The following is a 57,671-nucleotide window of genomic DNA, read 5'->3' on the forward strand; positions in this document are numbered from 1 at the left end:
TGAAATTGAGGTCAATATATTATCTCTGTGGGCTGAAGTTTTAAAAATAAATAAGGAAAATATCAGCTCATGTGATAACTTTTTTGATTTGGGTGGCTCTTCATATACCTTGTTACAACTTAGTATTAAATTGAATGAGTTTTTTAATAAGGAAATTGAAGTTGTCGATTTATTCCAATATACCACAATAGAACAACAAGCGATTTTTATAGAATCTCATGGAAAGGCAGAAGAAAATAATTTGATTGACGATAATCAACTTGAACAATTTGATAATGCAATAGGAATGTTCAATCATTGAGTGTAAATGGTCAAAAAAATAAGATAATGAACAATCAGTATACGAATGGATTTCGTGAACTTTCGATTCGTATTTATTTTTAATTTTCATTGGTGATGACATATTATGAATAAAGAAGAAAATCCAATTAATGATAAATTACCTCAAAAATTAACAGGTCTGGAAATCGCTATTGTTGGTATTTCCTGCCGGTTTCCTGATAGCCCAACGGTCGAAAGTTTTTGGAAAAATTGTCTTGAGGGTAATGACTGTATCACCCGATTTTCTGATGAAACGTTAGCTAAGAATGGTGTTCCTGAACATGAATATAGGCACCAGAATTATGTCAATGCGAAAGGTGTGATTGAAAATCCTTTGCGGTTTGATGCTGAGTTTTTCCAATACAATAAGCGCGAAGCGGAGTTACTTGAGCCACAAATCAGGCACCTTCACGAATGTAGTTTTGATGCCTTAGGTTCAGCAGGTTTAGTGCCCTCAGCTTATAAAGGAAAAGTAGGCTGTTATTTGGCCGCCAGTGCTCAGTTGCAGTGGCAAATGGCAGCTTATGAAGAGAGCAAGCAAGACGGGGTTGGTTTATTTTCTGCATTTAGCCTTATCGAAAAAGATTTTGCGGCCACGCGCTTAGCGTATAAGTTGGGGCTGACTGGCCCGGCCGTTGCACTACAAACCGCGTGTTCTTCTTCACTAACCGCAGTGCATATGGCGGCTCGTGCATTATTACTGGGTGAATGTCAGTTAGCTTTAGTGGCCGCCGCCGCTTTGGTGACACCAAATCAACAGGGATATCTCTATCTGGATGGCATGATAGAATCACCGGATGGTGTCTGCCGCCCTTTCGATGAACAGGCCAATGGCACTGTGGGAGGTGAGGGCATTGGCGCCATTGTGCTGCAACCGTTAAAGCAGGCTCTTGCAGAAAAACGGCCTATTATTGCTTTAATTAAGGGAAGCGCTATCAATAATGATGGCGCAAGAAAGGTGGGCTATACCGCGCCAAGTATTGAAGGGCAAACCGATGTTATTCGTAGTGCAATCACAGTATCCAAAATTGATCCTAAATCAATTTCATATATTGAAGCACACGGAACGGCAACTAAATTAGGCGATCCCATTGAAATTACTGCATTAAAAAATGTATTCCATGATTGTCCGGTGGGCAGTATTGCAATAAGTTCAGCTAAATCTATTATTGGGCATCTTGATAGCGCGGCTGGTATGGCGGGTTTAATTAAGACTGCATTAATGCTGAAAAACAAAATGCTTTGTGCCAATAAGTATTTCAGTACACCCAATGCTAAATTAAAGCTGGAGTCATCACCTTTTTACATTAATAAAAATAGCCAAGAGTGGCATAGTGAATCAGTCAGAAGGGCGGGCGTCAGTTCTTTTGGCATTGGAGGAACAAATGCGCATATCATCCTCGAAGAGATGCTCCATGAACCATTAGAATCTGAATCACCTGAACAATTGGCACTGTTGCCGTTGTCCGCTAAGAACGCATCAAGTTTATCGATGATGGAAAATGAGCTGCTGAAACTTCTGTCAGAGAAAAAGCATAAATTGTCTGATATTGCTTATACCCTGCAACAAGGACGGGAACACTTTGATTTCCGATCTGTATTGGTTTGTTCCGGGAGTAAGACAACCAGCACGTTATCTGATTTTATTCACGGAAAAGCAAAACATTCAGCCAAGAAGATCGTCTTTTTATATCCGGGACAGGGAACACAATATCCGGGTATGGCTTATGCCTTATATCAGCAGGAAGAAATATTCAGAAATAGCTGCCAGGATTGTTTCGCTTTATTATCTGAAGATACTCAAAAAGAGTTGCATGATTTTTTTGTGAATATATCTGAACAGAAGAGCGTATCCAACGAAATAACCCAATTAGCTATTTTTATTGTTGAATATGCCATGACATCTTTACTGCAAAATAAAGGAGTTAAGCCATTTGCCTTACTTGGACATAGTTTAGGTGAGTATGTTGCGGCGACAATATCTGGCGTATTTTCTCTCAATGATGCCCTGCATTTAGTCAGTCAGCGGGCAAAACTCATCGAAATGATGTCGCCAGGGATGATGCTGAGTGTCGCATTAGGAATAGAACAGATACGCAGTTACCTTGATGAAGAGTTTGATATAGCTGCAATCAATGGTAAAGAATCTGTCGTCATTTCTGGTAGTGCGGCGAATATTGAGAGGCTGGCATCTGCACTTCAAAATGATAATATCCAATGCAGAAGATTAAAAACCTCTCATGCGTTCCATTCCAGAACGATAAATGAGATTCAGGCAGAATATGCCAAGGCATTAAATTCAGTCAGTTTTAACCATCCTGTGATACCCATCCTTTCTAATTTAACGGGTGGCTGGCATTCTGAAGAAGGGATCAGACAACCTGAATATTGGTTGTCACATCAACGAAATACCGTTGATTTTTTAGGTAGCATAGAAACATTATCAGAATTCAATGACCTTGTTTTTATTGAGGTGGGACCTGGTAATACTTTATCCAGTTTCATACATAAATATTATCAAAACGAAAGTGAAAATAAACCATTAATCATTAATATGATTAAACACCCTAATTTGACAGATGATGATCATGAATATTTCTATCGTCAGCTAGGGAAAATATGGTGTAATACCGAAGGTATAGGTTGGCAAAATATCAATCAGCCACAAGGGCATTTGATTCATATGCCAGTGTATCAGTTTGCCAGAACGGAATATACCCAACTCAGGGATAAATTAGTTTCTGGCATCAATGTAAGTCGTGAAAATAATACGTTAAATCATAATAAACTTTATTTCCCTGGTTGGCAGCGGGAGATTTATCCCCAAGTAGAAGAAGGGAATACAGATCAAGCGGTTTTTATTCTTTGTACCCAATCAAATAATGCCGGTTATCTTGCTTCAAGCCAGGCATTGTGGCCTGATAGCACAGTGATTTTTATTGATGATTCAGACAGTATTAAATCATTAACACCATTACCTGAAAGTAGATTTATCCTGATCCCTGAAAAAGAAAAACTCGAAAATGATCCCATTGAATACTATTTACAATGGGTTGAAGGGCTTCGCATCATTTTAACGCTGCTAGAATTACAAGCCGCACGATTTATTCTTTTCACACCTGAAATTGAAAATGTATTGGGATGTGAACAAGCGATACCAACGATTTCGTTATTAAAGGGTTTGGTTCAATCCATTTCTCATGAATATCAACAGCATCAAGTCATGCAAATAGATTTATCTGGCGATGATGTAGCGGATGACCGATTTAACTTGTTGATACGGGGGCTGGTGAATTCAGGTAAATATAATCAGGTTGCAATACGGCATGGTCAGTTATGGCTGCCAGAATTCAAACCACTATCAATAACGCCTCTGAATGGTGTTGATAAAGCACATGGATTACAAGAAGGGGATTTAGTATTTATTAGTGGGGGTCTTGGTGGCATTGGATTAAAGCTGGCAGAATCATTAGCAATTCAGTATCGTGCACGTTTTGTCTTAGTCTCTCGCTCACAGTTTCCTGCAAGATCTCAATGGGATCTTATAAAGAAAGATCCGACTCAAGTGGAAACAATGAAAAAAATTGAGAGTATCGAAAAAATAGAACAAGTTGGGAGTGAAGTCTATATTCATTCTGTTGATGTCTCTTGTGAAAAAGAGCTTCATTCATTGCTGCAATCAGTTGAAAAGGAACTGGGGCCATTCAGTATGGTAATACATGCAGCAGGATCTGATGCCGGTGCATTAATTGCGCAACCTAATCTTACATTACATCGTGATATCATGGTGGCCAAAGTCTTGGGGGCTAATAACCTGCTTTCCTATTTTAGTGACAAAAACCTTCGTTCCATGCTGTTTTGTTCTTCTTTGCTATCTTATTACGGAGCTTCCGGGCAATCTGCGTATGTTGCGGCTAATGCTTATTTAGAGGCGATTGCAGACGACCAGAAGTTTCCTTTCAGGATCTGTTCCATCGCCTGGGATAGATGGTTAGAAGTGGGTATGGCGGTTAATACCATAACAAATCCCAATACAGCGGTCGGTTTAACTAATCAGGAAGGGCAAGATGTATTTCTTCAGATAGTTTCACATTATCCTAATAAATTTTCAGTGTCCGTATTACCAATAAAAGACAGAATAGAACAAGATGAGCTTTCACGATTAAATAATAAAGGTTATGTATATAATATAATAAATCCGCGTGCTGAGGATTCAATAAAGGAGATTATTGTAGACGTATGGGGACACCAATTGGGTCTTTCTGAATTGGATGAATATATAAGCTTTTTTGATTTAGGTGCGACTTCGCTTGATATTGTTCAAGTTAACGAAAAGTTAAAGCAGAAGTTAAATATGGATATTCCCATTGCAATGATGTTTACTTATAGTTCTGTAGTTAAACTGCAAACTGCATTACAGAATATAATCAATGAATACAGTGATACGCATCAAGATAAGGAAAATACAAATCAAAATGATAGAAGGAGCTTAGCTAAAAAACGCATGAATAAAAGATTACGCAATAATTGAAATTGTATTGCCAAATGTACTTAGTCATTCGGGAAAGCAAATATTGAGTTCTATTCTGAGGGTTAATAAATGAAAAAATTATCTGTCTTGTTAGTTGGAGGGTATGGCATTGTTGGGATGCAGGTTGCACAGATTTTAAATCAGCATGCCCCTGAGCTGGAGTTAATTATTGCAGGGAGAAATATTGATAACGCCAGGCAGCTAGCCCAAACGTTAGGAAATGCAACGGCGGTGGCTCTTGATATTGATAATATCAATTTATCAGATGAAATAAAGATTGACATAATATTAGCCACTGTTAATGATCCCAAAGATAATTTATTGCATTTTGCAAATAAAAATGGCATTGCTTATGTAGATATCACGCGTTGGACTGAACGATTGCAGGTTGCGTTGAGCAAGGCTGTAATCATGAGAAATAAAAAACCAAGCTCAATGATTTTTGCGTCATCGTGGATGGCGAGTGTGGTTGCAACACTTGCTAATAATATGAGTAAGTCATTAGTAAACATCACGAATATTGATATCAGTATACTCAGTGCTTCGAATGATAAGGCTGGCCCGGATTCATTTGATTATTTGGATAGCCTTGCGACTCCATTTACTGTAAAACAAAATGGGCGATATCAGAAAGTACTTCCTTTTTCGGATGAACGCATTATCTTATTTGATGATGATTGTCGGTATAATGTTTTTCGCATAGATACGCCTGATCAATTTACGTTGCCTTTAATAACAAATGCTCAAACTATTGCCACAAGAATTGGTTATGATAATCATAAGGCAAATAAGATATTATCATTTTTTATAAAAAATGGTATTTGGAAATTGATATCAGGTGATCTGTTTAAAAAGTTACGTAAAAAGATTTTTTATCATCCCGGTACAGGCGATCAGCATCAAATTCGGATTGATATACATGGAACTGATGAAAAAGGGGATCGAAAACATATATATACTCATATTAAAGCCCCGAAGGGGCAAGCACATTTAACCGCTACAGGAGCTGCTGCTTTAGTTATGCAGTTGGCTGAGCACATTCAACGTGATCAAGATGATATTTTGATGATGGGAGAAGAGTTTTTATGTACTGAAAAGCTTAAAGCACTTTTACAGTCAGAAGATATTATTCTGAATGAGAAAAATGAAATATTAAAGTAATTCCTTTTAAGTTATATTAAGTGACTGGAATAAGAAAGTTGATTAAACGAACCTTCCAGTCACCTAGTTAATTAAATGGCTGTATTGCGTGAGAACAGATAACAAAGCGGTAATTTGAAAGAGTTCAGTTTTTTAATAGTGTTGTTGTTATTTTAATGTTAATCAAAGCTTGATTTATCTCATTATTAATAAAAATATCAGGAGGGGATTTCATTATGCCGTTGTCTGAAATAAAGTTAAGCAATCATTTCAATATATCTCGCAATGTAATTTCCAGTTTAAGAACGCTGAGGAAATTGGATAATTATCACTGGGCTATTGCACTTTCAAAAGATTATTTTGTTATAATAATTGCGATATATTTAAGTGTTGGTATAAGTTTCTGGTTCTACCCACTCTCTTTATTGATGATAGGTTCGACACAACGAGCATTTACTAATATATTACATTACTCATCTCATTATGTTTTAGCTAAAAATAAATTCCTGAATTATATCGCCGGGACTTTTTTATCTGGGCATTTGGTATTTCATTTGCTTAGCACTTATAAAGATCCTCATGTCAGGTATCATCACGCTCATTTAGGTGATCCAGAAAAAGATCCCGATTATAAATTCCATATAGACAGTGGGTTATATGATTTTAAACAAAATGACAGAGAGTTTTTTATACAGAATATATTATTAACACTTTCAGGATACAGAACATTTAAATATATAAAGTATGTAATAGAAGACAGGATTAAGTCAAGGAAAAATAAGGAGTTAAAAAAAGACGATAATAAAGTTATAAAGAAAAAATCAGAAAATAAAAATGATAAAGAATCAACTTTCTTTTTTATTTATTGGATTGTGATACTTTCAGTCATTATTTATTCTGGTTACTTCCTGTATTTTATTCTGCTTTGGATAGTTCCATTATTTACGGTTACAGTCGCTATTGGGTGGATTATCGGCATAGCTGAGCATTATCCTCTGCCTGCATCTGAAAAGGAGGCATTATTGCTAACACGAAATACAAAAGGTGTTTGGTGGGAACGCTTCTTGTTTGGAAGGCATTATGATAATTATCATTTGGTACATCACTTGTATCCGGGTATTCCTCATTGGAATATCAAGAAAGCGCATATATATTTATTGAATGATCCCAATTATCAAAAGTGGGATGATCTATGGGGAGGGATATTTATCCGTGAATATCCGCACCAAGAAACCATGCTAAGCTACGCATCAAAATATAGAAAATTCAAAAAAGAGAATAAAGAGGGAAGTTTTGCAAAACGTCTACTTTCTATTTGAATATTTTTTATATAAAACGATTTAATCTAAACGGGGCTTTCAGGGCCCTATTGTGATTTTTGGGTATCAGGTAATCAGTTCCGGGAGGTTTATTCGAAATAGCATAATGATTTAAATTCTTTATTTTGTAACTGATTGTCTTTCACGACTGAGCCAAAAACGTACGTATTTGATACGGTACACGTACGCTTTCATTGCGTACATCTTGCTAATAGGCCCATCTTGGCGTACAATTTTAATACGTACAACTAGGAGAGCGTAACAATGCCTCGGATCCCAGTAGAAACTAACGACCGAATGTCGCTACGTATTGCCTCAGAAGAAAAGTCGCTGTTGATACGTGCAGCCGCTTTACAACATACCAACTTGACTGAGTTCGTGATCCGCAATGTGGTGTCAGCAGCACGGAAGATTATCGACGAGAATGAACGGCTGGAGCTGACCGAAAGAGATAGCTTGCATGTTCTGGATCTTTTGGATAACCCACCGGCACCCAATGAGAAATTGTTGGCCGCAGCATTTGCCTTGCCGAAACAATCATGATGCTACCAATCTGGCACGAAGAGCCCATTGGCAAACATCATGATCGCAGTGCTTTTGACTGTGGTGATGAAGCGTTAAATCAGTTTTTACATCGCCATGCAAGGCAGAGCCATGAGAAAGGTGGGGCAAAAACTTACCTCGCGGTTAGCGAAAGCAATGGAACGGTATTAGGTTACTACAGCCTAAGTCCTGCTTCTATTGTTTACGAACGTGCACCGGAGGTGATTAAACGTGGTTTGGCTCGACATGATGTGCCAGTATTTCGGCTTGGCCGTCTGGCTGTAGATCTTTCAGTACAGAGTCAAGGACTCGGTGGCCAGTTGTTGCTGGCCGCTGGTCGGCGCTGTTTATTGGTAGCCGCGCAGGCTGGCGGAGTTGCATTGCTGATTGATGCCAAGAATGAGCGTGTTGCCGAGTGGTATGCCAGCTATGGTGCTATTCCGCTATTAGATGCCCATTTATCTTTGCTGTTACCATTCAAAACAATACATGCAGCTCTGGTCACTGCGGGGAAGTTTTAAATGAACGAAGCAACCTAACTCTTTGAAAATAAGTTATTTCCTTTTATCAGTCGCAACCAGATCATTGCCGGGCTGGTGTTCTCCTGAGATTCTGCATCCGTTGAAGAAATGGAAGCTGCCGGCAAAAAATTTGAGTTGGAAGCCTTTGTTTCTAACTATCCGGTATGGGTACTTGGCGCACCTGACTGCGACGATGATGACATCGCGAAGCGTTTAACCCTTCAAATCGCCCCACACAACTATCCCAAACCGGAATTTTCTGTAGAAAAACCACCTACCACAAAAGTTGGCGGTTATCGCAGCTACCCGGTCACTATCCCTGTTTTAAAATTAAAAACCCCGCTGTAGTATTTTATATTCATATTCTTGAGCATTAAGCTGCGTTTGTAGCTGCATCATAAATGTATCTTGATGTTTAAATTCATTGCAAACGAATAAATCAAGAGCGGCATATTGATGTTCAGGCCATGTGTGAATAGTAAAATGTGACTCTGCTAATATTAGCGCACCACTGACACCCCATGGTTGGAATTGATGGAAGTGATGAGTAACCACATTCAGCTCACATTGTTGGGCAATATCAAGCATGATTTTTTCAATGGCTGATACAGATTTCAGTACCTCTGCATCACAATCTTTCATATCTATGATCATGTGAGTGCCAAGTTGTCGTGTATTATCCGATGTACTGACTTTTTCCTGACCACGATATTGAAATTTAGTGCCGTGACACTTATTACAAGTTGCCTCTATGAGCTGTTCTATCGTTAATATGTTCTTTCCGTGTCCAATGGTTATCATGTTATTACATGATTTACATTGGTAAAATTTTATACGAGGGTTAATTTCTCCGGTATAGATTTTATCTGAATAATTATTTCCCCCTGAGATCGTCGGGTACGTTTGAGGTGTAACAGAAAGAACATAAAGATCGCTGACATTACTGATAATACTTCCGCCATGATATTTATTGAATTGCGGATAAATATGTCTGATAAGAAGATTCTGATTGTTAAATAACCTTTGAACTTCTTGGTTTTCCATTGGTTTTTTTTGACCAAAGGAGAGTAAAATCTCACTATTATCATTTTTAGTGAAACTAATAGCACGTGATAAAAATAGTTTTAATCCGCTCAATGTATAAGGAGGATCTGTCAAGACGATATCAAAATTTTTAGTGTATACATTAGAGAGTTTTAGATCTAAGTATTCAGTATTAATGACAAAATCATTTTGCTCTGCGACATCCCGAATAAATGTTAGTAGGTCCTGATCGATATCCTTGACAAAAATATTTTTTGAGCAGTCGTAGCCGAGCTTTTTAAATGCCATCATCAGAGCTAACGAAGTCAAATCATCATCACCCAAAAATAAAATATTTTGTTTAAATACTCTTGGGTTATTAAGTAATAGCATTACCCGGCGTATTGATGTCTCTAATGTCGCATGTGCTTGATCTAACAAAACATTGACTTGAGGTCTGCTGTTATATATAGGCTCCAATAAAACGGAAAGCTCTTTCTCAAACTCTTCTCGTTTCTCCTCTGATGACAGCAAGTTATATTTATTTATATCAATTGAGCGGTATCCCAGTTCATCTTGTACGTATTTTACGCCGATAGAGTTTAACTTAAAAACACCTTTGTTTTCAGCGTAATCATATTTTATTAATTCTTTTTTAAATGCAGAGATGATGGGAATAGGTAAACCGCTTTTTAATGAAATGTCTTTATTTGATGTACGGTCATATAAATATAAGCGTATTAATAATGTCTCTAGCACTTCAACTGGGTGTGACAACTCCATATTGTTTTTTATAACATTCAGCGTGTTCATGGTAATCTCTTTTTACGTGATTTACTAATTTTACAACGTAATTAAAACTCAGAATTATTAACCCAGATGTTTAAATTCCACTTGAATCTGCTACTGTTGTTCTTTCTAAAATCTGCAATTTATCCCCCTCCCATAAATTCTGGGAATTTACTAATACTGTTTATAAATCTGAACATTATATAAGGGATTATAATTTTCAACTAGTTTCTATCACTATTGGAAATAGTAAATAAGAGTAATATGTTTATGATTTTTTTCTTAACTGAATCCATCAGCATTGTGATATCACTCGCAAATTTAATGTAAATATACTCAAGTTTGAGTATATATATCAGGCTGGTTGGGTGCGAAACAATCAGATCTTTTTTTAAAACTAACGTTAAAGAGCCTTTCCTTGTTGATTCCATTTTTGGAATCTAATAACCAATCTGAGTCAGAACACTATTTGGGCATTATCAGCAGATAATGAACATGCTTTATTATCATCTTTTAATGGCAATATTGTGATCTCAACGAATGTTATCTTTTCGCCTCTACATGATTATGAGCCGGCAAGGTTAATGATCCGTTTATCCGATGGGGACCGGATAAAATTTTCAGTGGAATTAGAGCCAGACAAATTTTGAAAATACAGCTATGAGGGCAATAACATGATTCGTTTTGAGGATAAGGTTGTCATTATTACCGGCGCAGGAAGCGGTATTGGGGAGGCTACAGCAAAGCGCTTTTCACAAGAGGGAGCTATTGTTGTATTGGCTGGACGGGATACTGATAAGCTTAATTGTGTACTCAGTGAGTTGTCATCGGACAAGGCGTTGGTGATTCAGACGGATGTTGCAGATCGGGAATCGGTCAAAAATATGGTTGATGAAACGGTCAGTCATTTTGGCCGGATAGATATTCTGGTCAACAATGCGGGTTTGTATGTCGTGGGCGATTTATTGAGTACTTCACAAGAAGATGGTAATGCAGTCCTGGCTACAAACCTCAATGGCGTACTCAATTGTAGCTATTTTGCTTTACCTCATTTGCTGGAAAGTAAAGGATGTATTGTCAATAACGCTTCTGTATCCGGGTTAGGGGGAGATTGGGGCGGTGCTCATTATTGTGCAGCGAAAGGCGCTGTGGTGAATTTAACGCGTGCCATGGCGCTGGATTATGGCTCACAGGGTATTCGCGTCAATGCGGTTTGCCCAAGTTTAGTATTGACGCCGATGGTCGCTCGTTTTGACGATGAAACCCTGAAACATTTCGATAGTCGTATTCCGTTGAAAAGGGCAGGTCAGCCTTCCGAAGTTGCCGCCGCCATTGCATTTTTGGCAAGTGAAGATGCCAGTTTCATTAATGGTGTGAACCTGCCGATAGATGGCGGGGTAACCGCATCCAATGGTCAACCCAATTTTAACTAACGATATTAGCCATTAGATCAATGGTCGAAGGTGGCTCCACAATTTGTGGAGCCACTTAATTTTATCCCTGTGAACGGTAGTTGTTTAAATTATTCAATAAAGATGAGTGATTTTGGCTTACAACTCTGGCTAGTTCACATAATGTGGGATGAGTGAACAATGTTGCCAACGGAATTTCCATATTTTTCTCACGCAGACGAGCCAACAATTGTATCGCTATCAATGAATGACCGCCCAATGCAAAGAAATTGTCATGACGGCTTACCTGTTCCCGTTTCAGCAACTTCTGCCAGATCTCAGCCAGTGCAATTTCCACATTACCGAAAGGCGCTTCGTAACCGGAAGTTGTTACAACAGCAGATTGGCCTGATATCGGTGTATCTTGCGGTAAATCGGCCAGTAATTGCTGGCGTTCTGCGGCGGATAAAGTGGAAATGCCCATGATGGAACGTTGAGGATCTATTTCCAATGTTTCCACCAAATCAGTCAGGGCAGTGGTTATATCAGTAATTAGTCGTGTCGGATCGAGACCTGATACAACCTGAGCCGTCAACAGGAAACCTTTACCCAAATCATCCACAGCCAGATAGATGGGATAGCTGGTTCTTTCTCGTCCTGTTACCAGACGTATACCTTCCCATAGGGTGTTGGTGACATTCGGCTGGCTATGGCGATAGTTAAGGAGTGTGTTAAAGAGCGGCAGGGGAGGCTCTACAGCACTACAGCGCTGAGCCAGTGCTAATGGTGCCTGTTCGTGTTCAAGTAACTGCGTCAAATTGCGGTAAGCGGTTTGCACGGTTTCTTGTACGCTGTTCCCTGCAAGTGAGATTCGGACAGGCAAGGTATTAATGAATAGCCCCGGAATCTGCTCAATGTCAATGCTTCCCTGCATGCGTCCCAGTAAGACCGTGCCGAAGACGATATCATCTCGTCCGCTTATTTTTGCCAGAACTTGTGCCAACGCGACATGGAATAGCACTCCGGGACTAACCCCCTGTCGGCGCGCCTGTTTGCGGATAGTTCTGGCGAGTGCTGCATTAAGTGGCTTGATAACCTCAGTTGCCGATCTGCCTCCACTGTGTACATCCTGTATTCCGAAGGGCGTAGTCGGTGTATTCACATCAGCGAGTACTCTGCGAAAATAGGTTTCGTGGTCTGACATCGGCACCCGCAAAGACTGGGCGATAAAATTGCGGTAAGGCAGTACAGGCGGCAATACAGGAGATAAGTGCCCGGTACGGTGGTGCAGCAGTTCGTTGATTTCGGCAATGATAAGATTCAACGAAATATGGTCATTGAGTATGTGGTGACAGCAGAGAGCCAGCAACCATCCCCCTTGCTGCGGATCGTGGGCAATGTCAGCAGATAATAGCGGAGCCTGACTTATATTGATGCGATGCCGGCAAGGATCGGTATGTGCCAGCAATTGAGATGGCACGTCTTTATCGCCGTCTGGTACAAAGGTGTTGATATGCAGGGATGCCTGACGCCAGACAACTTGCACCGACTGTGTTAGACCTTGCCAGCAGAAGGCAGTACGCAGAATATCATGGCGGTTAATGATCTGTTGTAATGTCGTCAGAAAAGTATCAAGGCGTTCGCGGGTGTCGAAAGCGAACAGGAGGTGCAGCAGATAAACATCTCCTTGTGTTTGCAGGAGATGGTGGAACAACATGCCTTCCTGTAATGGTGCAAGTGGATAAATATCCTGAATGTTGGTCATACCATCGGGGATTGTGGCGGCGATAGTATCAATTTCATGTTGTGTCAGGGAAACCAGCGGCAACATATCAGGCGTGATAGCGGTGCAACCATCAGGGATGAGATTGGGCGGTACGGTGAACGAGGTTGTATGATCCCCGATGCCCTGCATGACTTTTGCCATTTCAGCCAGTGTTGGTGTGGAAAACACGGTACGAATATCAAGGTGCCAGCCTTGGTTACGCAGCCGTTCGATCAGGCTGATGACCATCAGAGAATGACCGCCCAGTTCAAAGAAATGGTCATAACGCCCGACTTTTTCCAACCCTAATAGCACCTGCCAGATTTCGGCTAACGCTATTTCCCTGTCACCAAGCGGGACTTCATAAGCGCGAGTCACGATAGACGCCTGATCCGGCATCGGCAGCGCCTGACGGTTGAGTTTGCCATTGGGGGCCAGCGGAAAAGCATCCAGTGTCACAAATGCGCTAGGCAACATGTAGTCGGCAAGGTGCTGTGCAAGTTGCTGGCGCAGTTCTGCCGGCACCAGTTTTGTATTCGGTTCAGCGATCAGATAAGCCACAAGACGTTTGTCGCCCCCGGTTTTTTCATAAGAAGCGTCCTCGCGAGCAAGCACAATAGCTTCACGCACGCCGTGACACTGCATCAATCTGGTTTCGATTTCCCCCAGTTCGATCCGGAAACCGCGCAGCTTGACCTGAAAATCATTGCGACCAAGGTATTCGATATTGCCGTCAGATCGCCAGCGGGCTAAATCGCCGGTCTTATACATACGGGCGTTGGGATGTTCGCTAAAGGGATCGGTAACAAATCTCTCTGCTGTCAGTTCTGGTTGGTTTGAATAACCACGGGCGACGCCCATGCCTCCGATATAGATTTCGCCACTTACGCCGATAGGAACTGGCTGACCAAGAGCATCTAAAATATAGATACGGGTATTGGACAGGGGCCGGCCAATCGGAATGTTATTGGTAATGGAAGGCATGGATTTGTTATCTATCATCATTTCCTTATCTATCGCTATGGCCGTGGCAGTGATGGTAATTTCTGTGGGGCCATAGGCGTTGAACCAGCGGCAGGATTGGGTTTCTGGGCATGAGAACCAATCCATTAAATAGCGGTGTTCCACTTTATCACCCCCGACAATAACGGTGCGTATATAGGGGCTGAAACCGCCGCGTCCTGCCTTCATTTCTTGAACCCAATGGTGCCAGAAGGCAGTTGGTACATTGATGATCGTCACTTTCTGTTCACGCAAAAAATCGACAAAAGCGCTATCTGGTATTTTGATATGGGATGGGCGCAGAACCAGCGTAGCGCCCGATGCCAGAGTAGGGAAAATATCTGACACTGAAATATCAAACGCGAAAGTCACAAATTGCAGAATACGATCACCCAAGCAGGGTTCACTCACCTGACAATGTGCATGGATAAGGCTTACGACATTGTGATGTTCCAACATAACGCCTTTGGGATTGCCGGTTGAACCTGAGGTGTAGATGATATAGGCCAGATGGTGCGGTTGAAGCCCTGTCTGCTGGCTGTCAGGGTTATAGGTCGGCTGTTTTTGCATGTTCTCTTGATGAATTTCATCGTCCAACAGCCAGATGGGAATATCTTGTATTGGTAAACGTGTTTGTAAATGTTTTTGGGTCAACAATATTGCAGGCTTGCTGTCCGATAACTGATAAACCAACCGTTCAATGGGATAGTCTGGATCAAGTGGAACGTAACCGGCCCCGGCTTTTAAGATCCCGAACAAGCCGATGATCATATCCAAACCCCGTTCAACATGAATTGCGACACGATCATCAGGACGTACACCAAAAGCAATCAGGCTGTGTGCCAGTTGATTGGCGCGTCGGTTCAGTTCGTGATAACTCAAGGATTGTTCTTCAAAGATTACCGCTGCTGCATCTGGTGTGCGTTGCACTTGCGCTTCGAACAATTGGTGAATCAACGTGTCTTGTGAGAAACCGGCAGCCGCATTTTGCAAAGATGGCGTGGTATTGAAACTGACCAATAACTGTTGGCGTTCTGCAACGGATAATATCGGTAAGCGAGCAATGGCTTGTGTCTCATCGGTTGTCATGGCTGTCAGCACATTGGTGAAATAACTCACCATGCGTTCAATCGTCTTCCGCTCGAATAGGCTTGAAGCGTACTCCAGATAACCACTGATGCCATCTTGGGTTTCGGTCAGTGCCAGCGTCAGGTCAAAATAGGCACTGTGGTGTGGTGGTTCCATCAACGAAACAGACAAACCCGGCAATTCAAGGGACTGTGTGGAAGTATTATTTAGTGTAGAAGTATTATTCAGGGCCAGCATAACCTGAAAGATCGGGTTGTAACTCAGGCTGCGTTCAGGTTGTAGGGTTTCCACTAATTGTTCAAAAGGCAGGTCTTGATGTGCATAGGCTGTCAGTGCCCGTTCACGGACATGAGCGAGCAGATTTGCCACAGAGTTGCCCGGTTCCAGTTCGACGCGTAAAGGCAATGTATTGACAAAAAAGCCGATCAATCCCTCAAGGTCACTCAATGAGCGATTGGCGACGGGGGTGCCAATAACGATATCGTCCTGTCCGCTCAAACGGGCAAGTACGATGCTCCAGGCTGCAAGCAGGGTCATAAATAACGTTGTATCCTGGCGTTGTCCGAGTGCTTTGAGGGCAGACAATAAATCCGCATTCAGGTGAACGGGTACATGATCGCCTTTGTAACTCTGTTCTGGCGGACGTGGATGATCGATGGGGAGAGCCAGCAATGTCGGTGCATTTTGAAGCTGCTTTTGCCAGAAATCCCGTTGGGCAGAAAAAACCTCACCTTGTAGCCATTTCTGTTGCCAAACGGCATAGTCCGCGTACTGGATGGGAAGGTGGGGTAAAGGATCGCCATATTCTCCTGATGCGGTACGGTAGAGAGCGCCCAGTTCGCGGAGCAATATCCCGGTCGACCAGCCATCGGTGATGATGTGATGCTGGATAATAATCAGCACATGTTCTTCATCAGACAGTTGCAGCAATTGGCCCCGAACCATTGGCTCATTAGCAAAATCAAACGGGGTTTGTGTTTCGAGTTCCAGCCATTCGTTAATACGGGTCAGGCGAGAAGTGTCGTCTAATTTGCGCAGATCCTGACAGGTCAGGGAAAATCCAGTATCTGCGCTGTCGATATGTTGGTAAGGCTGCTCATCAATCAGGACAAAACGGGTGCGCAGACTTTCATGCCGACTGACGAGATGGTCAAGCGCGGCCGTCATCGCAGTATGATCGAGATGCCCGCTGAGATGCAGGACTATCGGGATATGATAGGCCAGATTGGTTTTGGTATTGAGGCGGGCAAGGAACCACAAACGCTGTTGGGAGAAAGAGAGTGGCAAAGGCTGACCGCGATCAGCAGCAGGAATAACGATTTGGGTTGTCACAGGCGTGTCGGTGAGCAAGGTAGCCAAATCAGACAGAACAGGGTGGGAAAAGAGTTGCTGCAAGTGTAATTCCCGCGCCAGTTTCTGGCGTATTCGCGCGGCAAGTTGGATGGCGAGCAGGGAATGACCACCAAGTTCAAAGAAATGATCATGACGACCAACTTGTTCCAGTTTCAGCAGTGCTTGCCAAATCTCAGCCAGTTTAATTTCCATATCGCCGATGGGGGCTTCATAGTTACGGGTCACGAGTGCCGCCTGATCGGGCATGGGCAGTGCCTGACGGTCGAGCTTGCCATTGGGTGACAATGGAAAGGCATCAAGCGTCACAAAGGCACTGGGCAGCATATACTCGGCAAGGTGTTGGGCAAGTTGCTGGCGTAATTCTGCCGGCACCAGTGTCGCATTGGGTTTAGCAAGGAGATAAGCAACCAGACGTTTTTCGCCCGGCATGTCTTCCCGGGCAGTTACAACCGCTTCGCGTACATCATGACATTGCACCAGTCTGGTCTCAATCTCACCAAGTTCGATGCGGAAGCCGCGTATCTTGACCTGAAAATCATTGCGACCAAGATATTCAATATTCCCGTCAGGTAACCAACGAGCCAGATCGCCACTTTTGTATAGACGGGCATCAGGATCTGAAGAAAAAGGATCAGAGATAAAGTGTCTTGCGGTGAGTGCTGGAAGATTCAGATAACCACGGGCGATCCCGGCTCCGCCAATATAAATCTCACCAGTCACCCCTATTGGAACCGGTTTTCCGTGGCTATCGAGAAGATAGATCTGGGTATTGGCGATGGGTTTCCCGATAGGTATTCGTCCGATATAACGATCCGGCACACATTGCCAGGCGGTAACATGAACCGCCGCCTCAGTAGGGCCATATAAATTGTGTAGCTGACAGTGAGCAAAATGGGACAGACAGGGTTGCTGCAAGATATAAGGAAATGCTTCACCACTGCATAAAATGTGGCGCAGGGAAGGGCAGCGGCCGGCGGGAATAGCATGGAGAAATCGCTGTAGCATGGCAGGCACAAAGTAGATGATAGTAATCCTGTGCTTTTCTATCTCGGACAGTAAATAGTGCGGATCTTTATGACCGTCGGGGTGAGCCAAAATTAATTGGGCACCAACCATCAGGGGCGGGAATAGCTCCCAAACGGAAACATCAAAACTGAACGGTGTTTTCTGCAAGACACGATCCTGCGCGGTGAATTGGTACGTCTTCTGTGCCCAGAGCAAACCATTCACGACACCGCGATGCTCATTCATTACCCCTTTGGGCACACCCGTCGAACCAGAGGTATAAATGACATAGGCCAGATGGCGTGGTGTCAGGCCAAGAGTCTGGGGGGCCGGGTTGCTGGTTGGCATGTCTGCCATAAGGAATGCAAGATTATTCAGATCTATAATCGGTACGGTATTGGCGAGCGGATTGATTAATGTTGTTTGGGTGAGCAAGGCAACAGGAGCCGCATCCTCAAGCAGATAGGCCAGTCGTTCGGCAGGATAGCCTGGATCAAGCGGGACATAGGCACCGCCGGCTTTCAGGATAGCGAGTAATCCCACGACCATGACAAGGCTACGTTCAGAACAAATCGCTACCCGATCATCCGGGCGGACACCTAAGTCAATCAAATGATGTGCTAAGCGATTGGCTTGACGGTTCAGTTCAGCATATGTCAATGATTGTTCTTCAAAGGTGACAGCAATCGCATCAGGATTGTGCTGTGCCTGCTTTTCAAACTGTTGGTGGATAAGTGCGTTTGGCGGGAAATCGCCTGCTGTATTATTGAAATCCACCAGCAACTGTTGACGTTCCTTAACGGGCAAAATCGAAATATCCAAAATCGGCTGGTGGGGGGAGTTTTCCAGCGCTTCGACCAACCCCGTCAGAGCCGTGGTCATATAGCCGATCAGACGAATCGGATCAATATCCGATACGGTTTGGGCAACCAGACTAAATCCATCACCCCAATCATCGACAAACAAACCGATAGGATAATTAATTCGTTCTTCTTGCATCAGCAAACGTATACCTTCCCATTTAGCAAAGGTGGTCTCTGATTGACTATGGCGATAATTGAGCAGGGTATTGAAGAGCGGCAAAGGTGGTATCACGCCACTACAATATTGGGCTTGCGTTAGTGTTGCCTGTTCGTGCTCCAGCAACTTCATCAGACTGAGATAAGTTTCTTGAACAATTGTCTGTGCGCTGTTATCCGTAAGCCTGATCCGGATGGGTAAGGTATTAATCAGCAGGCCCATTACCTGAGCAATGTCCGTACCGCCCTGCATGCGCCCCAGTAATACCGTGCCAAAGACCACATCATCACGCCCGCTTACTTTTGCCAGCACCAGAGCCAAAGCAACATGAAATAATATACTGGGGCTGACACCCTGACGTTGGGCTTGTGTGCGGATAGCTTTGGCAAGTAGCGCATCAATGGGTTGTTTGGTCTCCGATATCTGCCTGTTCCCACTGTGAATATCCAGTATCCCGAAAGGCGCCGTCGGTGTATCTACATCAGAGAGCACGTTACGGAAATAGGCTTCGTGAGCTGAGTTCGGTGCCTGCAAGGATTGGGCGACAAAGTGACGATAAGGTAATACCGGGGATAATTTTTCAGAATGGTGATAGTCAAGACACCCACTTTCCGTATGGCTACGCAATAATGCGCTGATTTCATTAATGATGCGTTCCAGTGTTATATGATCACAGGCTAAATGATGGATACACAAAGCCAGTAACCACTCATCCTGATGCGGATCATGGGCAATGTCGGCTGAGAATAGCGGTGCCCGGCTCACATCAAGGCGGTACTGGTGGGGATCGGTGTGTGACAGTAATTGAGAAAGAATATCCTGTTCGCCATCCGGTAAAAACGTATTAATGCTCAAAGATGCCTGCCGCCAGACAACTTGCACCGGCTGCGCCAATCCCTGCCAGTGGATTGATGTGTGCAGAATATCGTGACGATCAATGACCTGTTGTAAAGCCGCCAGAAAGGCATCCAGCCGTTCGCGGGTGTTGAAGGCAAGCAAATTGCGTAGCAGGTAAGTATCTCCCTGTTTCTGCAACAGATAATGGAACAAAATGCCTTCCTGCAATGGCGCGAGCGGATAGATATCCTGAATATTGACAGCGCCACCAGGAATAGTGGCGACGATGGCATCAATCTCTTGTTGGGATAGGGAAACTAAAGTCAACATGTCGGGTGTAATAGCAGTACAGCCGTCAGGGATGAGATTGGGCGGCGCAGTGAACACCGTCGTACTTTTTTGTCCCCTGTTTCCTTGGACTATATTCTCCTGAGCTGGTAGCAGTGCTTTTGCCATCTCATTCAGTACTGGTTTGGTAAATACAATCTGGATATCAAGCACCCATCCCAGATCGCGCAGTTGTTCGATCAGGCTAACGGCTATCAGCGAGTGCCCGCCAAGCTCGAAAAAGTGATCGTAGCGGCTGACATGTTTCACTCCGAGCAACCTTTGCCAGATTTGGCTCAGGGTGGTTTCTGCATCCCCGATAGGGGCCTGATAATTGCGTGTGACAATTGCAGTATGATCGGGTTTGGGGAGAGCCTGACGGTCGAGTTTGCCATTAGGAGTCAGTGGGAAGGCATCCAGTGTCACAAAAGCACTGGGTATCATGTATTCGGCAAGATGTTGTGCGAGCTGTTGGCGCAATGCCATTGGCTCCGGTTCAGCATCCGCCTTAGGCAGTAAATAGGCGACCAGATGTTTTGGAGCCGATCCATTTTCATCGGAAAGATTTTCGCAAGTCAGCACCACAGCTTCACGCACGCCGTGGCATTGTCGCAGTCTTGCTTCGATCTCTCCCGGCTCAATGCGGAAACCGCGCAGTTTGATTTGAAAATCATTGCGGCCGAGATATTCAATCTTGCCATCGGGTAACCAACGTCCCAGATCGCCGGTTTTGTACATACGTTGGCTATGCACAGAAGAGGAGAACGGATTGATAAGGAAACGTTCGGCAGTGAGTTCGGGACGGTTCAGATAGCCGCGGGCAACACCGACACCAGCGATATAAATCTCCCCCACGACTCCTAGCGGAACGGGTTGACCGTAAGTGTCAAGGATATAGATTTGGGTGTTGGCGATGGGGTGACCAATCGGCGGCCCATGATTTTCCTGATTATCAATGCTTTCCTGATTATCAATGTCTTCCTGACTCTTACATTGGCAGATGGTGGAACAAACGGTGGTTTCCGTCGGGCCATACGCATTGATCATCTGCCGTCCTTGCGCCCAGCGTTTGACCAGCGTAGGTGGGCATGCTTCTCCTCCCACAATTAAGGTTTGCAGTGTTGGCGGGATGGTATCCATTGTTGCCAGAGCGGTAGGGGACAAGAGGGCGTGAGTAATGGCATGCGTCTCTAAATAGTGAGTCAGCGTTGTTCCCGGCAGAAGATGCTGCCGTTTGGCAAGGTAAAGGCGAGCTCCCGCCAATAGTGCCATATAACATTCCCAAATGCAGGCATCGAAACTGTTTGAGGCAAACTGCAAGATCCGGCTGTCTGGAGTGATGGCGAGTGTGTCTTGCTGAGTGGTAATCAAATTACCCAAACTGCGATGTTCGATCATGACGCCTTTAGGTTGCCCTGTGGAGCCAGAGGTATAAATGACATAAGCCAGATGACGGGAAGTCAGCCCCAGTGCTTGCACCTCTGAATTTTCTTCCGATCTTTCATCCAGAACAGTATATTCCGGAGTATCAAGTAGCAGGGTTGGCAGATGACTGTTCCACGTTTCTGCCGTCATCGTTTGAATAATCGTCGTCTGAGTCACCAGAGCCACGGGGGTTGAATCATTGAGCATATAGTTCAGCCGCGTGGCCGGATAAGTCGGATCGAGTGGCACAAACGCGCCACCAGCCTTAAGGATACCTAATAAGCCGACCACCATTTCCAGGCTGCGCTCAATACAAATCGCCACCCGATCGTCAGGACGAACGCCAAGGGAAATCAGATGGTGTGCCAGACGATTGGCACGTTTGTTCAATTCATCGTAGCTCAGCGATTGCTCTTCAAAGACCACGGCAATGGCATCCGGTGTGCGCTGCGCTTGTGTTTCGAACAGTTGATGAATCAGAGTATCCTGCGGGAATTCTGCTTGGGTGGCGTTGAAATCCACCAACACTTGTTGGCGCTCAATGTCGGGCAAGATAGGCAGATTGACTATTTTTGTATCCGTCAGGGAGGGGATCTCCAGAGAAGTGAGAGCGGCATCAAGCAAGACAGCAAGACGGGACTGGAGCGCCATTACTTCCGTGGTATTCAGGTAATCAGGAGAAAAATAGAATTCAATGGAAATCGGGGAATCGGTATCTTCAGGACGGGCGGTGTTTGTGTATTGTTTGATTCTGATACAAAGCGGATAAGGGGTACCAGAATGTAGGTCGAAAAGTTTGACGCGGGTGTTCTCTCCTTCCATATGCAGATCTGTTTTAAACGGTTCGAGAGATAACGTCACATCAAATAACCGCGCATTCCCGACTTTTTGCCGGGTGTGTAGGTGTAGTTGTCGGTTGAGCTCTACGATGGGAAGGTGTTGATGCTTATGGCAAACACTCATTTCGGTTGCGGTTTTGTGCATGACATCACGAAATGTATCCTCCGGTGAGAGGGTGATGCCAATGGGGATCACGGTTGCAAACATTCCCATTGTGCACTTTTGTCGCGTATTTTTGCGGTTGTGCAAGGGACTGCCGATGACAATTCTGTCTACATCTGTTGTTCGTGCGAAATAGCAGGCCAGAATGGCATACATGAAATGCAGGAAGGGTAATCCCCGTCCGCCAACCGCCTTTTCGATGCGCTTGAAAAGTGTCTGGTCGATTGACCAACGAACAGGCTGAGGCGCAATGGGTTTAGCTTGTTTGTGGTTTCTGGTGCTATAGGAATTGGTGCTATTGAAATTGGCAGTCTGGAGTAAGGGGGGAGGCAGGTTTTCATAACGCTTCAACCAAAATTGCATGTCCTGTGAGTAGTGTTCAGAAGCAAGATAGTTGAGGTTATCCGTAATAAAATCAAGATAAGAGTGAGCGGAGTTGCTCAGTGTTTCTCCTTTCAGCAGGCGGTTATAGGCATTGATAACCTTGTCAAGGAGTATGAATATACCCGTGCCATCAATGATCAAATGGTGGCAGCAAAATTGCCAATACCGACAGGTATTGCTGACCCGAAGTAAGTTAGAACGCCACAGCGCCTCATCTAAGTGAAACGGGCGTATGAACTCAGCATCCATATATTGTTTTGCTCTGGTGTCAGCGTCTGGATACGATGAAAAATCGTGTATATCCATGACCACAGGGAGAGAATGAGCAATCTTCTGAGTGGGCAAAGCATGGGTGTTGATCAGTTGCAAACGCAGAGCGTCATGGCAGTAAACAACGGCTTCAAAGGCACGGGCAAATAATGCTTCATTAAACTCCCCTTCAATGCAGATGAAAAGGCTGAGATTGTAGTTGGAAGAGTTGGGATGAATAGCCTGATCAAACCAGATAGCTTGCTGAGGAGAACTAAGAGGGTAGGTATGCGAGGAGAGAGAATGGTTATTGCGAACTGCTGAAGAAGTTTGTGAAGAGTTGTTATGTAACATGCTCATTTCTCCTTTATGATAGTTCTTCTTTGTAATAGTCACCTTTCAAAATTAAATTAACTGAAATAAATACCGTATGTCGATATTTTTTGTTATCGGGAAGTTAATCGTCACTGCGGGTGCTATGGTGCATGGATGAAGAAAATATCAGGGCAAGGTGATTAAGTTGCTGTTTATTGGGAGATCAACTCGTAAATAATCACCGCTAAACGGTCGAACATTTCTCCGAATAGCCGCTCTGTAAATGGCACCAGCATTGGGAACAACAGGGAAAGAGTGAAAATACCCACTGTCAGAGTCAGAGGAAAGCCGACCACAAATACAGAAAGTTGGGGTGTCATGCGGTTCAACATGCCCAACGAAAGGTTCAAAACCAAGAGCAGCGTAATCATTGGCATTGCAAGCATCATGCCATTAACAAAGATCAGGCTGGCACTTTGAGCCAATAACAGAAAACCTTTTGGATTCAATTGAGTTGATTGAATGGGAATGGAATAAAACGTATCTGCCAGAATAGACAGCAACCATAAATGCCCGTCAAACGCCAGGAACAGCAACATCATCAGCATGTTCAGAATCCGGGCTAAAATAGGCATATTCGGGCCACCGGTAGGATCAAAGAATGTGGCGAATGAAAGCCCCATTTGTAAACCAAGTACTTCACCGGCATGTCGTACCACCGCAAAAGCAACCTGAATGGTTAATCCCAAAGCCATACCGATCAATATTTGTTGTATCAGAACCCAAATGCCGGAGACGGAAAAAACAGGAATTTGGGAAGAAGGGAGACCCGGAACCAATAAAGCGGTGATAGCTAACGCCAAGCCTATTCTGACTTTTATCGGCATCTGTTTTTCACTGAAAATTGGCGCTATGCTAAACAGCGCCAATAGACGTACCAATGGCCAGAAAAAATCACTGACAAGGCGGGAGAGCGTTTCGCTATCGAACGGGATCATGGTTAACCGATCATAGCCGGAATGCTGCTAAACAATGTACGCATATAGTCCAGAAGCAAGTTCAGCATCCATGGCCCCGCGACAACGATAGTAACGACAACGGCCAGAATTTTCGGAATAAACGATAAAGTCATCTCGTTTACCTGAGTTGCCGCTTGCAATAAGCTGATGATCAAGCCACAAATCAAAGCAGACAAAAGAAGTGGGGCAGCTAATGCCAACGCTACTTTCATTGCCTCAACGCCAAGGCCCATTACCGATTCTGGAGTCATAATTTTCTTAAACCGCTTTTTTAATCTTTTTCCAATAGATCCACGCTAGACGTAAAAACTTTGCGCCAGTGAGCCAAGCAACAATTGCCAGCCATCCACCAAGACAAACAGCATCAGCTTAAACGGCAATGATATGGTGGCAGGCGGAACCATCATCATCCCTAACGCCATCAGAACACTGGCAACGACCAGATCGATGATCAGGAACGGAATGAAGAGGGTAAAGCCAATCTGGAATGCTGTTTTTAATTCGCTGGTAATAAATGCGGGAATAAGCACACGCATTGGGACAGCATCCGCAGTTTCAAATGCTTCCTGGTTTGCAAGGCGGGCAAACAGAGCCAAATCGTTTTCTCGCGTCTGGCGCAACATAAATTGGCGCAGAGGCTTCGAACCATTATCCAGCGCGGCTTCCAGTGTGATCTTATCTTCACTGTAGGGCAGGTAAGCGTCTTGGTAAACCTTATCAAATACCGGTGCCATGATGAAAAAAGTCATAAACAGTGCGAGGCCCAGCATCACTTGGTTAGGGGGCGCGGACGGTGTGCCCAGTGCGTTACGCAGTAAGCCCAGGACAATAATAATGCGGGTAAAACTGGTCATCATCAGCAAAGCCGCAGGAATAAATCCCAAAGCCGTGATGAAAATTAGGGTTTGAACTGGCAGTGACCAGCTTTGTCCGCCGTTGGGTAAAGGCTGGCTGATGATGCCGGGCAACTCGGCAGCGGCGTTCATGGGGAACAGTGGCAGTAAGAGTGCCATAAACAGAGTTGCCAAACGCATCATATTAAGCTGTGAGACAAATTTTTTGCCAGTCATAAAGAAAACTCTATTTTTCATCATCGTCCTTGTCGTTCTTGCTTTTTCGCTGGAGCGTATTTTTCAACATCTGGCCGAATGGCAGTGACGTGAGTGCGGCATCCTTTTCCGCGTGATCAGGCGGCGCAGGCATTTGATGCAGCATATTGATTTGCTGGGATGTCACACCCAGTACCAGCCAGTTGTCTTCGACTTCCACCACAACGACCCGCTCTTTCGGTCCGAGAGAACAGCTTGCCTTAACATTCAGCAATCGATGATTTTTGTTTTTGCCGGGGGCAAGACCTAAACGGCGAACGAGCCATGTCATGAAGAAAATCAGCAATAAAATCCCCCCCAGTGCACTACTGATTTGCATCAGTGTCTGGCCGGCCGGGAGAGGTTCGTTACTGCCTGTCGTGTTAGCTGTTGTACTGGCTGTCGTGTTAACTGTTGTGCTAACGGGTACGGCATCTGATGCCGTACCACGTTGAAAAGAAACATTAAGGGAAGGCTGGTTCGCCATCATAGTTAACGACTCAAACGACGCATACGCTCAGAAGGAGTGATGATATCCGTGATACGGATACCGTATTTATCGGATACGACAACCACTTCTCCCTGTGCAATCAAATAGCCATTGATCAGAATATCCAGTGGCTCGCCCGCCAGACCATCAAGAGGGACGACTGAACCTTGTGACAGTTTCAGCAGTTGTTTGATAGTCATCTTGGTACGTCCTAGCTCAACAGAGAGCTTAACGGGAATATCCATGATCAGATCAATATCGGAGAGCTGGGCAAGTGCATCCTGCGGTTCCAGGTTCTCAAAAATTGACGCGCCGCCGTCAGAGGTTTGCTGTGCGGCCTGTTGTTCCAGCGCTTCTGCCCACATATCGTCGGTCGATCCGTTATCTGCGGGTTGTTTAGCATCACTCATTGGGCTTTTCCTCATCCAGAGCAGTTAAAACAGGGTTAATCAGGTGTTCAACACGCAGGGCATACTGCCCGTTTAGTGTTCCATATTGACTGGTGAGCACAGGCACACCATCAACGTGAACGATTAGGCGTTCAGGTTTTTCAATCGGCAAAACATCGCCGCTTTTCAGTTCGAGTATCCTTGACAGCCGCAGTGGGATATCAACAAAGTTTGCAACCAGTTCTAGTTCTGAATGCTGAACTTGTTTCACCAGACTTTCACGCCATAATCCCTCTTCCTGACGGACATTTTCCACAGGTGGATTGGTCAAGCGTTCGCGCAGGGGTTCGATCATGGCGAATGGAATACAGATGTTGAATTCGCCGGTCAATGCACCGATCTCCACCTGGAACGGTGTGGTAACCACGATATCGTTCGGTGAGGTGGTGATATTGGTGAATTTTATCTGCGTTTCGGAACGCACATATTCCACTTCAAGTTTAAAGATAGAATCCCAGGCGTCACGATAGGCATCCAGTGCCAGTTTCAGCATTCGGTTGATGATCCGCTGTTCGGTATAGGTAAATTCACGGCCTTCCACTTTGGTTGGAAAACGACCATCACCCCCGAAGAGGTTATCAACAGCGATATAAACTAAGCTTGGCTCGAAAGCGAATAGTGCGGTTCCTCTTAATGGTTTCAGGTGAACCAGATTGAGGTTGGTTGGCACGGCCAGATTGCGGGCAAATTCGTGATAAGGCTGAACTTTGATGGCACCGACCGTAATATCCGGGCTGCGGCGCAGCATGTTAAACAGCCCCATCCTGAATTGGCGGGCAAAACGTTCATTGATGATTTCCAGTGACTGCAAACGTTCGCGTACAACACGGCGTTGTGTATTGGGATCGTAAGGACGAACCTCATTTTCTCCAGACGCAGTTTGTTCTACGTCATCAGCAGAGGCACTGTCACCATTGAGCAGAGCATCGATCTCTGCCTGTGAAAGAATATTGTCACTCATTGTGATTATCGCAGAATAAACGTGGTAAACAACACATCGGTGATTTCCTGATTAGGCTCACCGGGTATTAGTGTCGGGTTTAATGTCTGTTTGATTTCTGCCACCAAATGCATTTTGCCGTCATCTTTTGCCAGTTCGGTGGCGTTCTGGCGAGATAATAACAGCAACATACGGCTACGAACTTCTGGCAGATAATCATGAAATCGCTGACGGATTTTTTCGTCAGACAGGCGCAATGTCACGCCAACATACAGGACGCGGTCGAAATGATCTTCGTCATCGATCAAATTGACGGTAAAAGGCTCCAAGTTCATAAATACAGGGGCATTGATGACTTTGGTTTTTTCTGAGCTGTTATTGGCTGACTGGCTCATTGTCCACCAGCTATACCCTCCGATGGCGGCACCAAGAACAGCGATCAGTATTAGCAGTATCATCCAAATTGGATTTGTGCGTTTATGCTCGTAGCTATAATCAGACATGGACAGACAAATTCCTGTTTTTCGTTGCGGATAAGTCGCCGCGCATTCCGTGGCGGATCTCCTTACCCATCAAAATCGATATCAATTATCCCGCGTCTTTGTTCCGGCAATAGCGGGAACAAACGGAAAAAAAACCATTAACTCACACGTTTGTTATCGACCCTTTTTCATTTTATTACAGTGCATCCTGAAATTAGGTGAATAATCAGGCAAAAGTATCAACACCTCCCCGGGTTGAGGCGAGTTGCTGAGGTGTCAGCCTGATGGCTGAATCATGAGCGGAGGTGACTCCGGTTGAGGCCACTAAACCATGACTTTGAGTATTGGTATGGGAGTTGGAATGATCACTATTCTGGCTATTAGCCTGGTTACTGGCGTGATGTTCTTGTTGCCAGTTTCCTTGGGCATCACTACTGACACTGCTTTGAGCCAATTGAATGCCACTTTCTGCCAGTGAGTGGCGAAGTCCCGGCAAAGCAGCTTCCAGAGCAGCACGAACATTCTGATGAGCAGAAACAAAATGCAATTGTGCCTGATTATCTTCAACACTCATGCGGACATGCAGTGCACCCAGTTCTTGAGGATGTAAACGAAGCTCAGCCTGTTGCAATCCATTACGGTTAAAGAACAACACGTGCTGATTGAGCTGTTGTTGCCATTCTTCGCTGCCAAGATGGGCACTTAATAAAGGTGCAGTTGCGCTATTCAACTGAAATTGGCCCGTTGCTTGTTGCCCGCCTGAAAGCAGGGGAGACGCTGCTAATACCGCAGGTGAGTCGATGGGAGCGGTTTCTATTGTAGCTGCCGTCAACGCAGGAGCGCCCTGAATTGCCATTTGAAGCAGATTCAGTTCATTGCCACTGTTTTTTGAAGAAACATTGTTTGAAGAAACGTTGTTTGACGAAATATTTTTTGACGAAACATTTTTGGGGAGAGTATTGTCATACCCTGCCTTATTAGTGGCAGTCAGTTTTACTTGATCGGCGACTGGTGTGAGCACAGGACGAGTGTCGGCAGAATTCTCTGTTTTGTTACTGAGTGCAATATCTTGTGCATCTTGTGCAGCAGAAAATGGGATGCCTTTGTCTGGTGCTTTCTCTTTAGATTGTTCAGAGAGAGATTGTTCAGAAAGATCTGTACCCGCAACTTTGGTATCTTTGCCCAGTAACATCTGAATAGTACTGTTTTCATCATCCAGCAAGCTATTTCCCATTAAGCCATCTGTACTTTCTTGAAAAGCCGCAGAATGTGCAGAAGGAGTGACCAGCCCGGCAATCTGGATCGGAATAACAGCACTTAACGCTTCGGCTGACAAAAGATCTTCATCTTTCAATACGGCAAATTCGGCACGGTTTTCTTGCAAGGCAACTTCCGCCTGCAACTTATCCGTGACCGCCGCATTATCAGATGCAGGCTGCAATGGCGACCATTCTTCTCCCTGCGCTGTTTTGTCGGCAGCAGATTTTCCCTCTTTCAGACTATTTTTATCCGCCTGAGCAGTGTGCTTCCGCATAGAGGCTGTTTCTGCATTGAGAAGTTGCCCAAATTGAGAGGAAGGGTTACCGTTTGCGGGTTCATTTAAAGTCGGCTGACTTTTTTCCGGGCCTTTATTCGTGAGTTTTAAATCAGTAGGCAAAAGAGTGAGATTCATTGTTTCATTCTCCGTTGTGCACCACGTTGTGCGTACTCGTCCATTTGTTTTTGCTCCATGCGGTTCTGGTGTAACTTCAAATTATGCTCTGCCCGCTGTTGCAGTGTGTCGAAGGCGTTCAGACGCTGCTGTTTTTCCTGCCATTGTGACATGGCTTGCTCAAGTCGTTTTTTCCACTGATTGAGCTGTAATCTGTGCTGTTCAATTGCCATTTCCAGCGTTTTCATAAACTGCTGATAATTTTGCCAGGTTGAGCAGGACATGCCACTACTGAGAGTGTCGTTCAAACGGGTACGATATTCATCCTGATAACTCATTAACGCCGCGAGTTGTTGCTCCATTTGTTGGTGACTTTGCCTGATTTGTGCAAGTTGTGATGCGGCTTTTTCCGCCGCAGCTTGGGCAAGTTCGCGCAAAGTCACGAGAGGGGAGTGTTGTTGCATGTATTTCCTCGTTTAAATCACCAAACAGACATAAGCGTTACTGAAGTACATCAATAGCAAAGTTATATCGGCACCGTACCGACAAACGTTATACTCGTTGGCAAAAAACTCCTCGGCGACATTCTCATAGGCAATACTCCCATAGGTAATATTCCCATAGGTAAAATGTTATGTTGGCAATAGCTGTTGAAGCTGAGTACAGGCTGCATCGTACTCACTGCGTTCTTCAATGCCCTGTTGCAGGAACTGAGCCATGTGAGGATAAAGCTCAATCGCTCTGTCCAGTAAGGGATCACTGCCCGCAGCATAGGCGCCAACGTTGATCAAATCACGGTTGCGCTGGTAGCCGGAAAGCAACTGTTTGAAATGTTGCACACGTCGATAATGGGTATTGTCGATCAGGGCAGTCATAGCACGGCTGATGGAAGCCTCAATATCAATGGCAGGGTAGTGACCAGACTCTGCCAGTGAACGCGATAGCACGATATGACCATCTAAGATAGCGCGAGCCGCATCGGCAATCGGGTCTTGTTGATCATCACCTTCTGTCAGTACGGTATAAAATGCAGTAATTGAGCCGCCGTCGCTGACGCCATTGCCGGCCCTTTCCACCAGTGCGGGTAATTTAGCAAATACAGAAGGAGGATAACCTTTGGTGGCCGGAGGTTCGCCGATAGCCAGTGCAATTTCGCGTTGTGCCATGCTGTAGCGGGTCAGAGAATCCATAATCAGCAGAACATGTTTACCGCGATCGCGGAAATCTTCTGCGATACGGGTCGCATAAGAGGCTCCCTGCATGCGCAACAATGGCGAAACATCAGCAGGAGCGGCGACAACAACAGAGCGTGACAACCCTTCCACACCTAAGATATTTTCAATAAAATCTTTAACTTCCCGACCACGCTCACCAATCAGTCCCACTACGATCACATCAGCCTGGGTATAACGTGCCATCATGCCGAGCAGCACACTCTTACCAACACCTGAGCCGGCGAATAGGCCCATACGCTGCCCACGCCCGACTGTCAGCAGGGCGTTAATGGCACGAACGCCAACATCCAGTACATTACTGATGGGCGTTCGTTGCAGGGGGTTGAGTGGAGTGGTTGTCAGGGGAGCACGATAGCCTGTATCAGGTGCGGGTAAGCCATCAAGGGGGCGCCCGGCACCATCCAGAACCCGGCCAAGTAATTCAGGCCCCAGAGGCAGGCGGCGTCCGCCTCCTGCATCTTCACCATAAGAACGGGCATAGACGCGGGCACCCGGCACAATGCCTTCCAGTTCTTCCAATGGCATCAACAACAACTTTTCGCCATTGAAGCCAACAACTTCACTTTCAACCTCTTCAATGGTGTTGCCATTCTGACGCTCGATCAGACAAGTCGCACCGAGAGGCATGTGCAAGCCAGTAGCTTCCAGCACTAAACCTGTCGCGCGGGTCAGGCGTCCGTAACGGCGTACTTTCGGGGTTTTTTCCAGACGCTTTTCAAATGAATCCAATGTGGTCAGCCAGCGCCCAAGTCTTGCCGTCATCACAATTCTCCCGGTGCTGCCAGACGGCACATTTCGTGCCAGCGGGTTGCTAAACTGGCGTCCATATCTCCTTCATCCGCACTGACTTTACAGCCGCCCGGATGCAGTTTGTTATCTGCAACGAGACGCCAGCCATGTAGTGCCAAAACTTCCCCTAGTTGTTGTTCAACCAGAGGAATATTTTGTGGATGGACACGCAACTGTGGTTTTCCACTGAACATAGGCTCCTGTTGGATAAACTCACGGATCTGATTCAGTAGGGCAGTGCCATCACAAACAGCGGGCTGCCCTAAAATATGGTGAGCAGCCGTTAGTGAAAGTTGCATTAAACGCGAAGCAATAACCGTATCCAGACCATCCAATGAATGGCTAAAATCTGTCAGCAATGCTTGCCATTGTTCGATAACCACTTGCTGTTGTTGCCTGGATTCCTGCAAGCCTTGTTCCAGTCCGGCCTTTCGGCCTTCCTGGAGTCCTTGTTCATAACCCTGAGTCTGGCCTTCTGCAATGCCCTGCATATGACCTGCCTGACGAGCCTGTTCTTTCAGCTCGTCCAGCATTCTTATTTGTTCCAGCAGCCGTTCCTGTTCGTTTGGCTCCTCTGCCTCGTCCACCGGTTCCAGTTTTGTCCGCAGAGTATCCCACAGGTTCAATTCGTTTGGCTGCCACGGCTGCCAGCTTCCATTATTTGGTTTATCAGACATAGGTATCGTCACCACCATTCAGGATCATTTCGCCGCTTTCTGCCAGACGACGCACCACAAGCAGGATGGATTTCTGTTCTGCTTCCACTTGGGACATACGAACCGGGCCACGGTTTGCCAAATCATCACGCATGATTTCAGCAGCACGCTGCGACATATTGTTGAGGAAGTGATCGCGCAATGCCTGATCGCAACCTTTCAATGCCACAAGCAGGGAATCGGCCGGAATTTCCTGCAACAGGCGCTGGATACTGCGATCGTCCACGCCGATAAGGTTTTCGAACAGGAACATTTCATCAATGATTTTCTGTGCCAGTTCGTTATCGTAAGTGCGGACTGCATCAATGACACCTTCTTCCTGCTGGCTTTTCATCAGATTGATGATTTCTGCCGCAGTACGAATACCACCCATTTTGCTGCGTTTCAGGTTCTGGCCATCCAGCAGGTTATTCAATACTTCGGTCAATTCTGCCAGTGCGGATGGCTGTACGCCGCCAAAGGTCGCGATACGAAGCATGACATCATTGCGCAGGCGATCATCAAACAGAGCGAGAATATCGGCTGCCTGACCACGATTCAGATGAACCAAAATAGTGGCAATGATCTGCGGATGCTCGTCGCGGATCATATCGGCCGCCATTTGCGGTTCCATAAAGTTGAGGGTTTCGATGCCTGTCGTGGTATCACGGGATTCAAGGATATCCTCAAGCAGACTGGAAGCACGTTCTTCACCCAATGCTTTGATCAGTACGCTGCGCAAATAATCGTTGGCGTTAATGCTGAGGGCAGTGAACTGCCCCGCATCTTCCTCAAACTCCGCCAGCACTTCAACCAGTTGCTGGTTGGAGACTTGCTTCATCCCCGCCATGGCAATACTCAGTTGTTGTACCTCCCGGGAATTCAGGTGCTTGAACACCTCGGCCGCCTGATCTTCTCCCAGGGTCATTAACATGACGGCACTTCTTTCTGTTCCGGTCAGGCTCATTGTTCGTTACTCATCCATTGACGGATCACCAGCGCGACGACGCGAGGATCTTTTTCTGCAAGTTCACGGATACGCTGACTTTGAAGCTCTGCATTAACGCGTTGGCGAGCCAGCTTACGGCGCATTTTTTCATCCATTTCAGCATTGGTTTCTGGTTGCTGTTTCAGCGGTTTTTTCTTCGCTTCCAGTGCGGCTTTTTCTGCGGCACGTTTTTTGGCGATTTGTGGCACGATCATCTTACGCCACAATAACCAGGCAACCAGAACCAACAGTAACCAACGACCTGCTTCCAACAGTTTTTCCAGCAGGGCAGGGTGCTGCCAGAATGGCAGAGTTTCTATCACTTCGGATGTATCATTGAACTGTGTGTTGAGTACGTTCAGGCTATCGCCACGTTCAGCAGAGAACCCCATGGCTTCACGGGTTAGTGCTTCTATCTGCGATAACTGTTCTGGTGTCAGCGCTTTTGTTTCAGGGCCATTTTCTCCCTGAACGGTGGCATAGTTGATCACAACGGCAACCGAAAGACGTTCCACTGCGCCCGCTTGTAATTGAACGTGGCGAATGGTGCGATCCACTTCATAGTTGGTGGTTTCGTCATGACGGTTATTGCGGTTGTTACTTATCACACGCTCATAGCTATTATTTCTGTTATTGCTATTGGCACTATTGTTGCGGTTCTGGTCAGATTTTTCCTCACCATTGCCTTTGGCATTCGGTTTTTCAATCGGGGCATTCGGCGCAGCATTTGGCTGATTCGACAATGCTCCCGGCACTCCGCCTACCAATGGCCCGCCACTCTGCTCGCTGACACTGGTTTGTTTGGAGCGGATGGCCGCCTGATTTGGTGGCTGATTAGGTTTATACTCTTCCGCCGTTTCTTCACGGTGAGAGAAATCAATTTGTGCTGTGACCTGAGCATGCACATTACCGCGACCTACGACAGGGGCCAGAATAGTCTCAATGCGGTGCTGAAAACGGCTTTCTACTTCCTGCGTATATTTCAACTGAGTAGTGTTCAAATCACGGCCAGTGGCATCGGCTTGTGTCAACAGGCGACCAGATTGATCCACAATCGTCACATTGCCAGCCGGCAAACCGGCAACACTGCTTGAAACCATATGCACAATGGCATTGATTTGCCCTTCATCCAGAACACGGCCTTGCAGTAATCCGACTGTTACGGAGGCTGACGGCGATTTTTGTTCACGAACGAACAGCGAAGGTTTTGGCAGGGCCAAATGGACACGAGCGCTCTGGACTGGGCCGAGGGATTCAACAGTGCGGGCCAGCTCACCTTCCAATGCGCGTTGATAATTGACCTGCTCACTGAACTGGCTGATACCGAATTTCTCTTTATCCAAGAGCTCGAAACCTGCCGCGCCCCCTTTAGGTAGCCCTTGTTGTGCCAGTTTCAGGCGCGTCTCATGCACCTTATCGGCAGGTATCATAAGCGCAGAGCCATTTTCGGCAAAACGATAAGGGACGTTCATTTGGGTTAATTGCGTAACGATTTCCCCGCCATCCTTATCACTCAGGTTGCTGTAAAGCACGCGATAATCGGGGCTTCGCAACCAGAGGAACAGGGCGACGACAATAGCGATGGCAGCAGAGCCAGCAACTAATAACGGAACTTTTGGATCAGCTTTTATCCTGCTGATAATAGCGTTAAAACCTTTATTTTGGTTTTCAACGTCGGTTGTTGCTGCACTCATAGACGATCCTTGCCTTGCTGGTCAACATGAATACTAAAAGCGTGGCGTAACAAAACAGACTCCCCATACGCAAGCGAAAAGATTCTTCCTATTATTAATCCCATCATTATTCGCTGTTCACACCTCTTTTAATGGCACAATAAGCTTTGAATTTTTACTTTAATTACCCGCTTTAGTTTGGAAGGGCTATGTTACGGTGGCAGCGTGGAAAACTGCCAACCAGCCCACGGCTAATATGGCACTTAATCACGTAATCAATAGGGTGATTTAACGCGAGGTTTTTATGTCAATTCAGGCAATTGAAGGTGTACTGCAACAGATGAAGGCTCAGGCATTACAAGCAGCAAACATTGCCAAGCCCATGCCAGTACAAGGCAGTTTCGCCAGCCAACTGACTGCCGCTGTAGGAAAAATAAACCAAACCCGCCTGAGTGCATCCAAGCAGGCACAAGATTTCACACTGGGCGTTCCGGGTGTGGAACTTAATGATGTGATGGTCAATATCCAGAAGGCAGGTATTTCGTTGCAAATGGGTATTCAGGTAAGAAATAAGTTGGTTAGTGCGTATCATGAGATCATGAATATGCAGGTGTGATAAGTTTATTATTCCATAAATTGATGTCACAACTTTTATCTTCAAGTCTTAATAAGTATGAAAAGAACAAACTAGAAAATAATGTAGGATTAAAAGATATAATTGAAAAATTAGACTTGATTTCCGAAAAAAAACCAACAAAGTAAGAAACCTCAATAAAATAAAAACCCCATTCTGGGGTTTTTATTTTAAATGGTTTTTCAAGTTGCAGATCAGTTGATTATACTCACTTTTTCAATCAAATAGTTGACTATGTTCGGTAGTGAGTTCCCTTATCGTCGCGCTGCATCTTGAAATCCATTGGATATATGATACAACCTAGTGTAGTTTTGGTTATAAGTCAGATGTCATAATTTCATTTTTCCAATAGTGACTATATTTTTTCTCCTGATTAACTGGATCAATTGTATAATATTCAAAATAGATCATCCCCGCACCACCTTCTACATAGCCTCTGACATCATTAAGTTCTGGTGAGTCAATTTTAATAATCATAGCTGCCAATTTTCCTTGTGGATGATCTGGAGCATGAGGTGCAATAGCTTTAAATATTCTATTGAAATTCTGGTTTCTTGAACTAACATACATTCTTAAATATATTTCTTTCCCCCAAAGTGGGTAAGATTGATCATTTTCATCGTTAGTACACATAATTTTTGCACACAACTGATATCCGCTTACAGGAGAGTTAGATACATCATGTGGAGTAATGTCCTCATCGTTTTCTTTCTCTTCATCATCAGAGTGTTCAAGGTTAGGATCACTTTTCAGATCGACAAAACTTGAGAAAATCGTGGGCATGTTCCATGTTCTTTCGACATGATTATTAGGTTCAGTTAGCTCATTCCCTATATACTTAACATCTTGAACTTCTGAATATAGCGCGTTACCAAAATCTGGTGCTATTATATAATAAAGCATAGAATCTTTTTGATGTGGGAAAATATCTCTTCTCATCAAAAATGGATAATCATAACTATCTGGATCGTCCGAGTTGGCAACATCAGAAATTTTTTTGACTGGGAGTATTAATCCTTCCGGATCAAGAGAACCATCTTTCTTATTTTTATTGAAAAATAAAATGTTATCCGTCATTGATGCGTTAGGGTAAGAACGTATTTGAGCACTAAAAAGGCTACGTCCATTACCGTCTAGTACATTTCCAGATAATTCATCTATGTTTGGAGGATCAAATAAATTATCTCTACTCGGTGGAGAAACAGCAATCATAAATATAGTACCAGAAGAATACTCAGCTACTCCTTCTACTTTGCTTATTAAATCTATGGCAACAGGTGTATCCATCATTGGGTAAACACGAAATTTAATTTTTCCTTCATCATTATCACTATTGATAGTTATTTCAATTTTATCACCATTGGTATTTGGCTTCAGGATTTGAGGTTTTTGATCTGCTTCGTCAGGATCAGTTGTAATTATGATATTTTTTTCTATATCCTCTGCATTCTTAGAGTAAATTTGGACAGGCGTATTCTTAAGTAATTGGCCACTGGTATCAAATAATGTAGTAGAATATTGGATATAGTGTTCAACATTATTATCTATATTATTGCTATTATTTGGTGTGACGCAGACGCTTTTATTTTTATTTAATTGAATTGAACTTTTGACCAAATCTCTGGCATAGTATTTTATTACTCTTTCAATACCTGTGAGCATAAAACTTATTTCATCGCCTGATTTTAAAGAATCCACGCCTTTAACAGTACATAAGATCCTCATGTTATATGATTTATTATCCTGTTGAGGATTAATTGAGTTAATTATTTCTACATGTTCAAAACCTTTGGTATCCTTTATTTCTACATTAAATGACTCAGGAATAGGAATTTGAGGTGTCAATTTTATGTCAAGATAAAACTTATGACCAATAATAATATCTGCACCATTTTTAACTGATAAATGTAAATCATCGTCTGTAAAAATTATATTATCATTATTTTCTAACATATCTTACCTCTTCTAAAAATTATTATTCATATAACCTTTATAAAAGAAAATTAAGTTACCATATACCAGACCAAGTTCTGCCATCAGAGCAAGCATCTCCTGCAGGTTCTCCGCCCGGTCTTATTGTATAAACGTTAGCTTGCCAAATATTGCCATAAGAAATGTTTCCATAATAATTAACTTCATAGTCAAGATAAATAACTCCATTTTCTATATGACCAACATAATTAAAAGGAATGCCAAACAGTAATGTTGCTGTATTACCATGATCTGGTTGAGTTGGCATTAACTTTAATTTAGACTGATAAACAGTATTTGGATAGTTACTAACATATAAATTTAAAGTAATCTCAGCGCCAAATGGAACTTTTGTTTTATCATTATAATCATTTGTTCCTATTATTTTAACGAATAATCCTTCATGATGTGGATTATTGCATCTATGGCTTACATCTTTTTCATGAATTGAGTCACTGATGATATTTCTATCATCATTATAGCCAACACTATTGTAAACTATGCAACTATCGTAGATTCTGTTTAAATTATCAATAGGTTGGTTATAGCCACCACCGGGATAGGTTATATTTTGTGGATATGCAGCACGAGCTGATCCAAATTTATCCACAATGGTATAAGAAAAATGAGAGATTTCATTTTCCTTAAGTATATTGTAAAGGAATATCATATGGCCATTTTTAAATTCATTAAGTTCTTCAACAAAAAAGAATTTATTTACATATTTATTATTAATAAAAAATAATATTGTGTCATATTGTTTAGCATTAGGATAGTCTGGAATTGGAACAGTGAAGAAATTTGAACTAGGATCAACCCATAAATTTCCATTATCTTCAGTTATACTAAGTGGAGGAAGTGTTAAGTCTTTTCTATTATTGTCTATGATGTAAACTTTATTTTTTGAAGATACGCGATCTGTTACACCCATCACCATAGAATCAACCTGAAATATTAGCTCTGTTGATTTTTTTGGGAAAATATAAAAAACTAATTTTCCATTTGCATCGGAAGTAATGGAAAAAAATTTCAGATTAGATGAGGTGTTTTTAGTTGTGACAAGTGTTGTTTTATTGGAATGATAAATACTCATCTGATTAAAATAACTATATTCTTTTTCAAAAATATCAACGGAGATGCCGGGTAAAGGCATTCCTTCTTCATCTCTGACCAGTGCAATTGCCTTAATACAATCACCATTAGGTGGATAACTATCATAGTCCAATACTTGAAAAAAATCCGTTTCAAAGTAAATTGATATAGATTTTTCATCGATTGAAAAATTAGTTTTCATTTTTCTTCCTTTTGATAAATTAATTTTCTATTTTTTATGGCCATAATAAATAAACTTTTATTTAACAATAAAGCTATTTTCAGTGGCTTGGTAAAGAATCACATCCATCGTTATCATCACTAGCTTGGTTTGGTAATACAGTATTAATTCGGGTACTCCATTTTTTGCTATACGTTTTGGATCCGTCACTGTTTTCAATATAATAATCGAAAGAAATTGTTCCTAATCCGTTAGAGAATGAAGGTCCAGCTCGGTTAATATCACAGTACGGGATGGAAACTGTAAAATGATCAGTTTTTCTTCCTGAATCATTGGCCGGTGGCAACGAGAATTTGTAACTATTATGAGTGTTTCTAGATGTGGTGGTTTTTATATACACATTTAAATATCCTGTACTACCAAGTGGTGGTAAACTCTTATTATTTTGCTCACTGGTTCCCGTAATCACTACATATAATCCTGCGATATCTTTAGCGCTTTGAGCTGGTTTTCTTTTTTGATTTATCATGCTTAGAATGATGCCATGCCACTCATAAGTTTCATTTTCATCACTGTATACATTAATGGGAGGTGTTGCATGGCTGGTGTATACTTTAACTTTATTGTAAATTCTATCGTTAGATGAATTATTTTGTTCACCAATATATGTAAACATCCTTGTCATAGAATAACTGTATTCTTGACTTTGAGGAGCAACCAAATAATAAAGCTTCATAGGCTTATTAAGTGGTAGTTGTTCATATGTAAAATAAAGAGGAGTTTCTTCTATGTTTTCTATATCTTCAAGATGATATATAGGATTGAGTTGAATCGGATTATCGTTTTGCTCAAATCCTTGCATAAAAAATATTAAAGAATCTGTATTATTATATCCCGGATAAGAAGCTACATGTACTTCCATCCCTTTTTTTCCTGATGTTTTTTCAATTTTCCCATCCTGCATCCCAGATATTTTTGGTGCATTAGGGCCAAACAATGAATTACGTGTAGCATTAAAAATATATGCAGATGCTGCATAATTAGTTGGAGTTAAATTCAATATTTGCGTATCAAAATCAACTCTGACAGAGATATTCTTTATCGGATAAACGCGAAAACTTATATTTCCATTTAAGTCACTGTTAACAGTAAAAAAATCAAAGCTACTTTGGCTATGTGTAATAATTCTTTGGGAAATTTCACCTTTATTTGGTTCTGTTCCTATATGTACAAGTTCTTCACCTTGACCATGAGGAAAAATTTTACCTGGCAGTTCAGATGATATAAGAATTTGTGTGTTTTTTAGCGGGGATCCATTATAATCAAGTACTTTTCCATAGTATGTAATATATGAATTCCCAGTACCGACTGGATTATCTTCTGTAGGTGGCTCAATATATTCATTATTATTAGTGGTGCTCAATGAAATGAAGCTTTCTGGTTTTACTTTCTTAGTTGTATAACTTATATTTAATGACTTTATTTCATGAGTGTAATTAGAATCTGATATTGCATGAACTGTATAATTAATTGATGTTTCTGGTAACAGACTATCACTTATTTTTAAGTAAAATACAGCACTACCAGTATTCTTGTTTTCTGATATCTTCCAATCATGCAGCTCTTGCACAATAATATGTTCTTTATTTGATTCTATTGATATATTATTAATGCTAGAAATCAAATTTGGATCTGCAGCTAGCGATACTGTCAAATAACAAGTTTGACCAATAATAACATCAGCTCTATCAGGTATTGATACACAGAGTTCCCCATATGAGCATAAACTATTTATCATCTCTATATTGTTTTTCATAGTTATTGATTCCCATTAATTATTTTTTAATAAACCAATATCTACATTATCTATTTATATAGATAATGTAGATTAATATCAATTGATATGATTGTTCATATTTAAAAAATTATTATTTAATATTGTGTTTTATATAAAGTTAATGTTTATTTTTTGGGCAGCCATCCTCATCTATATTAAAAGCAGTATTTGCTGTGCCTATTGTGGCTTTCCATTCTTTACTGTTTTTAGTAACTCCAGCATACGTAATTGAATAAGTAAAAGAGAGCTTTGCTTGAATACCATCGTCCCATGAGTCAGCTCGGGTTAAATCACAATATGGAATTTGTGCTACATGGTAGTATTTTTGTTTATCGGACAATACAACTGATGGGTAAGATTTATTCTCCTGCCTTGTAGCAGAATCTATGTTAATTGTTAAAATACATGTAGAATTAAGCGGAGGAAGCCCATTAACTTCATCCTGAGAATTTTTTGCTATCCTTATGACTACATATAAACCAGTAGGAGCCTGTTGTGTTATGGTAATGTTTTTTGTATATTGATTGATCGTATCTAATGTGACAAGACGATTATCATACATACGATCGTTATTTGAATTATTGGGATCAAAGTTAGGATGGTTTGGTGAATAACTAGAATATACTTCAACTCTTGTATAAAGTCCGTTATCATTTTTGTTACTGCCATCTGATAGATCACCGACATATGTGAAATCTGATTTCATGGAATAGAGAGAGTCCTGGTTAACAGGGGCAATTAAGTAATAAAGGGCCATGATTTTATTAAGGGGCAGTTGGTCATATGAAAAATCAAAAGGATAACCATTTAGATTATCTATACTATCGATATTATAAATAGGTGTGAGTTGAATTGGTTTATCGTTATTTTCATATCCTTTCATAAAGAAAATGAATGCATCTGTATTCTTAAATCCATCATATGGAGAAATTCCAACCTTCATCCCTTTAGAGCCTGGCATTTTTTGAAGTTTCCCACTTTGTTCTATGTTATATATATTTGGTGATGATGGACCAAATGGGTCATCACTATTGTTATCGTCACTAAAAATATATGCAGATCCAGCGTAGTTAAAAGATGTTACACCCAATATTCCAGTTTTGAAATCAATCCTAGCAGATATATCCTTTTTAGGATATACACGAAACTTTATATAACCATATGGGTTACTACTAATAATAAAATAGTCTAATCCATCTCGTCTAGCGGTTTTGATCGGTGAAGAAGAGGTATCTTCTGTTCCTATATTAACAAGAGTATTATCTGGATTATCAGAATATATCTGATCTGGTAATGAAGATGAAACTAGGATTTGAACATTTTTAAGAATCTTTCCTTTATTATCTGTAATTAAACTAGAATATGGAATAAAAACACTTCCTTTCCCTACTTGATTTTCCGTTGTCGGAGGTTGGATGTATTCATTATCTGTATGTAACACAAATTGAGTATGTTGAGAAATTTCCTTCACACTATATGTGATGCTTTCAGGTGTATAATCTGCTACTGGTACTGTTCCACTTTTGTCAGACCAAAGATGAATACTAAAAGTAACATCCTGATTTTTAATTGCTATATTATCAGAAACAATTAAATGTATTTTTGTAATTGCGTAATCAAGTCCTACGAAATATTCACTATCTGTTTTCCATGTGAAATACTGAGCTACATTACTACTAAAAGCTATTGTTACTTTTTTAATATTGTCCAAATTCCCTGTTGCTGATGTTTTTTTCACAATGATGTCGATGTAGCTAACTTGTCCAGAAATAATATCAGACCGATCGGGTATTGATAGGGTGGCAGAATAAGCATTTTGGGTGGGTGTAATTAAGTCGTTTTCAATTTTCATTTCAAATCCTCATTAATTAATTATATTTCCATAAATAACTTTTTCATAATCTTATGATATCCATCAAAAAATATCATATTTATTGAAGATGTGGATTTTGTTTAAGGATAAAAGGCACCATGAATAACTTAAATAATTATGAGAAATTTAGATAATGAAAAATAATTATCACCTGATAACATAAATATATTTACTTAAGTGATATTTACATTAATGTCGTTAATTTTATTTATTGTTTCTGAGCTTGTGGCTTAAAAAATATATACATAACTGTTTGTTTTATCGATATAATATAAATGTTTAAGTTAATTTAAATATCAATTAAATTGATTATTTCTATTGCGAAGTTATTGCCATAAATTAGAAGATGGCAAAAGCTATGGTGAAAATATTGGAGATTATCTCCGTTATTGCTGTTTTGCTTGTGTTGCAAAGTCTTTCACTTGGTGTATACCTATGGCTTGCAAAGTTGGGGTCAAAGAATAGATCGCTGATATGGTAATGAATAATTCGTGAATTTGCTGTATTACACATATGTTAAAGATTGTCACAGATACCGTAATGTGAACAAAAGTGGCAAAATCGTCCTCTGGATGAATTTTATCCTATTGTTTACCTTGACGGCATCGCCGTTAAACGGAAGAAGCGGCTTAGCAGGTGCTGGAAGCGTCCAGTCGTGTCTGGGACAACCGGTTACCCCATGCCATTAAAAACGTAAGGAATTCCCGTCAGATGACTCAGTGAAGAAAGTGGAGGTGGCTGGCCATTCAGACAGCGTTGAAGAAATGGACAATGTCGTTACAGAGCTGGTGAATAGCAATGAGTCGTTTTATTATCAAGTTTGGTGACCGTCTGGACAGTCACCTCTTACAGAATCTTTTTTGGAGTTATTAGAAAAATCTATCCGTTTTCTCAAAAAACACACATTACTTTGCATTGATCAGGTTATCTTCGAAACTATATCGTTTTAATGCTAATTTTTAGATCTTGAATCTCACTTCAATTTAATGAGAAAAATAGCTTAAAACACAAAGCATATAGCCATTAAAAGTATCACCATGTGTTGTCACTGTGCCTGTTTGGGTGTCATAGGCAAATTTACCCCTATTGTTCAGATATGATGCAATGATTCTTGTAGTTTGTGGCGGATTTGGTGAAAGCAAATCAAAAAGTCCCCAGGAGTAACTATCTGGAAATTCGCTTTTTAAGGAGTAGATGCTATTTCCGCTTATACCTACATCAAGTTCATCAGCATCTCGCAAACCCGTTAAGCCAGTTTGCTCACAGCCCATTGATCCGTTCGGATTGTCTGGATATACAACTCCTTGTATTGCTTTAATGCTGAATGAGTTTTTAACCCAAAAAGAATATTCATAAGTATATTTAGCTTGATTGGTTCTTTGAATCGTTATTGACGTATTATTAGCAGTTTGACTAACATTGTTAAGAGCTATCTCTCCTGTAGTTAGATCTACATAGGGAGCATTAGTACTACCACCAAAACCTTTTGTATCAATAATTTTTCCTCCTTCATCCAAAATGTTTTTCTTTATTTTTAAGTCATACAATTTTGCGTACATATTTACAACCTGAAACATGTTATTAGGCCTATTTTGGTCTTCGAATATTTTACTTTTTCTAATGGTTTTACCATCAGATTCTTTGATATAGACAAAAACCCCTGACTTTTGTGGTACTATATCAAAAGCAACTTGTTTTGAGGTTTCTCTGGAATCAGTTTTTCCGTTTCCTGCTTGTACAGTCAATCTTACTGTCAGGCCGTTAGTTATCTGACCATTTTTAAAATCACCAATACCGACCTGACTGCTTAGCTTAGCAGTAATGAAACCATTTTTTACCGTATTGTCACTTGTTATTATCCATTCAGGTTTACCATTATAATCTTCGGCAATTTGGACTGTGTCCCATATAGCATTTACCTCATAGCCATCGTCTAACTCGGTATCAGAACCATCTGCTTTAACAACTTTCGCAGTATAGGTATAATACTCAGAACCGTCTCCTTTCTTTATAAGCTTGCTAGGGTCAAAATCAACATTAATATTGTCTATCTTTAAATCCTCCACCGGTTTTACAAAACTCACAGGGTCTGCACATTGTTCCGTTGAAGGGATTTCAGTGGAGTTTTTGCCAACAACTGCCAGACAAACCACGACATCTGTCATTACAGGATTTAACTGACTGCTCATCAGGTTAACTTTCAATGTTCCATCAGATTCAGTAGTTACTTCCCCTGTCTCTGACAGCCAGGTATTTTGCGGTGCGTTACCGTTTGCAAGAGGTTTCAACCGCCATTTAAATTTAATGTCTTTCTCTGTATAAGGAATTTTACCATCAGCACTGTACACCTGTGCAGTATAGTGATAAGCATTATTAGGATGTTTATCTGCATCCGCAGTCACATTTCCACTGGCTGGAGTAAACGTTGGCTTCATAATTGTTGGCCATGCGAATACCACATCAGCCTCTTTTGTTTCTATACCATCCACAGAAGCTACTACCGTAACGTTCTGAACCTGAGTACTTGTCAATGTCGTGGTCGCTTTACCGTCAGTACCGATCGTGCTGGTTACTGGGTTGAATGTTAAACCTTGCTGGCTGGTGTCTTTTATAGACCAGTTAACTTTCTGGTTAGACTCAGCTTTACCTGTGTCATCTGTGACCTTGACTGTTAGGGTATAGGTTTTATTTACCAATATAGGTGTTGCTGGTGAAACTTCTATTTGCGACATTCTTTCAGGTTTGAAAGATACTGCATATTTTTGCTCTATCCAAACGGGAGCACGGCTTTCAATAGAGAGTGAAACCAAAACATCACTAACCTCCTTTTTACTGGTCAAATGTGCTGTTAATTTCCCATCGCTACTACCTGTAGTTTCGTTTTCCGCCGTTAAAGTGAGTTCTTTAACATTCCCTTTGTTTGTGCTCCATTTCACATTGGATATTTTTGTATTATCTAATTTATTCCCATTGCCATCTGTAATAACGGCTGTATAGGTATATTTTTGTATGCCATCGGCAGTTAAGGGGCCTTTTTGATCGACATGGATGTCTTTAACTTGGTAATTTTTGGGATCTGCATTAAAGGAAACGAGTTGTTTAGCATGAACCGGGCTGTGGTTTTCTATGGAAAGAGAAACTTGTAGGTTATCAAGAGCCTCTTTACTGGCTAAGGTTGCCGTTAATTCTCCACCTCCACCTGTTATATCACCCTTAGGATTTAAAATAAGCTGTTTATTATCAGTCTCATCTTGACCATTCCGCGTAATACCCCATTTCACATTGGATATTTTCGTGTTATCTAATTTATTCCCATTGCCATCTGTAATAACGGCTGTATAGGTATATTTTTGTATGCCGTCGGCAGTTAAGGGGCCTTTTTGATCGACATGGATGTCTTTAACTTGGTAATTTTGGGGATCTGCATTAAAGGAAACGAGTTGTTTAGCATGAACCGGGCTGTGGTTTTCTATGGAAAGAGAAACTTGTAGGTTATCAAGAGCCTCTTTACTGGCTAAAGTTGCCGTTAATTCTCCACCTCCACCTGTTATATCACCTTGAGGATTTAAAATAAGCTGTTTATTATCAGTCTCATCTTGGCCATTCCGCGTAATATTCCATTTCATATTGGTAATTTTTTTGTTTTGTGCTGGTTTATTGCCATCCAAGACAATTGCAGTGTAAGTATAAATTTGAATTCCATCGGCTACGAGTGACGGTACCGCCGGTAACACCTCAACTTTGTCTACTTTAAGATTGGCAGGATTCTCATAAAAATCGATCTCTCCCACTAATTGCTGAGGTTGATCGTCCAGTTGTAAGTAAACTTTGACACCTTTATGTGGCTGAGAACTAACTAAGACAGGTTTGTGCTTGAAATACCCGTTTTCATCAAGTGCAACAGTATCTGAATTTTCCCAATCAATAAATTGTAATCCAGATTCTGGGCTTATTTTGGGATCGGTTATCCACTGAACATGGTTAATGGTGGTGTTTTTTATCGGTGTATTGTTGACTGTATCAAAGGTAATTACAGGGTTAAAAGTATATCCATCTTCTTTCTTACCTGTTGCAGGTAATGGCCCCGTTGGTGTGAAATTAGCCTCTTTCTGTTTTTTCAACATAAAAGGTCTGACAATTACACTTATCTCAACCGGCGCTAATTTTTGATCATCCTCCAGCTCAGCATGAGCATAAATTGAATAATTATTGTTTTGGTTATCACCAGATAAATATTTCGGTAGGGTTATTTTTATTGTGTTACCTGTGTCAGAAGATAATTTTCCGTCATTGTTTTCAAAATTTTTGTCCGTTGTCCAATGAATCTGTTTGACTGATGTATTAGAAGATAAATTTGCTGTGATTTCATGCTGTCCTTGGCTATATCCTATGATTGTTTTGGGTAATGATAGTTGTGCGATTGGGTTTTTTTGGTGTTCAAGGACAATATTGTTATTTCTTTCTACTAAGTCATAACGGCTCCCCGCCAATGTCCGCATAGATGCTACATTTTCTGGCGATAATTGCACACTAAGAGGAACACCCAATTTATAATTTAAATTTGCTAAAAATTGTGTTTCAGTATAGCTTCTTTCACCTTGTTTATAATCAACACCTATTGTGAATAACGGAATAGGGGTATAAGTCAAGCCTAATTTTGCCAGACTGGGGTTTTTCTGTTTAGTATCACGATTGAATAAAGTAACGTTATCACCAAAATATTTCTCGTATGTTAGCTTCGCGCCTAAGCTGGGGTAAGCAGGCAGAAAAAATTCACCATTAATGTCATAACCGTTGGCAGGGCGTTCTTGATAGCCTTTAAAGTTCTGTGATTTCTGCCAATCACTTAAGCGCCAATAGGCATTAGCGGATAGTTTAATATAGTCACCCCAAATTTCTCCACCTAGTCCCAAGCGTTGGTTTTTACCCGTAAGGTCATGGTCATAAAACGTATTTAGGCCATACATCCAGTTTTGGTAAAAATAGCGCCCTCCTAAACCTACATTAATAGTATTTCGGCTGTCCTTGTTGCGATAACCGAATTGAGAAAAAAGCAACCAATCAGTTTTATTGTCATAAAACGGCAGTAATAGATCTAATGAATTATTTTCCAACGTTCCTTTTTTATCCAGTCCAAAGTTAATTCTGACAGTGCCAAACTGTGATAACCATTTTTGCGCCTCGGAGGAAACTGCACTGTTAAATTTACCTAATGTATATGACTTGGCTTGTTCAGCTAACTCTGATGGAGAAGATGATAGGATATTGCTTACTGTTTGGATATTACTGGCGATTACATTCCCTGTATCAGAGGTTGAGATGTTATTGTCTTTTTTTTTAAATTTATCCTCTTTATTGGTATTTGAAACCAAAAATTTTTTATCTAACTCGTTAACTTGAAAATCTATATTTTCTTTCTTACTTATTTCTTGGGTGGGAGGATTATTTGTCGTTATATTCCCTCCAGCAAAGGCCTGTATCATTGTTGACAGCATCAACAATGTATAAAAAATAGAAAAAAAAGTAATGTTTTTATTAACATATGCTAACATATACAAACACCTCGGCGGTATTGATAATTAACAGAAGCCTCTGATTGCCTTCCCATTGTTAAGTGATTCTAATTTATTCCTGTTATGATACTAGTTATAGTTAGATATTTTAATTTTGCGTTATTTAAAATAGTTATCACTTGATAACTATTTTAAATAACGCTATTTCCTCTAGAGTATTTCCATAGGAAGGAGGGAAATTGAAAATAAAAATGGATAACCACGTCCATTGAACGTGGTTATAATTTATAAGATGAGCCTTGTTTAAGCTAATGAAGTCTATTACAGGCCAGATTGGCAAAATATTTTATAAAACTCTCCTTAATACACCAGAGAAACTATACTTGTCTCCATATATATCACCAATAGCGTAATCAATCAGGACCAAATGCCCGCGGTTTTCTTGTTCCCAATTAAAAGGAATGTCTATTTCCATTCGCTGCACGTTGTCAACTGTTTGTAAATCAGTCTGTATCATTGTCTTGCCTATCAAGCGAACTTCTACGGTTTGCTCTGTTGTCATATTAGGATAACTTACTACGACTTGGATAGAACCATCGTTATTATAATCAAGGGTTGGTGCAGGTAAATTAAGCTCTTGCCCTTCAATCTCGAGATGTAAAATACTTGAATACTCAGTAATACCGCTATCAGGTATTCTTTCTACTATAAACTGTACCTTCGCTGTATAACCAATAGTATCAGTAAATTCCAGACGAGGAATATAGAATGTCATTGGTGTGACTTCATTTACTGTTTGTCCTGGTGTCCAGTATATAATATCTTTACGACGTCCTTGCCATAATACTCTGACAGTATGCCCTGGTGCCATGCCTTCATAAATTGGAACATTTACTTTTAATTTATCTAACCGATAATAGTCATCTTTTTTCAGAAGTGTACCATGTTTACCTGTAGCTTCTGGAACACTGGGAATATAGTCAGATAGGCTAGGTGAATTCACGAAAACAAGATTTATATTCACCGTTGGTGAGTTACTTTCATTTCCATTACTTATTATTTTATATTGAGCTTGATAGGTTCCATATAGAGAAATTTCATCTACAAGAAACAGTAAATAGTGTGGAGATTCTTTCTCTTTATCTGGTGTAATAGTATATGGCAGGGATTTTATAACGCCAGTATTGTTACTTTCTGAGCAATCACCATTTAGGCAAAGAAGTCCAAATATTCCATCTCCAGTCTCTTCATTATCATATCTTGATACCTCCATTAATAGGTATTTGTTCCCCATTTCATCAACGTCATGTATGTTAATGGTATTGGTTCCATATGCCTGTGTGAATTTAGGAGGGGAGAGTGTTATTTGTTCTGAGTTTTTCATTGGTTACCTCTTGATTGAGTAGCTTAAGTATTAGCTTTTATACTTTTTATTTATTGGTGACAATTTACGCAAGAATAATCATTGTGCTGTTTTTTCTTCAAATAATCTAGTTGAGTGTATTAAAATTATTTTGGTTTTATTTTGTTTTGATTATTTCATTTTTTATTTAATGTGAATTTTAAAATTGGTTATTTATATAATGTCTCTTTTTTATCTTACCAATTCAAATTCCTTTTTTTTATCAGTTAATAATTAAATTTTATCAGCTAAGAATACCTCCATGTTTGTGAAAACAATTTAAATTATAAGTTATAGTTAATGCTTTTAAATTAAAATAAAACAACTGAAACTATTTTGCTGTTCACGGTGAAGTCGATAGTTACAGCGGTGATCCGTATACCACTTATCTTGAATAATTAGGACCATATTTGAATGCTGTGTTTAAAGGCAGTAATCTAAGTACACTGAGGTAAATTATTTAAATGGCAGTAAGATGGAAGCACCGATAAATGCAACTGCCGGAATGAGAATACGTTTCTAAATATAACGTACTAAGTTTGAATAGATTTCAAGTGGATACTTTACTATAGCTCCACTTTGGAAAGTGCAATCTGTTACAAATGGCTGACATAATCAGTCACTTGTAACAAATTAAACTATGTGTATTTTTGGGCTTCTATACATGACTCAGATTCAAAAATTTAATTATGGCCATAACCCATTTTTAGAAAGAGAAGAGAACACACTACTTAGATTTTCTGGAGTTTCATATTTTTTTCTGGTGAAAGGATGTTTAATGCATCACGCAAGTAGCGTAATTTCATCATTCTTTCAGTATAGTTTTCTTTGGAGTGTGAATTTTGTTTGTTTTGTGGTAAATACTCTGGTTCCATGTAACGTTTATTAGCTGATTTTAATCCAAATCTACTTCGAGAGAATGTTATTGCATCTTTTAAAATCATTTGAATGGACATAGCTTTTACCTCGGTGAAAATTAATGTTTTCCATTAATCATAGATAATGAAGTGAGTAACATAAGACAAAAGATTAATTGATGAATTTTTTTGAATAAAGGGCTGAGTTTATATAACCACCTTTAGATGGTTATATTTTTCCAAAATCAGGGCAATGATATCAATCAGGGTAATATCGCAAACGAACGTACCGGAAAGCCGGTGGCATTTTTAGGTTTGACCGCGATGTTGAATATTACTGCTCCACGTGTAGGCACTTGGTCTAAGTTAGCCAAAAGTTCTATTTGGTAGGTGTCTTGTTCCAATACATAATATTCACTCAATAAGGCATTATTATGCCTAAAATCTTCGGCTGAATCAGTATCAAAAGTTTCATGCCCGATGGCTTTAATTTTGCGCTTTTCAAATAAAAATTTCAAGGCATCGATTCCCCATCCGGGGATCTGGTTATTTCCTTGCTTATCTTTGTTATCCATTTTTTCCTGAGATGGCCAGCGCTTACTCCAGTCCGTTCTTAAGGCGACGAAAGTGCCTGCTTCAATGATGCCATGTTCGGCTTCAAATGTAAGAATGTCATCTTTAGACAATGAAAAGTTAGGATCTTGCTTGGCTCTTGCTGACTGGTCAATAACAATTAAGGGTAATACCAGTTCTTTCAATTCCAGTTGATCAAGAGAGCGGGCGCCAGGAATGAAATGGCAAGGAGCATCAATGTGGGTACCATATTGACCCATGAAGGTGAATTGTTGCGCAAAAAATCCATCTTTATAATCAAAAAGTGTTTTAAATTCAGCAGAGTCAAACATAAAAAAATGGGGAGAATCTTTGTCAAAGCTGTGCGTCAGATCAACCCATTTTTTTGATTTCAGTAAAGCGAGAGCTTGCAGAATATCGTTTGTCATAACAACCTCATTTTGGTTTTTTTATGATTAAACGCCCATCATTCTTTCTTCGCAATTTATTTATCAATAAAAGGAATGGATATTTCAATTGTCTGGTTATAGAGTTGCCCCCAATCTGACAGTGTTATCGGTAACTTGCCTTTTGCCACCCATGATTCCGTTGTAGCACAATACCTCCTATTAATTACCTGGGAAATTCGCCATTATCATTTCTTTGGTTAATTTTTTGTTAAAAATAACATGTAGGTTATCTTGATTGTTTGCAATTTATAAATAAAATAAAGTGTCGAATTATATTAACCAAAAAAGCGATGGTGACGAATTGGCACCACCTAAAATGAAAACAAATGAATGACACCACTAGCCAGTGTTATTATTAAAAAAGAATCACTGCTGCTGTTGTTATATTTATTTTGATTCCGACGTTGTCAACTCCATTTCATAGTTACTGACAGGGAATTGCCCGTATGTATCATGTAAGAGTTGTTTACAGCTTTCCTGTTTAATCAGGTCGCTGAGTTCATTTAACCTTTTTTGCAACAACCTCTTAGTCTCTTTTTCATTATCCAAGACAGTTTGCAAAATTTTGGTCAATTGCTGCTGTAATGAAAACGGAATGTCTGAGTTTTTTGATATTAAAGTAACCACTTCTACTGCCTTCAGATAAGTGATTTCCATCTCAACAAGTTCATCCCATTTTTTATTTCTGGCTAAATCAATCATTTGCTCACTTAAACTAAGGATCTGCTGATAAGCTGACAAAAGATCCGTATCATTTTTCATTAAACAATATCCTGACTGGCGTTGTAATGAGGACCTATTTGCCGCCAAGAATCTGAAATCTCGGTAAGTAAATCAATCACTTCGGTAATGGCCTTCTCATCATTGCGTAAATTGGCATGGAGTAAACGGCGGCCCATATAATCATATAAAGCAAAAAGATTCTGGGCAATTTCGCCGCCTTTCTCGAAATCTAACCCCTCTTTGAGACCATTATCAATGATATTGATCGCCTTTGAAATAGCTAAACCTTTCTCTGGGATATTACCCTGTTGCATCAGAATAATTGCACGACGCAGGGCGCTGAGCGCCCCATTGAACAATATCTGAATCAACTGATAGGGAGAGGCATTCATAATTTCGCTCTCAAGATCTACCTGAGCATATAACTGGCTTGCCGAACGTTGATACATTAGTGTCCTTTTTTATTTTAAAAGCTGGAACAAGGATAACTCTGATTGCTTCAGTGAACTGGCGAGTTTATCCAGGGCGGTAAATTGTTTTTTATAGCGCGCCATTGTGGCATCAATGTTTCTTTCGGTCTGTTCTGCTTGTCTTTCCAGTGTCTTCAGACTCTTATTGATACCTTCGGTTGCTGTTGCGATAGTCCCTTCATGGTCATCTAGCGTTTTTTTCAATAAATTATAAGTCTGGGTTGCAAAACCGGTTTTTTCTCCATCTCCCATAAAGAAAGCCTTAACGTTAGCCGGTTTCTCTTTTAGGTTTTTTTCTAGTTTTTCGTTACTGATTTCCAGCGTACCCAGCGTACCATCCAATTTTTGTTTGATGCCCAATTTATTTAGGGTAGCAATATCAGCAACATTTTGTGCTGCAAGCAGTTGTTGTGTTAACTGGCTTTTAATACCTTTTAACGTATTGTCGCCCAATAAGGGACCATTATCTTTCGAAGCCACTTCACCTTTTGCAACAGGCTTGAATTTTGTCAGTGAAGCAAAAGTGGTCTGTACTTCATTATAAGCATCAACCCACTTTTTGATTGCTTCTTTCATTGGCTCGATATCACGAGAAACAACCAGTGTTTCTGATTTAACTACTTCTTTGGTTTTAGTTTTGGTTTCGGTTTCGGTTGTGCCATTTTTTCCCGGAACTTTGGTTTCGGTTTCGGTTTCGGTTGTGCCATTTTTTCCCGGAACTTTGGTTTCGGTTTCGGTTTCGGTTGTGCCATTTTTTCCCGGAACTTGTTCTGTGACTGATTCTGAGACTTTTTTCAGATTTAGAATAACACCTTCTGGCGCATCCTTTATTTCATTAGTTTGGCGTTCAATGAAGATACCATTCACTTTTAATTTTGCATTGGCAGGTTTCACCACTTGTTCCATTGCACCAGAGCCGCCTTTGTCGTCAGGCGTGTAGCGCAGCAGCTCATTCAGGTTACTATCATTCTGAACCGTAATCGTCATAACTGATTTTGTGCCGGCTTTTTTCGAAGTCAGTATCAAATAGTTTTTATTATCTTCTGCTTTGATGATACTGGCATTAACGTTGCCTTCTTGTTTATTAATGGCGTCACGGATTTCAACCAGGGAAGTTTCATTATCTTTCAGGGGAATGAGCATTTGCTCTTCTTTTTCACCTGGTTTTTTTTCACCTGGCTGAGTGATAGTAATGGTACGGGTGCCTTTACCTGGTTCCCCTAATTGGGCTTTTACATCAGAAACATCCTTAGATTTCAAAGACTGCGCCCGGGCAAGCTGTTGAACTTCAATAACATAGTTACCCGGACTGGCTTTAGAATCTGTACTTGGAGTAAATGTTTTATGATCTTCGCTTGTTTTAGTGGTATTGAGTTTATCGAATTTTTTGAGTTCTTCGGATGCACTCTTTAGCTTTTCCAAACTGCCTTTTAATGTGCCAAAACCAGTTAGCTTAGCGTTATAACTGCTTTGTTGCTGTGTTATTGGCTCTAAACGTTTTCTTTCATTTACTTCAAGTTGACCCAGTAATTTTGGATCTATTCCAGATGCGATTCCTACCGCAGAAATACTAGCCATATTGACTCCTTTTAATAAAAAGCATCGCTGGGTGTGTTATCGGATGAATTTGCGAAAAGTTTACTGACAAAATAATTTTTTTGATGGATGGAATAGTTGATGAGAACAGGCGCTATTTGGGTTATCAGGAAATCTTGTGAAAAAAAATAAAAAAGTTTTTCAAGAAATATTAAAGGTTCTTTTTAAGGAGCCGATAAAACTGTTGGCGGTAATGAACACCGTGAGCAAATAGGCTCAAACTAATTATATCGACTTGATTTTAAAAGGAACTCTACTATGGCATCAGTCATTAATACCAACTATTCATCTCTGCTGGCTCAAAACAACCTGACCCGATCTAAAGGCGCTTTAGGTACAGCTATTGAGCGTCTGTCCTCTGGTTTACGTATTAACAGCGCGAAGGATGATGCTGCTGGTCAAGCGATTGCTAACCGTTTTGCTGCTAACGTTAAAGGCTTGTCTCAGGCTTCCCGTAACGCAAACGATGGTATCTCCATTGCTCAGACTACCGAAGGTGCTCTGAACGAAATCAATAGTAACCTGCAACGTATTCGTGAATTGGCTGTGCAGTCACAAAACGGCAGCAACTCTAAGAGCGACTTGGGTTCTATCCAGAAAGAAGTTAAACAGCGTTTAGATGAAATCGACCGTATTTCTGCACAAACTCAATTCAATGGCATTAAGGTATTGAATGGCGATACAACTATGAAGGTTCAGGTTGGTGCTAACGATAATGAGACTATCGAGATTGATCTGAAAAAAATTGATAGTAATGTGCTGAGCTTAAAAGATTTTAATGTAACTCCTACCCTGAAAAAAGAGAACGAACTCAAAGGTACCAGTGTAGATATCCCTGGTGGTGATACAGGCGTAAATATCGATGCCAAAGTTAAAGAGGCCGGAGATGCACGCAACTTAACTGATGCGAAATTGCATAAGGTTAGTGATGGCAAGGGCGTAGTTGACGGTCAATATGTAATAGAAGCTAAAGATGCCGGCGGCAAAATTAAACTTTTTGACGCAACAGTGGCAAAAGATGGTACGGTAACGATTGGTAGCGAAACTAAAGAATCTGATCAAACTAAAGATCCTCTGAAAACCCTCGACGCGGCTCTGTCTAAAGTTGACGATCTGCGCAGCACCCTGGGTGCAGTTCAAAACCGTCTGGAATCCACAGTTAATAACCTGAACAACACTGTTAACAACCTGAGCGCTGCAAAAAGCCGTATCGAAGACGCCGACTATGCAACTGAAGTTTCCAATATGAGCCGTGGCAACATCCTGCAACAGGCGGGTACTGCTGTTCTGGCCCAGGCGAACCAGATCCCACAAACCGTTATGTCTCTGCTGCGTTAATTTTTATTTTCCAGTTGGGCACTTATGCAGGGTAACCTGCATAAACAACGCTTATAAAATAAGGATCGGTTCGCCGATCCTTATTTTTTGGTAATTGTTTTTATAAAGATCGTCAAGGACAGCCTGAAACTTGCTATTCATTTGGGCGGACATCAAAAATTTCGCATAGGTGAAAAAGAAGTGCTTTTACTTCATTGTTCAAACGATTGTACCGATTAGGGGATTGGATAATGGTATCCAGTCTCTTATCCAAAGGTGTCTGTTGTTGTGAGCGATTTGTATACCGCCGAAGGCGTGATGGACAAAAATAGCCTCTGGAAGCGCTATGTACCACTGGTTCGCCATGAAGCTCTGAGGCTACAGGTCAGGTTGCCTGCCAGCGTAGAACTCGATGATTTGCTTCAGGCCGGTGGCATAGGCTTACTGAATGCGGTGGAGCGGTTCGATTCCCTACAGGGAACGGCCTTTACCACCTATGCGGTACAGCGCATCAGAGGTGCAATGTTGGATGAGTTGAGGAGCCGTGATTGGGCTCCGCGTAGTGTGCGGCGTAACGCACGTGAAGTCACGCAGACCATCCGTAAACTTGAGCAAGAGTTAGGCCGTCCAGCCAGTGAGCAGGAAGTTGCTAAAGAATTAAAGATTAATCTGATAGAATATCGGCAAATACTGTTAGACACAAATAACAGTCAACTATTTTCTTATGACGAATGGCACGAAATTCACGGTGAAAGTTGTGAGCCAGTGATTGAGGAAGAGCATGAGACAAATCCTCTCCAACAACTACTGGAAAGTGATCTTCGTCAGCGGGTAATCGATGTCATCGAATCATTGCCTGAACGGGAAAAGATGGTTCTTACGCTGTACTATCAGGAAGAGCTCAATCTTAAAGAGATCGGCGCAGTGCTTAACGTAGGGGAGTCCCGCGTAAGTCAGCTTCACAGTCAGGCCATAAAAAGGCTGAAGGCGCGTTTGAATCCAGAGAAGTAACTTTTTGCTTATTTGTTTTTTGTTAAGACTATACACAGGGCTTTATCTCTTATGTCTGTTACAACACAAAAGAAACGGCCTCTTAGCCGTTATATCAAAGACTATAAACATAGTCAGACTCATTGTTTGCACTGCCATAAAACACTTGATCGTATTTCACTTGTTTTTAACGGTCAAGTCATCAATAAAGAAGCTATTTCTGAGATGACTGAATTGGTGGATGATAAAACTTGGAATGAGTTACAGGGTAAATTTGTGGCGCTGTGCCGCTTTTGTAGTGAAATTTATTGCAATAGCCAGACTGATTATTTCGACATTATGTCATTTAAACAGTATTTGTTTGAACAAACAGAGATGAGTCATAGTACTGTGCGTGAGTATGTGGTTCGTTTAAGACGTTTGGATGAATTACTGACTTCAAGTAATTATTCGGCTAATGAATTTACGCCAGAAAAAATTCAGGAACAACTCAGCGAAAAATTGTCTCAGTCTGCTTTCAGTAATTACAATATCGCGCTGCGTAAATATGAGCAATATCTGAGCTGGCAACAGAACGGTCATTAATTAATTATATCGATAAATAACGTTAGCCGGTTTGAACGATTTTAGAGGGGAATGCGATTGTCACGCATTCCCCTCTCTGTTTCCATATTATTTCTGTTGTTACATATTCTTACTGCTATATATTAAAATGGTTATGTATTTATAATAAATTAATCTTAATTAACTCTTTTTAATCAATTCATTTTAAACCATTTATGTTAGCTAACTTACTTTAATGACATGTTATTAACCAATTGTCATTAAGCTGGCATTACCGCCTGCCGCTGCGGTATTTACACTTAATGAACGTTCATGCAGTAAGCGTTCCAGCAACAGATTGGTTTCACCACGGGCAAACCCTTGTACGGAGATAATTGGCCCTTTACGCTGCGCAATCACACCGCAAACCTGACGCAGTTGATCGCAATCGCCGTGATGAATAACCGCTTGCATTGCTATTGCTGTTTTCTCATTTTGCCAGTCGTTAACCCAATGAATATGCTGACGAACTTCATCCGGCAATTGACGCTGCAATTCTTGATGCAATTCGTCCTTCTCCCAGATGGCTTGGCAACCGACAGAAAGTACCGCGGCTAATTGCACCAACGCATCTTGCTCGTTATCTGCAAGGCACAATACATGACCACGTGGCAGTAAAGTATAAGTATTACGTTCTCCGGTTGGTCCCGGCAGTACGCGTACTGTTCCACCTTGCGCCAGTAAACTGTATTCATGAATCACTTGGCCTAATACATCATTATTTTGTGTGGTTGCCCAAT

At 41.6% G+C, this 57,671-nt stretch carries 39 protein-coding genes (2 of these 39 cut by a window edge); 12 read left to right on the forward strand and 27 right to left on the reverse strand.

Translation table 11 applies throughout. The features are described from left to right. The 7 genes from Xenpb_RS10985 to Xenpb_RS11015 form a co-directional block, all read left to right on the forward strand. Nucleotides 1-301, forward strand: the final stretch of a protein-coding gene (locus Xenpb_RS10985) for a non-ribosomal peptide synthetase (protein WP_255523114.1). 2,273 nt of this gene lie to the left of the window's left edge; 301 of the gene's 2,574 nt are visible here — the last part of the coding sequence; its start codon lies beyond the left edge, outside the window; it ends in the stop codon at nt 299-301. A gap of 105 nt (nt 302-406) precedes the next feature. Further along, nucleotides 407-4,852 carry a type I polyketide synthase gene (locus Xenpb_RS10990; protein WP_187654360.1) on the forward strand — a complete coding sequence of 1,482 codons (4,446 nt, stop codon included), beginning with the start codon at nt 407-409 and terminating at the stop codon, nt 4,850-4,852. A gap of 69 nt (nt 4,853-4,921) precedes the next feature. Next, complete coding sequence (locus tag Xenpb_RS10995; RefSeq protein WP_187654361.1) at nt 4,922-6,013, forward strand: saccharopine dehydrogenase family protein; 1,092 nt, start codon at nt 4,922-4,924, stop codon at nt 6,011-6,013. A gap of 215 nt (nt 6,014-6,228) precedes the next feature. Beyond that, complete coding sequence (locus Xenpb_RS11000; protein ID WP_187654362.1) at nt 6,229-7,311, forward strand: fatty acid desaturase family protein; 1,083 nt, start codon at nt 6,229-6,231, stop codon at nt 7,309-7,311. Nucleotides 7,312-7,575: 264 nt separating this feature from the next. Then, entirely contained in the window at nt 7,576-7,854 is a 279-nt protein-coding gene (locus Xenpb_RS11005; RefSeq protein ID WP_187654363.1) for a DUF1778 domain-containing protein, read from the forward strand. Beyond that, nucleotides 7,851-8,375 carry a GNAT family N-acetyltransferase gene (locus tag Xenpb_RS11010; RefSeq protein WP_187654364.1) on the forward strand — a complete coding sequence of 175 codons (525 nt, stop codon included), beginning with the start codon at nt 7,851-7,853 and terminating at the stop codon, nt 8,373-8,375. The genes Xenpb_RS11005 and Xenpb_RS11010 overlap by 4 nt, the downstream gene beginning before the upstream one ends. A 108-nt stretch (nt 8,376-8,483) precedes the next feature. Continuing rightward, the gene (locus tag Xenpb_RS11015) at nt 8,484-8,723 is read left to right on the forward strand and encodes a hypothetical protein (protein ID WP_187654365.1); all 240 of its coding nucleotides are present in this window, start codon (nt 8,484-8,486) and stop codon (nt 8,721-8,723) included. On the opposite strand, the gene speD is transcribed toward Xenpb_RS11015, so the two are convergent. Continuing rightward, nucleotides 8,706-10,211 carry an adenosylmethionine decarboxylase gene (speD, locus tag Xenpb_RS11020; RefSeq protein ID WP_187654366.1) on the reverse strand — a complete coding sequence of 502 codons (1,506 nt, stop codon included), beginning with the start codon at nt 10,209-10,211 and terminating at the stop codon, nt 8,706-8,708. The two genes, Xenpb_RS11015 and speD, sit on opposite strands and share 18 nt — an antisense overlap. Before the next feature lie 650 nt (nt 10,212-10,861). Between speD and Xenpb_RS11025 the strand changes: the two genes are divergently transcribed. Next, the gene (locus Xenpb_RS11025; protein ID WP_187654367.1) at nt 10,862-11,620 is read left to right on the forward strand and encodes an SDR family NAD(P)-dependent oxidoreductase; all 759 of its coding nucleotides are present in this window, start codon (nt 10,862-10,864) and stop codon (nt 11,618-11,620) included. A gap of 61 nt (nt 11,621-11,681) precedes the next feature. On the opposite strand, the gene Xenpb_RS11030 is transcribed toward Xenpb_RS11025, so the two are convergent. The 14 genes from Xenpb_RS11030 to fliF all read right to left on the reverse strand — a co-directional run bounded on the left by Xenpb_RS11030 (nt 11,682) and on the right by fliF (nt 34,871). Further along, nucleotides 11,682-23,390 carry a non-ribosomal peptide synthetase gene (locus tag Xenpb_RS11030; RefSeq protein ID WP_255523115.1) on the reverse strand — a complete coding sequence of 3,903 codons (11,709 nt, stop codon included), beginning with the start codon at nt 23,388-23,390 and terminating at the stop codon, nt 11,682-11,684. A gap of 173 nt (nt 23,391-23,563) precedes the next feature. Further along, nucleotides 23,564-24,349 carry a flagellar biosynthetic protein FliR gene (gene fliR, locus Xenpb_RS11035; protein ID WP_187654369.1) on the reverse strand — a complete coding sequence of 262 codons (786 nt, stop codon included), beginning with the start codon at nt 24,347-24,349 and terminating at the stop codon, nt 23,564-23,566. A 2-nt stretch (nt 24,350-24,351) separates the two neighbouring features. Further along, complete coding sequence (gene fliQ, locus Xenpb_RS11040) at nt 24,352-24,621, reverse strand: flagellar biosynthesis protein FliQ (RefSeq protein WP_187654370.1); 270 nt, start codon at nt 24,619-24,621, stop codon at nt 24,352-24,354. 45 nt (nt 24,622-24,666) lie between these two features. Beyond that, nucleotides 24,667-25,407 carry a flagellar type III secretion system pore protein FliP gene (gene fliP, locus Xenpb_RS11045; protein WP_187654407.1) on the reverse strand — a complete coding sequence of 247 codons (741 nt, stop codon included), beginning with the start codon at nt 25,405-25,407 and terminating at the stop codon, nt 24,667-24,669. A 43-nt stretch (nt 25,408-25,450) separates the two neighbouring features. Further along, nucleotides 25,451-25,948, reverse strand: coding sequence for a flagellar biosynthetic protein FliO (fliO, locus tag Xenpb_RS11050; RefSeq protein WP_187654371.1), 498 nt, complete (start codon nt 25,946-25,948; stop codon nt 25,451-25,453). A 2-nt stretch (nt 25,949-25,950) separates the two neighbouring features. Next, nucleotides 25,951-26,358, reverse strand: coding sequence for a flagellar motor switch protein FliN (fliN, locus tag Xenpb_RS11055; RefSeq protein WP_047963292.1), 408 nt, complete (start codon nt 26,356-26,358; stop codon nt 25,951-25,953). After that, entirely contained in the window at nt 26,351-27,358 is a 1,008-nt protein-coding gene (fliM, locus tag Xenpb_RS11060) for a flagellar motor switch protein FliM (RefSeq protein ID WP_099114442.1), read from the reverse strand. The genes fliN and fliM overlap by 8 nt, the downstream gene beginning before the upstream one ends. Nucleotides 27,359-27,363: 5 nt before the next feature. Beyond that, a complete protein-coding gene (gene fliL, locus Xenpb_RS11065; RefSeq protein ID WP_187654372.1) occupies nt 27,364-27,840 on the reverse strand; it encodes a flagellar basal body-associated protein FliL in 477 nt (158 codons plus the stop codon). A gap of 205 nt (nt 27,841-28,045) precedes the next feature. Next, nucleotides 28,046-29,491, reverse strand: coding sequence for a flagellar hook-length control protein FliK (locus Xenpb_RS11070; protein WP_187654373.1), 1,446 nt, complete (start codon nt 29,489-29,491; stop codon nt 28,046-28,048). Then, the gene (gene fliJ / locus Xenpb_RS11075; RefSeq protein ID WP_187654374.1) at nt 29,488-29,934 is read right to left on the reverse strand and encodes a flagellar export protein FliJ; all 447 of its coding nucleotides are present in this window, start codon (nt 29,932-29,934) and stop codon (nt 29,488-29,490) included. Before fliJ ends, Xenpb_RS11070 begins: the two co-directional genes overlap by 4 nt. A 168-nt stretch (nt 29,935-30,102) precedes the next feature. Further along, nucleotides 30,103-31,467: a flagellar protein export ATPase FliI gene (gene fliI, locus Xenpb_RS11080; RefSeq protein WP_187654375.1), complete on the reverse strand. Its 1,365-nt coding sequence runs from the start codon at nt 31,465-31,467 to the stop codon at nt 30,103-30,105. Then, entirely contained in the window at nt 31,467-32,171 is a 705-nt protein-coding gene (fliH, locus tag Xenpb_RS11085; RefSeq protein ID WP_187654376.1) for a flagellar assembly protein FliH, read from the reverse strand. The genes fliI and fliH overlap by 1 nt, the downstream gene beginning before the upstream one ends. Further along, nucleotides 32,164-33,156 (reverse strand): flagellar motor switch protein FliG, encoded by a 993-nt coding sequence (fliG, locus tag Xenpb_RS11090; RefSeq protein ID WP_187654377.1) that lies wholly within the window; start codon nt 33,154-33,156, stop codon nt 32,164-32,166. The genes fliH and fliG overlap by 8 nt, the downstream gene beginning before the upstream one ends. Continuing rightward, nucleotides 33,153-34,871 carry a flagellar basal-body MS-ring/collar protein FliF gene (gene fliF / locus Xenpb_RS11095; protein ID WP_187654378.1) on the reverse strand — a complete coding sequence of 573 codons (1,719 nt, stop codon included), beginning with the start codon at nt 34,869-34,871 and terminating at the stop codon, nt 33,153-33,155. Before fliF ends, fliG begins: the two co-directional genes overlap by 4 nt. A 283-nt stretch (nt 34,872-35,154) precedes the next feature. On the opposite strand from fliF, the gene fliE reads away from it, so the two are divergent. Continuing rightward, nucleotides 35,155-35,466: a flagellar hook-basal body complex protein FliE gene (gene fliE / locus Xenpb_RS11100; protein WP_187654379.1), complete on the forward strand. Its 312-nt coding sequence runs from the start codon at nt 35,155-35,157 to the stop codon at nt 35,464-35,466. Between the two features lie 333 nt (nt 35,467-35,799). Here the strand turns inward: fliE and Xenpb_RS11105 are convergent, their stop codons facing one another. The 11 genes from Xenpb_RS11105 to fliD form a co-directional block, all read right to left on the reverse strand. Continuing rightward, on the reverse strand, nt 35,800-37,437 hold the full coding sequence (locus Xenpb_RS11105) for a hypothetical protein (RefSeq protein WP_187654380.1): 1,638 nt from the start codon (nt 37,435-37,437) through the stop codon (nt 35,800-35,802). 55 nt (nt 37,438-37,492) lie between these two features. Further along, nucleotides 37,493-38,749: a hypothetical protein gene (locus tag Xenpb_RS11110; RefSeq protein WP_187654381.1), complete on the reverse strand. Its 1,257-nt coding sequence runs from the start codon at nt 38,747-38,749 to the stop codon at nt 37,493-37,495. Between the two features lie 79 nt (nt 38,750-38,828). Next, nucleotides 38,829-40,544, reverse strand: coding sequence for a hypothetical protein (locus tag Xenpb_RS11115; RefSeq protein ID WP_187654382.1), 1,716 nt, complete (start codon nt 40,542-40,544; stop codon nt 38,829-38,831). 139 nt (nt 40,545-40,683) lie between these two features. After that, nucleotides 40,684-42,417 carry a hypothetical protein gene (locus Xenpb_RS11120; protein WP_187654383.1) on the reverse strand — a complete coding sequence of 578 codons (1,734 nt, stop codon included), beginning with the start codon at nt 42,415-42,417 and terminating at the stop codon, nt 40,684-40,686. Between the two features lie 1,004 nt (nt 42,418-43,421). Continuing rightward, nucleotides 43,422-47,990: an inverse autotransporter beta domain-containing protein gene (locus Xenpb_RS11125; RefSeq protein ID WP_187654384.1), complete on the reverse strand. Its 4,569-nt coding sequence runs from the start codon at nt 47,988-47,990 to the stop codon at nt 43,422-43,424. Between the two features lie 307 nt (nt 47,991-48,297). Continuing rightward, the gene (locus tag Xenpb_RS11130; protein ID WP_187654385.1) at nt 48,298-49,335 is read right to left on the reverse strand and encodes a hypothetical protein; all 1,038 of its coding nucleotides are present in this window, start codon (nt 49,333-49,335) and stop codon (nt 48,298-48,300) included. A 749-nt stretch (nt 49,336-50,084) separates the two neighbouring features. Next, entirely contained in the window at nt 50,085-50,309 is a 225-nt protein-coding gene (locus Xenpb_RS11135) for a hypothetical protein (protein WP_187654386.1), read from the reverse strand. A 164-nt stretch (nt 50,310-50,473) separates the two neighbouring features. After that, nucleotides 50,474-51,211, reverse strand: coding sequence for a cyclase family protein (locus Xenpb_RS11140; RefSeq protein ID WP_187654387.1), 738 nt, complete (start codon nt 51,209-51,211; stop codon nt 50,474-50,476). 408 nt (nt 51,212-51,619) lie between these two features. After that, on the reverse strand, nt 51,620-51,994 hold the full coding sequence (fliT, locus tag Xenpb_RS11145; RefSeq protein WP_187654388.1) for a flagella biosynthesis regulatory protein FliT: 375 nt from the start codon (nt 51,992-51,994) through the stop codon (nt 51,620-51,622). After that, a complete protein-coding gene (gene fliS / locus Xenpb_RS11150) occupies nt 51,994-52,404 on the reverse strand; it encodes a flagellar export chaperone FliS (protein WP_187654389.1) in 411 nt (136 codons plus the stop codon). The genes fliT and fliS overlap by 1 nt, the downstream gene beginning before the upstream one ends. Before the next feature lie 12 nt (nt 52,405-52,416). After that, the gene (fliD, locus tag Xenpb_RS11155) at nt 52,417-54,003 is read right to left on the reverse strand and encodes a flagellar filament capping protein FliD (RefSeq protein ID WP_187654390.1); all 1,587 of its coding nucleotides are present in this window, start codon (nt 54,001-54,003) and stop codon (nt 52,417-52,419) included. A gap of 276 nt (nt 54,004-54,279) precedes the next feature. Here fliD and Xenpb_RS11160 point away from each other — a divergent pair, with 276 nt between their 5' ends. The 3 genes from Xenpb_RS11160 to fliZ all read left to right on the forward strand — a co-directional run bounded on the left by Xenpb_RS11160 (nt 54,280) and on the right by fliZ (nt 56,913). Then, on the forward strand, nt 54,280-55,359 hold the full coding sequence (locus tag Xenpb_RS11160; protein WP_187654391.1) for a FliC/FljB family flagellin: 1,080 nt from the start codon (nt 54,280-54,282) through the stop codon (nt 55,357-55,359). A gap of 267 nt (nt 55,360-55,626) precedes the next feature. Continuing rightward, a complete protein-coding gene (locus tag Xenpb_RS11165; protein WP_187654392.1) occupies nt 55,627-56,349 on the forward strand; it encodes an RNA polymerase sigma factor FliA in 723 nt (240 codons plus the stop codon). Nucleotides 56,350-56,400: 51 nt separating this feature from the next. Next, the gene (fliZ, locus tag Xenpb_RS11170) at nt 56,401-56,913 is read left to right on the forward strand and encodes a flagella biosynthesis regulatory protein FliZ (RefSeq protein WP_099114428.1); all 513 of its coding nucleotides are present in this window, start codon (nt 56,401-56,403) and stop codon (nt 56,911-56,913) included. A gap of 225 nt (nt 56,914-57,138) precedes the next feature. Here fliZ and putA read toward each other — a convergent pair whose 3' ends face one another. Then, nucleotides 57,139-57,671 carry the 3' end of a trifunctional transcriptional regulator/proline dehydrogenase/L-glutamate gamma-semialdehyde dehydrogenase gene (putA, locus tag Xenpb_RS11175; RefSeq protein ID WP_187654393.1) on the reverse strand. Its footprint extends 3,454 nt past the window's final position, so the window shows 533 of its 3,987 coding nt (coding positions 3,455-3,987); its start codon lies beyond the right edge, outside the window — the gene reads right to left on this strand; it ends in the stop codon at nt 57,139-57,141.

The organism is Xenorhabdus sp. PB62.4 (genome assembly GCF_014467285.1).
Classification (GTDB): domain Bacteria; phylum Pseudomonadota; class Gammaproteobacteria; order Enterobacterales; family Enterobacteriaceae; genus Xenorhabdus.

Bases quoted from the DNA above. Each gene is read 5' to 3' on its own strand.
- fliH (WP_187654376.1), bottom strand. From the start codon at position 32,171: ATGTCTGATAAACCAAATAATGGAAGCTGGCAGCCGTGGCAGCCAAAC.
- Xenpb_RS11135 (WP_187654386.1), bottom strand. From the start codon at position 50,309: ATGTCCATTCAAATGATTTTAAAAGATGCAATAACATTCTCTCGAAGT.
- Xenpb_RS11140 (WP_187654387.1), bottom strand. From the start codon at position 51,211: ATGACAAACGATATTCTGCAAGCTCTCGCTTTACTGAAATCAAAAAAA.
- speD (WP_187654366.1), bottom strand. From the start codon at position 10,211: ATGAACACGCTGAATGTTATAAAAAACAATATGGAGTTGTCACACCCA.
- fliP (WP_187654407.1), bottom strand. From the start codon at position 25,407: ATGATGCGTTTGGCAACTCTGTTTATGGCACTCTTACTGCCACTGTTC.
- fliM (WP_099114442.1), bottom strand. From the start codon at position 27,358: ATGAGTGACAATATTCTTTCACAGGCAGAGATCGATGCTCTGCTCAAT.
- fliG (WP_187654377.1), bottom strand. From the start codon at position 33,156: ATGAGCCTGACCGGAACAGAAAGAAGTGCCGTCATGTTAATGACCCTG.
- Xenpb_RS10990 (WP_187654360.1), top strand. From the start codon at position 407: ATGAATAAAGAAGAAAATCCAATTAATGATAAATTACCTCAAAAATTA.
- Xenpb_RS11110 (WP_187654381.1), bottom strand. From the start codon at position 38,749: ATGAAAACTAATTTTTCAATCGATGAAAAATCTATATCAATTTACTTT.
- Xenpb_RS11160 (WP_187654391.1), top strand. From the start codon at position 54,280: ATGGCATCAGTCATTAATACCAACTATTCATCTCTGCTGGCTCAAAAC.
- Xenpb_RS11120 (WP_187654383.1), bottom strand. From the start codon at position 42,417: ATGAAAATTGAAAACGACTTAATTACACCCACCCAAAATGCTTATTCT.
- Xenpb_RS11000 (WP_187654362.1), top strand. From the start codon at position 6,229: ATGCCGTTGTCTGAAATAAAGTTAAGCAATCATTTCAATATATCTCGC.
- fliI (WP_187654375.1), bottom strand. From the start codon at position 31,467: ATGACGGCAAGACTTGGGCGCTGGCTGACCACATTGGATTCATTTGAA.
- Xenpb_RS11070 (WP_187654373.1), bottom strand. From the start codon at position 29,491: ATGAATCTCACTCTTTTGCCTACTGATTTAAAACTCACGAATAAAGGC.
- fliT (WP_187654388.1), bottom strand. From the start codon at position 51,994: ATGAAAAATGATACGGATCTTTTGTCAGCTTATCAGCAGATCCTTAGT.
- fliO (WP_187654371.1), bottom strand. From the start codon at position 25,948: ATGATGGCGAACCAGCCTTCCCTTAATGTTTCTTTTCAACGTGGTACG.
- Xenpb_RS11025 (WP_187654367.1), top strand. From the start codon at position 10,862: ATGATTCGTTTTGAGGATAAGGTTGTCATTATTACCGGCGCAGGAAGC.
- Xenpb_RS11005 (WP_187654363.1), top strand. From the start codon at position 7,576: ATGCCTCGGATCCCAGTAGAAACTAACGACCGAATGTCGCTACGTATT.
- fliF (WP_187654378.1), bottom strand. From the start codon at position 34,871: ATGAGTGCAGCAACAACCGACGTTGAAAACCAAAATAAAGGTTTTAAC.
- fliN (WP_047963292.1), bottom strand. From the start codon at position 26,358: ATGAGTGATGCTAAACAACCCGCAGATAACGGATCGACCGACGATATG.
- fliZ (WP_099114428.1), top strand. From the start codon at position 56,401: ATGTCTGTTACAACACAAAAGAAACGGCCTCTTAGCCGTTATATCAAA.
- fliJ (WP_187654374.1), bottom strand. From the start codon at position 29,934: ATGCAACAACACTCCCCTCTCGTGACTTTGCGCGAACTTGCCCAAGCT.
- Xenpb_RS11015 (WP_187654365.1), top strand. From the start codon at position 8,484: ATGGAAGCTGCCGGCAAAAAATTTGAGTTGGAAGCCTTTGTTTCTAAC.
- fliQ (WP_187654370.1), bottom strand. From the start codon at position 24,621: ATGACTCCAGAATCGGTAATGGGCCTTGGCGTTGAGGCAATGAAAGTA.
- Xenpb_RS11125 (WP_187654384.1), bottom strand. From the start codon at position 47,990: ATGTTAGCATATGTTAATAAAAACATTACTTTTTTTTCTATTTTTTAT.
- fliS (WP_187654389.1), bottom strand. From the start codon at position 52,404: ATGTATCAACGTTCGGCAAGCCAGTTATATGCTCAGGTAGATCTTGAG.
- Xenpb_RS11030 (WP_255523115.1), bottom strand. From the start codon at position 23,390: ATGTTACATAACAACTCTTCACAAACTTCTTCAGCAGTTCGCAATAAC.
- Xenpb_RS11115 (WP_187654382.1), bottom strand. From the start codon at position 40,544: ATGAAAAACAATATAGAGATGATAAATAGTTTATGCTCATATGGGGAA.
- fliE (WP_187654379.1), top strand. From the start codon at position 35,155: ATGTCAATTCAGGCAATTGAAGGTGTACTGCAACAGATGAAGGCTCAG.
- Xenpb_RS10995 (WP_187654361.1), top strand. From the start codon at position 4,922: ATGAAAAAATTATCTGTCTTGTTAGTTGGAGGGTATGGCATTGTTGGG.
- fliL (WP_187654372.1), bottom strand. From the start codon at position 27,840: ATGTCTGATTATAGCTACGAGCATAAACGCACAAATCCAATTTGGATG.
- Xenpb_RS11105 (WP_187654380.1), bottom strand. From the start codon at position 37,437: ATGTTAGAAAATAATGATAATATAATTTTTACAGACGATGATTTACAT.
- Xenpb_RS11010 (WP_187654364.1), top strand. From the start codon at position 7,851: ATGATGCTACCAATCTGGCACGAAGAGCCCATTGGCAAACATCATGAT.
- Xenpb_RS11130 (WP_187654385.1), bottom strand. From the start codon at position 49,335: ATGAAAAACTCAGAACAAATAACACTCTCCCCTCCTAAATTCACACAG.
- fliD (WP_187654390.1), bottom strand. From the start codon at position 54,003: ATGGCTAGTATTTCTGCGGTAGGAATCGCATCTGGAATAGATCCAAAA.
- fliR (WP_187654369.1), bottom strand. From the start codon at position 24,349: ATGATCCCGTTCGATAGCGAAACGCTCTCCCGCCTTGTCAGTGATTTT.